Source organism: Cupriavidus sp. 05T41, from assembly GCF_056396525.1.
Map to the genome: position 1 here is coordinate 1 of NZ_JBFTLQ010000043.1, position 57671 is coordinate 57671.

Annotated in this window: 43 protein-coding genes and 1 pseudogene (1 of these 44 running past the window's edge); 22 read left to right on the top strand and 22 right to left on the bottom strand. The window is 62.4% G+C overall.

Annotated elements, in window-relative coordinates; translation table 11 throughout:
* Window positions 1-1153: ABC transporter substrate-binding protein (locus tag AC1DKV_RS23740; protein ID WP_477138104.1), on the top strand; the 1153-nt coding region annotated here is incomplete at its 5' end.
* Window positions 1154-1177: 24 nt separating this feature from the next.
* On the opposite strand, the gene AC1DKV_RS23745 is transcribed toward AC1DKV_RS23740, so the two are convergent.
* A complete protein-coding gene (locus AC1DKV_RS23745) occupies window positions 1178-1942 on the bottom strand; it encodes a TetR family transcriptional regulator (RefSeq protein ID WP_477138105.1) in 765 nt (254 codons plus the stop codon).
* Between the two features lie 465 nt (window positions 1943-2407).
* Here AC1DKV_RS23745 and AC1DKV_RS23750 point away from each other — a divergent pair, with 465 nt between their 5' ends.
* From AC1DKV_RS23750 to AC1DKV_RS23765, 4 genes are all read left to right on the top strand, one after another.
* Window positions 2408-3652 (top strand): efflux RND transporter periplasmic adaptor subunit, encoded by a 1245-nt coding sequence (locus AC1DKV_RS23750; RefSeq protein ID WP_477138106.1) that lies wholly within the window; start codon window positions 2408-2410, stop codon window positions 3650-3652.
* A gap of 30 nt (window positions 3653-3682) precedes the next feature.
* Window positions 3683-6847: an efflux RND transporter permease subunit gene (locus tag AC1DKV_RS23755; protein ID WP_477138107.1), complete on the top strand. Its 3165-nt coding sequence runs from the start codon at window positions 3683-3685 to the stop codon at window positions 6845-6847.
* 1 nt (window position 6848) lies between these two features.
* Complete coding sequence (locus AC1DKV_RS23760) at window positions 6849-8330, top strand: efflux transporter outer membrane subunit (protein WP_477138108.1); 1482 nt, start codon at window positions 6849-6851, stop codon at window positions 8328-8330.
* 186 nt (window positions 8331-8516) lie between these two features.
* Window positions 8517-8981, top strand: a complete 465-nt coding sequence (locus AC1DKV_RS23765; protein ID WP_441612800.1) for a GNAT family N-acetyltransferase — start codon at window positions 8517-8519, stop codon at window positions 8979-8981.
* 50 nt (window positions 8982-9031) lie between these two features.
* Here the strand turns inward: AC1DKV_RS23765 and AC1DKV_RS23770 are convergent, their stop codons facing one another.
* Window positions 9032-9970 carry a TetR/AcrR family transcriptional regulator gene (locus AC1DKV_RS23770; protein WP_477138109.1) on the bottom strand — a complete coding sequence of 313 codons (939 nt, stop codon included), beginning with the start codon at window positions 9968-9970 and terminating at the stop codon, window positions 9032-9034.
* A gap of 336 nt (window positions 9971-10306) precedes the next feature.
* On the opposite strand from AC1DKV_RS23770, the gene AC1DKV_RS23775 reads away from it, so the two are divergent.
* The 3 genes from AC1DKV_RS23775 to AC1DKV_RS23785 all read left to right on the top strand — a co-directional run bounded on the left by AC1DKV_RS23775 (window position 10307) and on the right by AC1DKV_RS23785 (window position 13461).
* Window positions 10307-11239, top strand: a complete 933-nt coding sequence (locus AC1DKV_RS23775) for a LysR family transcriptional regulator (RefSeq protein WP_441649888.1) — start codon at window positions 10307-10309, stop codon at window positions 11237-11239.
* 136 nt (window positions 11240-11375) lie between these two features.
* Window positions 11376-12353 carry a Bug family tripartite tricarboxylate transporter substrate binding protein gene (locus tag AC1DKV_RS23780; protein ID WP_477138110.1) on the top strand — a complete coding sequence of 326 codons (978 nt, stop codon included), beginning with the start codon at window positions 11376-11378 and terminating at the stop codon, window positions 12351-12353.
* Window positions 12354-12480: 127 nt separating this feature from the next.
* Window positions 12481-13461, top strand: coding sequence for a M14 family metallopeptidase (locus tag AC1DKV_RS23785; protein ID WP_477138111.1), 981 nt, complete (start codon window positions 12481-12483; stop codon window positions 13459-13461).
* An 87-nt stretch (window positions 13462-13548) separates the two neighbouring features.
* On the opposite strand, the gene AC1DKV_RS23790 is transcribed toward AC1DKV_RS23785, so the two are convergent.
* The 6 genes from AC1DKV_RS23790 to AC1DKV_RS23815 all read right to left on the bottom strand — a co-directional run bounded on the left by AC1DKV_RS23790 (window position 13549) and on the right by AC1DKV_RS23815 (window position 17670).
* Window positions 13549-14055, bottom strand: coding sequence for an Sbal_3080 family lipoprotein (locus tag AC1DKV_RS23790; protein WP_441649885.1), 507 nt, complete (start codon window positions 14053-14055; stop codon window positions 13549-13551).
* Window positions 14056-14209: 154 nt separating this feature from the next.
* Complete coding sequence (locus AC1DKV_RS23795) at window positions 14210-14530, bottom strand: hypothetical protein (protein WP_441649884.1); 321 nt, start codon at window positions 14528-14530, stop codon at window positions 14210-14212.
* A gap of 296 nt (window positions 14531-14826) precedes the next feature.
* Window positions 14827-15027, bottom strand: coding sequence for a hypothetical protein (locus tag AC1DKV_RS23800; protein WP_441612793.1), 201 nt, complete (start codon window positions 15025-15027; stop codon window positions 14827-14829).
* 63 nt (window positions 15028-15090) lie between these two features.
* On the bottom strand, window positions 15091-15687 hold the full coding sequence (locus AC1DKV_RS23805; protein WP_441649883.1) for an OB-fold protein: 597 nt from the start codon (window positions 15685-15687) through the stop codon (window positions 15091-15093).
* A 239-nt stretch (window positions 15688-15926) separates the two neighbouring features.
* A complete protein-coding gene (locus AC1DKV_RS23810) occupies window positions 15927-16340 on the bottom strand; it encodes a hypothetical protein (protein ID WP_441649882.1) in 414 nt (137 codons plus the stop codon).
* A gap of 115 nt (window positions 16341-16455) precedes the next feature.
* Complete coding sequence (locus AC1DKV_RS23815; RefSeq protein ID WP_477138112.1) at window positions 16456-17670, bottom strand: acyltransferase family protein; 1215 nt, start codon at window positions 17668-17670, stop codon at window positions 16456-16458.
* 304 nt (window positions 17671-17974) lie between these two features.
* On the opposite strand from AC1DKV_RS23815, the gene AC1DKV_RS23820 reads away from it, so the two are divergent.
* Window positions 17975-18652: a methyltransferase family protein gene (locus tag AC1DKV_RS23820; RefSeq protein WP_477138113.1), complete on the top strand. Its 678-nt coding sequence runs from the start codon at window positions 17975-17977 to the stop codon at window positions 18650-18652.
* Between the two features lie 54 nt (window positions 18653-18706).
* Here the strand turns inward: AC1DKV_RS23820 and AC1DKV_RS23825 are convergent, their stop codons facing one another.
* The 3 genes from AC1DKV_RS23825 to AC1DKV_RS23835 all read right to left on the bottom strand — a co-directional run bounded on the left by AC1DKV_RS23825 (window position 18707) and on the right by AC1DKV_RS23835 (window position 21582).
* Window positions 18707-19159: a PA2169 family four-helix-bundle protein gene (locus tag AC1DKV_RS23825; protein WP_477138114.1), complete on the bottom strand. Its 453-nt coding sequence runs from the start codon at window positions 19157-19159 to the stop codon at window positions 18707-18709.
* A 126-nt stretch (window positions 19160-19285) separates the two neighbouring features.
* On the bottom strand, window positions 19286-20737 hold the full coding sequence (gene mnmE / locus AC1DKV_RS23830; RefSeq protein WP_477138115.1) for a tRNA uridine-5-carboxymethylaminomethyl(34) synthesis GTPase MnmE: 1452 nt from the start codon (window positions 20735-20737) through the stop codon (window positions 19286-19288).
* Window positions 20734-21582, bottom strand: a complete 849-nt coding sequence (locus AC1DKV_RS23835) for a CHAD domain-containing protein (RefSeq protein WP_477138116.1) — start codon at window positions 21580-21582, stop codon at window positions 20734-20736. Before AC1DKV_RS23835 ends, mnmE begins: the two co-directional genes overlap by 4 nt.
* Window positions 21583-21821: 239 nt before the next feature.
* On the opposite strand from AC1DKV_RS23835, the gene AC1DKV_RS23840 reads away from it, so the two are divergent.
* Both AC1DKV_RS23840 and AC1DKV_RS23845 read left to right on the top strand, forming a co-directional pair.
* Window positions 21822-22259, top strand: coding sequence for a PaaI family thioesterase (locus tag AC1DKV_RS23840; RefSeq protein WP_441612784.1), 438 nt, complete (start codon window positions 21822-21824; stop codon window positions 22257-22259).
* Window positions 22260-22288: 29 nt separating this feature from the next.
* A complete protein-coding gene (locus tag AC1DKV_RS23845) occupies window positions 22289-22675 on the top strand; it encodes a VOC family protein (protein WP_477138117.1) in 387 nt (128 codons plus the stop codon).
* 193 nt (window positions 22676-22868) lie between these two features.
* On the opposite strand, the gene yidC is transcribed toward AC1DKV_RS23845, so the two are convergent.
* From yidC to rpmH, 4 genes are all read right to left on the bottom strand, one after another.
* Complete coding sequence (gene yidC / locus AC1DKV_RS23850; protein WP_477138118.1) at window positions 22869-24536, bottom strand: membrane protein insertase YidC; 1668 nt, start codon at window positions 24534-24536, stop codon at window positions 22869-22871.
* 22 nt (window positions 24537-24558) lie between these two features.
* Entirely contained in the window at window positions 24559-24852 is a 294-nt protein-coding gene (gene yidD, locus AC1DKV_RS23855; protein WP_441612781.1) for a membrane protein insertion efficiency factor YidD, read from the bottom strand.
* Between the two features lie 13 nt (window positions 24853-24865).
* The gene (gene rnpA / locus AC1DKV_RS23860) at window positions 24866-25303 is read right to left on the bottom strand and encodes a ribonuclease P protein component (protein WP_477138136.1); all 438 of its coding nucleotides are present in this window, start codon (window positions 25301-25303) and stop codon (window positions 24866-24868) included.
* A 115-nt stretch (window positions 25304-25418) separates the two neighbouring features.
* The gene (rpmH, locus tag AC1DKV_RS23865) at window positions 25419-25553 is read right to left on the bottom strand and encodes a 50S ribosomal protein L34 (RefSeq protein ID WP_017229861.1); all 135 of its coding nucleotides are present in this window, start codon (window positions 25551-25553) and stop codon (window positions 25419-25421) included.
* Window positions 25554-26582: 1029 nt separating this feature from the next.
* Here rpmH and dnaA point away from each other — a divergent pair.
* From dnaA to dpdD, 11 genes and pseudogenes are all read left to right on the top strand, one after another.
* Window positions 26583-28358, top strand: a complete 1776-nt coding sequence (gene dnaA / locus AC1DKV_RS23870) for a chromosomal replication initiator protein DnaA (RefSeq protein WP_477138119.1) — start codon at window positions 26583-26585, stop codon at window positions 28356-28358.
* Between the two features lie 505 nt (window positions 28359-28863).
* Entirely contained in the window at window positions 28864-29979 is a 1116-nt protein-coding gene (dnaN, locus tag AC1DKV_RS23875) for a DNA polymerase III subunit beta (protein WP_477138120.1), read from the top strand.
* 224 nt (window positions 29980-30203) lie between these two features.
* Complete coding sequence (gene gyrB, locus AC1DKV_RS23880) at window positions 30204-32735, top strand: DNA topoisomerase (ATP-hydrolyzing) subunit B (RefSeq protein ID WP_477138121.1); 2532 nt, start codon at window positions 30204-30206, stop codon at window positions 32733-32735.
* A 775-nt stretch (window positions 32736-33510) separates the two neighbouring features.
* A pseudogene (gene dpdE / locus AC1DKV_RS23885) lies at window positions 33511-36747 on the top strand (protein DpdE); the annotation flags it as partial.
* Between the two features lie 164 nt (window positions 36748-36911).
* Window positions 36912-39368, top strand: a complete 2457-nt coding sequence (gene dpdF, locus AC1DKV_RS23890) for a protein DpdF (RefSeq protein WP_477138122.1) — start codon at window positions 36912-36914, stop codon at window positions 39366-39368.
* On the top strand, window positions 39365-40282 hold the full coding sequence (gene dpdG / locus AC1DKV_RS23895; RefSeq protein WP_477116796.1) for a protein DpdG: 918 nt from the start codon (window positions 39365-39367) through the stop codon (window positions 40280-40282). Before dpdF ends, dpdG begins: the two co-directional genes overlap by 4 nt.
* Window positions 40279-43365 carry a protein DpdH gene (gene dpdH / locus AC1DKV_RS23900; RefSeq protein WP_477138123.1) on the top strand — a complete coding sequence of 1029 codons (3087 nt, stop codon included), beginning with the start codon at window positions 40279-40281 and terminating at the stop codon, window positions 43363-43365. The genes dpdG and dpdH overlap by 4 nt, the downstream gene beginning before the upstream one ends.
* Entirely contained in the window at window positions 43356-44075 is a 720-nt protein-coding gene (locus AC1DKV_RS23905) for a hypothetical protein (protein WP_477116798.1), read from the top strand. The genes dpdH and AC1DKV_RS23905 overlap by 10 nt, the downstream gene beginning before the upstream one ends.
* Window positions 44076-44085: 10 nt before the next feature.
* On the top strand, window positions 44086-48648 hold the full coding sequence (gene dpdJ / locus AC1DKV_RS23910) for a protein DpdJ (protein WP_477138124.1): 4563 nt from the start codon (window positions 44086-44088) through the stop codon (window positions 48646-48648).
* Window positions 48645-49178 carry a phospholipase D-like domain-containing protein DpdK gene (gene dpdK, locus AC1DKV_RS23915; protein WP_477131696.1) on the top strand — a complete coding sequence of 178 codons (534 nt, stop codon included), beginning with the start codon at window positions 48645-48647 and terminating at the stop codon, window positions 49176-49178. The genes dpdJ and dpdK overlap by 4 nt, the downstream gene beginning before the upstream one ends.
* Window positions 49175-51436, top strand: a complete 2262-nt coding sequence (gene dpdD / locus AC1DKV_RS23920) for a protein DpdD (RefSeq protein ID WP_477138125.1) — start codon at window positions 49175-49177, stop codon at window positions 51434-51436. The genes dpdK and dpdD overlap by 4 nt, the downstream gene beginning before the upstream one ends.
* A 53-nt stretch (window positions 51437-51489) precedes the next feature.
* On the opposite strand, the gene AC1DKV_RS23925 is transcribed toward dpdD, so the two are convergent.
* The 7 genes from AC1DKV_RS23925 to AC1DKV_RS23955 all read right to left on the bottom strand — a co-directional run.
* The gene (locus tag AC1DKV_RS23925; RefSeq protein ID WP_477116802.1) at window positions 51490-51855 is read right to left on the bottom strand and encodes a 6-carboxytetrahydropterin synthase; all 366 of its coding nucleotides are present in this window, start codon (window positions 51853-51855) and stop codon (window positions 51490-51492) included.
* Between the two features lie 113 nt (window positions 51856-51968).
* Window positions 51969-52685, bottom strand: a complete 717-nt coding sequence (queC, locus tag AC1DKV_RS23930) for a 7-cyano-7-deazaguanine synthase QueC (RefSeq protein WP_477138126.1) — start codon at window positions 52683-52685, stop codon at window positions 51969-51971.
* Window positions 52678-53754 (bottom strand): DGQHR domain-containing protein DpdB, encoded by a 1077-nt coding sequence (gene dbpB / locus AC1DKV_RS23935; protein ID WP_477138127.1) that lies wholly within the window; start codon window positions 53752-53754, stop codon window positions 52678-52680. The genes queC and dbpB (AC1DKV_RS23935) overlap by 8 nt, the downstream gene beginning before the upstream one ends.
* Window positions 53751-55046, bottom strand: a complete 1296-nt coding sequence (gene dpdA / locus AC1DKV_RS23940) for a tRNA-guanine transglycosylase DpdA (protein ID WP_477138128.1) — start codon at window positions 55044-55046, stop codon at window positions 53751-53753. The genes dbpB (AC1DKV_RS23935) and dpdA overlap by 4 nt, the downstream gene beginning before the upstream one ends.
* Complete coding sequence (gene dbpB, locus AC1DKV_RS23945) at window positions 55043-56182, bottom strand: DGQHR domain-containing protein DpdB (RefSeq protein ID WP_477138129.1); 1140 nt, start codon at window positions 56180-56182, stop codon at window positions 55043-55045. Before dbpB (AC1DKV_RS23945) ends, dpdA begins: the two co-directional genes overlap by 4 nt.
* Window positions 56154-57110: a hypothetical protein gene (locus AC1DKV_RS23950; RefSeq protein WP_477138130.1), complete on the bottom strand. Its 957-nt coding sequence runs from the start codon at window positions 57108-57110 to the stop codon at window positions 56154-56156. Before AC1DKV_RS23950 ends, dbpB (AC1DKV_RS23945) begins: the two co-directional genes overlap by 29 nt.
* Before the next feature lie 367 nt (window positions 57111-57477).
* A protein-coding gene (locus AC1DKV_RS23955; RefSeq protein ID WP_477138131.1) for an HNH endonuclease crosses the window boundary here: on the bottom strand, window positions 57478-57671 show its final stretch. 703 nt of this gene lie beyond the right edge of the window; only the last 194 of its 897 coding nucleotides appear in the window; its start codon lies beyond the right edge, outside the window — the gene reads right to left on this strand; the stop codon is at window positions 57478-57480.

Genomic DNA, 57671 nt, shown 5'->3' on the forward strand with positions numbered 1-57671 from the left:
GCCGCCGAGCCCGCAACGCCGCCGCGTGCTGGCCGGCGCCGCCGCGCTCGGCGCCGGGCTGGGCACGGGATGGAGCGKGGCACTGCGCGCGCAATCCGTGCCGGCGTTGCCGGCGGGCTATCCGCAGAGCTACGCGGAGATCATCGCGCGCGCGCTGCAGGAAGGCGTGGTCAGTGTGCATGCCTCCACCGACACCGAGGTCGCGCAGCCCCTGGTGAGCGCCTTCGAGGCGCGCTATCCGGGCATCAAGGTGCGCTACCGCGATCTCAACACGCTGGAGCTCAACGACCGCTTCCTGGCCGACAGCGCGCGCCTTGCCGCCGGCCAGCCGCCTGGCGCCGACACCGCCGACGTGCTGTGGAGCACGGCGATGGACCTGCAGATCAAGCTGGTCAACGACGGCCATGCGCTGCGCTACGCCTCGCCCGAGCGCGCCGGGCTGCCGTCATGGGCGGCGTGGCGCGACGAGGCCTGGGGAACCACCTTCGAGCCGGCCGTGATCGTCTACAACCGCCGCCATTTCGCCGGCATGCAGGCGCCGCGCAGCCGCACCGGCCTGGCGCGGCTGCTGCAGGACAACACGCCGCGCTGGCGCCAGCGCGTGGTGACCTATGACGTGGAGAAATCCGGGGTGGGCTACCTGCTGGCGCAGCAGGACGCGCGCATGGGCGACGAGTTCTGGTACCTGGCGCAGGCGCTGGGCCGCTGCGGCGTGCAACTGTCGGCGTCGACGGCCAGCATGATCGAGCGCATCGCCTCTGGCGAGTTCGTCATGGKCTACAACCTGCTGGGCTCGTATGCGCTGTCGCTGATGGAGCGGGGCGCGGAGATCGATGTGATCGCGCCGCGCGACTACACCCTGGTGATGTCGCGCGTGGCCTTTATCGCGCGCCGCGCGGCCCATCCCAATGCGGCGCGGCTGTGGCTGGACTTCCTGCTGTCGCGCGCGGGCCAGACCGTGCTGGGGCAGAGCGCCTCGCAGCTCTATACGATCCGCTCCGATACCGACAGCGTGCACACCGCGGCGGCGCTGGCCGAGCGCCTGGGCTACGCGCTCAAGCCGATCAGCGTGGGTCCCGGCCTGCTKGCGGCGCAGGACACGCTGCGCAAGCGCGCCTTCTTCGCGCGCTGGCGCGACGCCACGCGCGGCTGAGCGGGCGGCTGAACGGACCKAACCTCAGCCGGGCTGCGTGGCGCGCGCGGCCTTCTGTGCCGCCTTCTGCGCGGCCTGCCCGGCTTCCTTGGCCTGGGCCTCCTGGCACATCGAATCGATTTCCTCGTTCAGCGCGGCCACCGGGCGCGCCACGTAGCCCTGGCGCAAGGCGGGCGACAGCCTGAGCGTGTCGATGAAGGCGTCCGCCACGCGCGCGGCGTTGGTCTCGAGATCGAAGTCCTCCGGCGCGAACAGCCAGTGCGACAGCATGCCGCCGATGGAGGCATGGAAGACGTTGACGGCGAGATCGAGGTCGAGGTCCGCCGGCAGCTGGCCGCGCTCCACCGCCAGGCGCAGGTGCTCGCGCATCTTGACCGTGCCTTCGTGGTGCGACTGGCGCTGGCGCTGGAAGATGGCGCCGTTCTCTTCGACCATCTCGCACTTGTGGAAGACGATCTCGAACACGCGCCGCCACTGGGGGTTCTCCACGGTCTGGCGCAGCGCGAAGGCGCAGATGTCGCGGATGCTGCCCAGCGGATCTTCCTGGCTGGCGATGCGCTCGGGCTCGCACAGCGCCTCGAGCGGCAAGTGCACGCGATCCGACATGGCGGCAAACACATCGCTCTTGTTCTTGAAGTGCCAGTAGATGGCGCCGCGCGTCACGCCGGCGGCCTCCGCAATGTCGGCGAGTGACGGGCGGGCCACGCCGCGGGCGTGGAACACGGCCTCGGCCGCGTCGAGAATGCGGTRGCGCGTCTCAAGCGCCTCTTCCTTGGTGCGTCTGACCATGATGTTCTCAGCTGCCGGCCACGCGGGCCGGTCTGGTTGTCTCCCGGGGTGCCGGCGGTGGGGCCGCCGCGCACGAGGGTGCGCTCCACGAGCGCGCCAGGCCATCGCCGGGCCGCCGATATATGGGGCAAGTATCGACGCATTGCAACAGGCACTTACATACATGCGCGGATGTATATATAATACGCGTTCGCCTGACTTTCGGCCAGCCAAACGGTCCGGAGTGGCGCCGCGATCTCCTTCGTCTCCGGCGGCTGTTCGCCGGCTTGTTCGCGGTGCCCGGTCGGCATGTCGTTACCGGCTTTTCGCCATTCGTCGCTTTGGCCCTGCCAGGGCAGCCCGAAGTGGCTAACGTCCTTCTTTTTTGCCTGCCGCCGGCGTTGCCGGCTGGCAGGCCGCGCCGTATCCGGACACGACACCGGGAGCGCATGCGGCCGATTTCAAATTGCCATCATGGGGTTATCGATGAGTAAGTCCCAACGTATCACCTGCGTTGCCGCTGCCGTACTGTCGGCGCTTGCGCTCACCGCCTGCGGCGACAAGAAGCCGCAAGCCGGCGCCATGCCGCCGCCCGAGGTGGGTGTGGTCACCGTGACGCCGACCACGGTGTCGGTCATCAATGAACTGCCGGGCCGCCTCGAAGGCGTGCGCACCGCCGAAGTGCGGGCGCGCGTCGCCGGCATCGTGCTGTCGCGCAACTATCGCGAGGGCGGCGAGGTCAAGGCCGGCCAGCTGCTGTTCAAGATCGACCCGGCGCCTTACCAGGCGCAGGCCGAGTCTGCCAAGGCCAGCCTTGCGCGCGCCGAGGCCAATGCCGTGGCGGCGCGCCAGAAGGCCGAGCGCTACAAGCCGCTGGTGGCCGTGAACGCGGTCAGCAAGCAGGAATACGACGAAGCCGTGGCCGCCGCCGGCCAGGCCAGCGCCGACATCGCCGCGGCCAAGGCCGCGGTCACCACCGCCCAGATCAACCTCGGCTACACCGCCGTGACCGCGCCCATCAGTGGCCGCGTGGGCCGCGCGCTGGTGACCGAGGGTGCGCTGGTCGGCAKCGGCGAAGCCACCAAGCTGACCATGGTCGAGCAGGTCGACCCGATCTGGGTCACCTTCACCCAGCCCGCCAGCGAAGTGATGAAGCTGCAGCGCGCCATCGAGAGCGGCAAGGTCAAGGGCGTCGACGGCGGCGCGCGCGTGCACCTGTTCATCGAGGACGGCCGCGAGTACGGCGAGACCGGCAAGCTGCTGTTCTCCGACATGACGGTMGACCCGACCACCGGCGCCATCACGCTGCGCGCGCAGTTCCCCAACGCCCGTCGCGAGCTGCTGTCGGGCACCTTCGTGCGCGTGAAGATCGAGCAGGGCGTCGACGAGAACGCGCTGACCGTGCCGCAGCGCGCGCTGATCCGCACGGCGCAGGGCGCGTCGGTGCTGGTGGTGGGCGGCGACGGCAAGGTGGCTTCGCTGCCGGTCAAGGCGCCCCAGGCCATCGGCGACAACTGGATCGTCACCGAAGGGCTCAAGGGCGGCGAGAAGGTGATCGTCGAGGGCTTGCAGAAGGTCAAGGTCKGCGCGCCCGCCAGGGCGGTGCCGTTCGCCGCGCCGGTCACCGCCGCCTCCGAGCCCGCCGCGCAGCAGGCCGCCGGCGGCGCCTCGGCACCGGCCGCGGTCGCCACGGAAAAGGCCGACAAGAAGGCCGACGCCAAGCAAGGCTAATCACAGCGCAATACCAAGGGAGCCAGTTTTATGGCCAAGTTTTTCATTGACCGGCCGGTCTTCGCGTGGGTTCTCGCGCTGATCATCGTGCTGGCCGGGGTGTTGTCGATCCAGCAGTTGCCGATCGCCCAGTACCCCAACATCGCACCGCCGACGATCTCGGTCACGGCGACGTACCCGGGCGCCTCGGCCAAGACGCTGGAGGATTCGGTMACCTCGGTGATCGAGCAGGAACTCAACGGCGCGCCTGGCCTGCTGTACTACCAGTCCACCAGCGAAGCCACCGGCCTGGCGTCGATCACCATCGCCTTCGAGCCGGGCTCCAACATCGACCTGAACTCGGTCGAGGTGCAGAACCGCCTCAAGCGYGTGGAAGCGCGCCTGCCGGCGGAAGTGCGCCAGCAGGGCGTGCGCGTGGACAAGGCCGGGAACAACTACATGATGTTCCTGACGGTCTCGTCCAAGTCTGGCCAGGCTGACGCCATCCAGCTCGGCAACTATGTCTCGGCCAGCGTGATCGACTCGATCCGCCGCGTGCCGGGCGTGGGCCAGGCCGACCTGTTCGGCACCGAGTACGCCATGCGCATCTGGGTGGACCCGTCCAAGCTGACGGGTTTCAACCTGACGCCGCAGGATGTCACCGCCGCCATCGCCGAGCAGAACGTGCAGGTCGCCGTGGGCGAACTGGGCGGCACGCCGTCGCCCAAGGGCACCGAGCTCAACGCCACCGTCACCACCGAAAGCCGCCTCACCACGCCGGAGCAGTTTGCCAACATCCTGCTGCGCGTGAACCCGGACGGCTCCTCGGTGCGCATCAAGGACGTCGGCCGCGTCGAGCTCGGCGGCGCCGACTACTCCACGCTGGCACGCACCAACGGCAAGCCGTCGGCGGCCATCGCCATCAAGCTCGCGCCGACCGGCAACGCGCTGGCCACGGCCACCGCCGTGCGCGCGAAGATGGAAGAGCTCTCGAAGTTCTTCCCGGGCGACTACGAGTACAGCGTGCCTTACGACACGTCGGCCTTCGTGAAGATCTCGATCGAGGAAGTGATCAAGACCCTGCTCGAAGCMGTGGTGCTCGTGTTCCTGGTGATGTACCTGTTCCTGCAAAATTTCCGCGCCACGCTGATCMCCACGCTGGTGGTGCCGGTGGCCCTGATGGGCACCTTCGGCATGCTGCTGGCGTTCGGCTTCTCCATCAACGTGCTGACGATGTTCGGCATGGTGCTGGCGATCGGTATCCTGGTGGACGATGCGATCGTGGTGGTGGAAAACGTCGAGCGGATCATGAGCGAGGAAGGTCTCTCGCCCCGCCAGGCCACGCGCAAGGCGATGGGCCAGATCACCGGCGCCATCGTCGGCATCACGCTGGTGCTGACCGCGGTGTTCATCCCGATGGCGTTCTTCGCCGGCTCGGTGGGTAACATCTACCGCCAGTTCTCGCTCTCGCTGATCTCGTCGATGGCGTTCTCGGCGCTGCTCGCGCTGACGCTGACGCCGGCACTGTGCGCCACATTGCTCAAGCCGGTCGAGGCCGGGCACCACCACGAGAAGCGCGGCTTCTTCGGCTGGTTCAACCGCACGTTCGCGCGCGCGGCCACCGGCTACCAGAGCATGGTGGGCCGCATCCTGGGCCGCGCCGGCCGCTACCTGATCATCTACGCCGTCATCCTGGTCGGCGTGGTGGTGCTGTACAAGCGCCTGCCCTCCTCCTTCCTCCCCGAGGAAGACCAGGGCTACATGATCACCGTGGTGCAGCTGCCCAACGGCGCCACCCAGGAGCGTACCCTGGGCGTGCTCAAGCAGATMGAGGACTACTACCTGGAGAAGGAAAAGAAGGTGGTGGACCAGATGATCACGGTGGCCGGCTTCTCGTTCTTCGGCCGTGGCCAGAACGGCGGCATCGCGTTCGTGAAGCTCAAGGACTGGAAGGAGCGCACCGGCGCCAACGAGACCGCGCAGGCACTGGTGGGCCGCGCGTTCGGCGCGCTGTCCTTCATCAAGGACGCCATCATCTTCCCGCTCAACCCGCCGGCTATTTCCGAGCTGGGCAACTCCTCGGGCTTCGACTTCCGCCTGCAGGACCGCTCCGGCCAGGGCCACGCCAAGCTGATGGAAGCGCGCAACATGATGCTGGGCATGGCGGCCAAGAGCCCCGAGCTGGCCGGCGTGCGTCCTGAAGGCCAGGAGGACGCGGCGCAGCTGCAGATCGACATCGACCGCGAGAAGGCGCGCGCGCTCGGCGTCTCGGTGGCCAGCATCAACCAGACGCTGGGCATCGCGTTCGGCTCGTCCTACGTGAACGACTTCATCTACGAAGGCCGCGTGCGCAAGGTGATCGCGCAGGCCGAAGGCGGCGACCGCAAGCTGCCCGACGACCTGACCAAGCTGCGCGTKAGGAACGCGAGCGGCGAGATGGTCGCGTTCGCCGCGTTCGCCACGTCGAAGTGGATCATGGGCTCGCCGCGCCTGGAGCGCTACAACGGGCTGCCGGCGGTGAAGATCGCCGGCCAGGCCGCGCCCGGCCGCAGTACCGGCGAGGCCATGAAGATCATGGAAGCGAACTTCGCCAAGCTGCCGCCGGGCTTCGGCTTCGAGTGGTCTGGCCAGTCCTATGAAGAACGCCTGGCCGGCTCGCAGGAGCCGATGCTGTACACGCTGTCGCTGATCATCGTGTTCCTGTGCCTGGCCGCGCTCTACGAGAGCTGGTCGATCCCGGTGTCGGTGCTGCTGGTGGTGCCGCTGGGCGTGCTCGGCGCGCTGCTCGGCGTGACGCTGCGCGGCATGCCCAACGACGTGTACTTCAAGGTCGGCCTGATCGCCACGATCGGCTTGTCCGCGAAGAACGCCATCCTGATCGTGGAATTCGCCAAGGACCTGCAGGCGMAGGGCCGCAGCGTGATCGACGCGACGCTCGAGGCGGTGCACCTGCGCTTCCGCCCGATCCTGATGACGTCGATGGCCTTTATCCTGGGCGTGCTGCCGCTGGCGATCGCCAGYGGCGCGGGSTCSGGTGGCCAGCGCGCCATCGGYACCGGCGTGATCGGCGGCATGGTCACSGCCACGGTGCTGGCGATCTTCCTGGTSCCGGTGTTCTTCGTGGTGATCCGCAGCCGCTTCAAGGGCCGCAAGCCCGAGGCCGACCACGAGCAAGAGCAAGAGCAGAAGTGGCTCGAACCCAAACAGGAACTTTGACATGACAAAGACACTGACCACGCTGTTGCTGGTGGCGGGCGTCCTCTCGGGCTGCACGCTGGCGCCGACCTATGAGCGTCCCGCCCCGCCGGTGGCCACGCAGTATCCGGGCGCGCCGGAAGGCTACGCCGCGGCCGAGGTGAAGAGCGGCGAGACCCGCCCGGCCAGCGCGATCGGCTGGCGCGAGTTCTTCCACGACCCGCGCCTGCAGGTGCTGATCGCCGCCTCGCTCGAGAACAACCGCGACCTGCGCACCGCCGCGCTGCGCATCGAKGAAGCGCGCGCGCAGTACCAGGTGCAGCGCGCGGACCTGCTGCCCACGGTCAACGCCACCGGCGGCTACACGCGCCAGCGCCTCTCGGGCGCGCAGTTCGGCGGCCAGGCCGCCACCGCGGTCTCGGAGTTCTACCAGGTTGGCGCCGGCATCACGTCGTACGAGCTGGATTTCTTCGGCCGCGTGCGCAGCCTGTCGAACGCCGCGCTGTCGCAGTACTTCTCCACCGAGGAAGCGCGCCGCTCGGCGCAGATCTCGCTGGTCTCGGAAGTGGCCAAGGCCTACCTGTCCGAGCGTTCCTTCGCCGAGCAGTACGAGCTGGCGCAGAACACGCTGAAGACGCGCGAGTACACGCTGAGCCTGTCGCGCCAGCGCTTCAACGCCGGCGCCACGTCGGCGCTGGACCTGCGCGACAACGAGTCGCTGGTGGCGCAGGCGCGCGTCTCCGCCGCGCAGCTCGCGCGCCAGCGCGCGCAGGCCCAGAACGCGCTCGAAGTGCTGGTGGGCAAGCCGCTGGGCAGCATCGAGAACCTGCCGCAGGCCATGCACCTGTCGGACGAGCGCATCATCAGCGACATCCCGGCCGGGCTGCCGTCGGACCTGCTCGAGCAGCGCCCCGACATCCGCCAGGCCKAGCAGCAGTTGCTGTCGGCCAATGCCAATATCGGCGCGGCGCGCGCGGCCTTCTTCCCGCGCATCACGCTCACCGCCAACGCCGGCTCGATCAGCCCGTCGTTCTCGGGCCTGTTCGATGCCGGCACCGGCGTGTGGTCGTTCGCGCCGCAGCTGGTGCTGCCGATCTTCGACTACGGCCGCAACCTGTCCAACCTGGATCTGGCCAACGTGCGCAAGAACATCCAGATCGCCAACTACGAGAAGACCATCCAGACGGCCTTCGCGGAAGTGGCGGACGCGCTGGTGGCGCGCGGCACGCTGGAAGATCAGGTGCAGAGCCAGGAGCAGGTGCGCAATGCCGAACTGGCGCGCTTCGAGCTGTCCACCGTGCGTTTTCGCAGCGGCATATCGAGCCAGCTCGACCAGCTCGACGCGCAGCGCGAGCTGTTCAACGCCGACCAGGCGCTGATCCAGGCGCGGCAGCTGCGCCTGAACAACGCCATCGACCTGTACCGCGCGCTCGGCGGCGGACTGATCGAGTCCGGTGCGGTGGCCTCGGCCGACAGCGTCAAGCCGGTGGTGAACACGCAGTAAGACAGCAGTCTTTTTGTCCTGCCTTCCCCGGCATGCCGGGGAAGGCCTGAAGCGAAGCGCTCCGGCGCTTCGCTTTTTTTGTGCCTGCGCGCACMGGCCCGGCGTGCGGAACGACGTTTGCGAATCGTCCTGCCTGCGTTAGGATGGCGATTCCCAGATCTCCAGCCAGCCGCAAGGAAGCCAGCCATGGAAGTGCGCGAACTTGGTCCCGACGATATCGATCTCGTTTGCCGGCACCGGGAGGAGATGTTCCGCGAGGCCGGCCGCAGCGACGACGTGCTGCGCACCATGACCGGGCGCTTCCGCCCGTGGCTGGCGCCGCGCCTGGGCGATGGCAGCTACTTCGGCTTCGTGCTGATGGATCACGGGCAGGCGGTGGCGGGCATCGGCCTGATGGCCATCGACTGGCCGCCCCACCCTGCCCACCCCACCCAGGACAAGCGCGGCTACGTGCTCAATGTGTACGTGGAGAAGTCACACCGCAAGCAGGGCCTGGGACGCAGGCTGATGCAGCTGGCGGAGGACGAATTCGCACGGCGCGATGTCCAGTACGCCATCCTGCACGCCACCGAGATGGGCCGCTCGCTCTACGTTGCGCTGGGCTGGCATGCCACCACCGAGATGGCGAAAGGCGTCAGGCAGGCCGCGTAGTCCAGGCGCACGCCGGCGGTTGGCTGGCACGCGCCTGTGCGGGAGCCGCGCTAGGTCCTGGAGCGGGTACGCATCCAGTCGTCGAGCGGATTGCTCGGGAAGACGATGGGGGGATGCTCGCGCGCCTCGCGCACCGCCATGCTGGCGACGGCGGCGCGCGTGGTGCCCTCGTTGCGTGCYGCGCGGCKCGTCTTGCGCGCGGCCGCCGCTTGCGTCTCGGCGCGTTGCGCCTGTTCTGCCATCAGTGCATTCAGCGTGTCCTGCTCGGCGCGCGCTTCGGCATGCTGGGTCTCGCCGATCMGGAACACGTCCTGCAGCGCGCACAGTTGCTGGCTGGCGGGCACCGGCGTCTTGAGCGCGGCGATCACCATCGCGCTCAGCTGGGCCAGCACGTGCGCGTCGCTCATGTCCCTGCCCTGCGTGAAGGCCGGCAGCAGCTTGCCCAGCTCGTCGCCGGCCAGCACGCCGGCCAGCGCCTTGAGCGCGAAGTTCAGGCGCCAGCCCAGTTCCTGCGGCGGGATTTCCGGCAGCGCGCGGGCGAACGCGTCGGAGAAGCGGCCGAACACCGGCGCGTAGTGGCCGCGCAAGTAGGACTGGATGAACGGCGAGGTGTCGGAATACACGCGCCCCAGCAGCCGCATGAAGGATGGCCCGCCGGTCTCGGGCTCGCGCGCCATCTGCAGCGCGGGCACGAACAGCGCGCCCATGACGTGCTCGCAGCGGATCTGCTTGCCCGGCCAGCGCGCCTCGCAGGCATCCAGCACGGCAAGGCGCCGTGTGTTGAGCGGATCCAGCCGGCGCCCCAGCACCGCCTGCATCATGATTTCCTTGCTGCGGAAGTGGTAGTTGACGGCAGCCAGGTTGACGATCGCGCGCGATGTCACTTGCCGCAGCGACGTGGCTTCATAGCCGACCTCGATGAACAGGCGCTCGGTGGCATCGAGAATGCGGGCCTTGGTGTCTCCTGCGGTCCTTTTTCCTGTCTCCATGGGGGGCGTCTCTCTTATCGTCATGCGTATGACCCCTGCGAAATTCAAGGCTGTGCCCGCCCGGCGCCCTGCCGGCAAACGGATGCTTKAAACGGTTGTACGGAGCCTATCGAGTGCCGCGMGCGTTTCACAAGCGCGAAATTGGAGCGTTGGTTCTAATTMCGCGCCGCGCCGCGCCGCGCCGCGCTGAGGCTGGTCGCGCATGCCGCGGCCGCGCACCGCGCCCATGCCGMTACAATGTCCGCGGCGCCGCTGCCCCGCATGGCCCGCGCGGCGCCGCCCCCTGCAACTCTGCCGCGGTTCGCCGCGCCCCACCGCGCCTCGCGCGCAACGCCCATGCATATCCGCTGGCTCGAGGATTTCGTGTGCCTGGCCCAGGCCGGCAGCCTCGCGCGCGCGGCCGAGCTGCGCAATGTCACGCCGCCCGCGTTCGGGCGCCGCATGCAGGCGCTCGAGGTATGGGCCGGCGCGCCGCTGATCGACCGCAGCGTCTTCCCGGTGCGGCTGACCGACGAAGGACGCCAGTTCCTCGAAGCCGCGCAAAGCGCGCTGCGCACGCTGGACGAGGCGCGCCTGTCGCTGCGGGCGGCGCATCGCGCCGATGCCAGCACGGTGGTGATCGCCACCGGCAAGACGCTGGCGCGTTCGATGGTGCCGGCCTGGCTCGCCGGCCTGCGCCAGGCGCTGCGCAACGACCCGGTGGCGGCGGGTTTCCGCACGCGCCTGTCCACCTTCTCCACGCATGACGCGCTGGCCATGTTCACCGAAGGCGACGCCGATTTCCTGCTCTGCTACAACTCGCCCGCGCAACCCGTGACGCTGGACGACACACGCTACCTGTGCCACCTGGCGGGCGAGGAGCGGCTGGTCTGCGTGAGCGCCGCGGCGGACGGCGGCGGGCCGCAATTCAGGCTGCTCGCGCGCGGCCAGCGCGCGCCGGTGCCGATGATCGCGTACGCCGAGACGCTCACGCTCGGGCGCATGGTCAACGGCGAGATCGCGCGGCGCCGGCTGGCCGGCCGGCTCGAGGTGATCGCCGTGAGTGACTTCGCCGAATCGGTGCACGAGATGGTGCGCCAGCGCATGGGGCTGGCCTGGCTGCCGGCGCGGCTGATTGCCGACGATCTCCACGCCGGGCGCCTGGTGCGTGCCGGGCTAGAGCCCGGCGGCGAGGCCGACCTGGCGATGCAGATCCTGCTCTACCGCACGCGCGCCGCCATGCGGCCGCTGGCGGAGTCGTTCTGGCGCGCTGCCGTGGCTGCCGCCTAGCGCTTGCCCGCGCCTTGCCGAAACGGCAAGCCGCATTGCCAAAGCCGCACGTTGCTGCGCCCGCACGCTCTCTAAGATCGCCGCATATCCACAGATGTCCGCGATTGCGCGAATCCACAAAAGGGAAGAGAGAGCCATGAACAAACTGCTGCGTGCGGCCGCCACCGCATCCTTCTGCCTGCTCGCCGKGGCTGCCGGCGCCACCGGCACCGCAAGCTGGCCCGCCAAGCCGATTTCGCTGGTGGTGGGCTACACCGCCGGCGGCAGCGTCGACCTGGTGGCGCGCACCATCGCGCCGGAACTGGGCAAGCGCCTGGGCCAGAGCGTGGTGATCGAAAACCTGGGCGGCGCCGGCGGCACCATCGGCGCGTCCAAGGTGGTCAAGGCCGACGCCGACGGCTACACGCTGCTGCTGGGCTCGGGCAGCGAGGTCTCGATCGCGCGCCTGACCAACCCCGCCGTGCGCTACGACGGCGAGCGCGACCTGGCGCCCATCACCTTCGTCGGCACGCAGCCGATGGTGCTGGTGGGCAAGTCCGCGCTGCCGGCGAAGAACGCCGACGAACTGATGGCGCTGGCCCGCGCGCAGCCGGGCAAGCTGGCCTACGCCTCGTCCGGCGTGGGCACGCCGCTGAACCTGGCGGGCGAGCTGATCAAGCAGCAAGGCAAGGTCAACATCACGCACGTKCCCTACAAGGGCGCATCGGCCATGTCCACCGACCTGCTCGGCGGGCAGATCGATCTCGCCGTGATGGTGCTGTCGTCCGCCCTGCCGCATATCCAGGCCGGGCGCGTCAAGGCGTACGGCGTGACCGAGTCGCGCCGCGCCCAGGTGGCGCCCAATGTGCCCGCGCTGGCCGAAAGCAGCGCGCTCAAGGGCGTGGACATGGGCGTGTGGTTCGGCCTGATGGCGCCGGCGGGCACGCCGCGCGCGGTGAGCGAGCGCCTGAACACCGAGATGCAGGCCGTGCTGGCCATGCCCGACGTGAAGAAGAAGCTGGCCGAGGCCGGCGTGGAAGTGGCGCCCGGCGGCCCGGCGCAGTTCGGCGCCTTCATCAAGCGCGAGACCGTGAAGTACAAGACCATCGTGCAGACCGCGGGCATTCACGAATAACGTCACGACCAACGGCGCGCGAACGAAGCGCAGCAGGCGTACCATTTGCCTGCTGCCGGCGGTGGCCGCACGGGCCGCCGCGCTTCCCGATCCCCCCGCTATCACAGGCAAGCTGCCAACCACACACATGACCACCCCAGCCCCCACCTTCGACGCCTATCCGGTCGAAGTCGAGTTTCCCGATATCCRCCCCTACGCCGCCGGCAACGCAGGCGTGCCCTATGTGCACACCTTCGACAGCGGCGTGCCCGGCCCGCACGTGATGGTCAACGCGCTCACGCACGGCAACGAGGTGTGCGGCGCCATCACCGTCAAGGCGCTGCTGGATGCGGGCCTGCGCCCGCGCCGCGGCCGCCTGACGCTGGCCTTCGCCAATGTCGACGCGTACCACACCTTCGATGCGGCCAGGCCCGATGCCTCGCGCTACGTGGACCAGGACTTCAACCGCGTGTGGACCRCCGCCGTGCTMGACGACACCGGCCGCGACTCGTCCGAGCTGCGCCGCGCGCGCGCCATGCGCCCGGTGATCGACACCGTGGACCTGCTGCTGGACCTGCACTCGATGCACGAGAAGAGCCTGCCGCTGATCGTCTCCGGCCCGCTCGACAAGGGCATCGGACTGGCGCGCGCGGTCGGCGCGCCGGCCAATGTGATCGTCGACGAAGGCCACCCCGAAGGCCGCCGCATGCGCGACTACGAAGGCTTCGGCGACGCCGCCAGCGCGAAGAACGCCCTGCTGATCGAATGCGGCCAGCACTGGGAAGCCGCCGCCGTGGGCGTGGCGAAGGACAGCACCGCCCGCTTCCTGCTCGACGCCGGCATCATCGACGCCGCCGATGTGCCCGCCGGCTGGCTGCAGCCGCTGCAGCCGCTGCAGCCGCAGCGGGTGGTACGCGTGACCGAGCCGGTGGTGGCCTCCAGCATGGACTTCCGGTTYGCCGGCCCCTATACCGGGCTGGAAACCTTCCCCGACGCCGGCAGCGTGATCGGCTGGCGCGACGGCGAACCGGTGGTGACGCCGTACGCCGACTGCGTGCTGGTGATGCCCTCGCTGCGCCAGCTTCGCCCCGGCGTGACCGTGGTGCGGCTGGGCCAGCTGGTCGGCTGAGCATGGCCGGGAAGGCAGCGCTCGCCGCGCACAGAGTGTGGGGGCTGCCGCAGGAGCTGCAGGAGCCGCGTCAGGCGGTGGAGGTGTTCAGGCTGGCTTGGCGGGGGTTGCCGGCGTGCCGGCGGTGGCCGGCTTCGGCCGCATGCCCGGCAGCAACTGGTCGACCAGTTCCTCGATCTTCATCTCGGGTGGCACGAAGTTGCTCAGGTTGATGCCGCCGGCGCTGCGCAAGGCATCGTATTTCGCCTGGCCGGCGCGCTCGCCGTTGATATAGACGACGATATCCACCGTACTGATGAAATCGCGCCAGTAAGACTGCCGCTGCGCGTTGTAGGTGGCGGTATAGGGACACGCTGCCACCGACGAGCCGGGCCCGAGCACCTTGAACTCGAAGCCGCGCGCCTGCACCGAATCGCGCATGGCGTCCAGGTAGGCGTTGCCGCTGGCCTGGTTGCTGATCACGCAGAACAGCGTGCCGTCGGCGGGCTGCACGGAGGCGATACGGTCGCCGCGGTCGACCGGCACGACCGCCTGGTAGGTGGCGCAGCCGGTGGCCAGCAGGCCTAGGCTGGCGGCTAGCAATGCTTTTTTCATGATGTTCCTGGGCGCATGGCGTGGGCACGCGTGCAGTCGGTGCGCGCGCCCGCCAACTTTAGGCGATCGGTGCGCGGTCAATCGAAGGAACAGAGCAGGAAAACGGGTCCGCCGGCGCGCGGCGTGCGCGCGGGGACCGGCTCGGAACACCGGCTCAGAGCACGAAGGCCTGGCGGCAGCGCAGTGCCATCACCTGCGCTTCGAAGGCGCGCGCGGCACGCCGGGCAAACTGCTCGCGGCGGTGCTGTCGGGAGCCGGGATCGGCGCTGGCGGCAGCGGAGCAACCGGCGGCACGGCCGGCGTGGCCCTCGCGAGGCTGTCCGGCCGGGCCGGTGTGTGCATCGTTGTGCCGCTCGGCCGGTCCCGGCGAACCACCTTCTGCAACCTGCCATTCGCGGCGCGTGATGGCCAGGATGCTGGCGAGTGCCTGGGCTTGCGGCGTGGTGATACTGCCCGGGAGAAGGTATTCCATCATGATGTTMGGCCCGGCCTGCGTTACTGCCGGACTTCKGCGGAGCGCGGTGGCGGTTGTCGCCTCGTTGTCATTTGTTTGTATCGTGATGGAAAGATAGACGGCGCCGCCGCTCTCTATCATCGACGCCGCGCCGATCCTCCTGTKGGATGTGTCCTACAAGTATTGAGGGCGGCGCTTTCGGCCGGGCGCKAACGGAAAAAGTACCGCATGCGCCGCGTTGGCGCGCCATGAAGTGCGCCGGCTGCCGCCTGGCCGGGCACTGAGCCAGGCGCCTGGCTGGTCACTTGGCTGGCCGCTTAGCTGGCCGCCAGCGGGGTCGACAGGCTGCCGACCGCCACCAGGCAGATCGCGGCGAGGAAGACCCCCACCAGCAGGATCTGCAGGCGCCCCACCGGGCGCCCTTTCAGGAAGGCATTGCTGATGAACGGTGGCGAGACCACGCCGACCGCGGTCACGATCAGGATGGTCAGGGCGAGGACGGAAAGCAGGGTTTGCATGCTGGGAGACGAGAATTGGCGCCGGAACCGGGCGGCGCGATCGGGGACAAACGCGGTGGGCGACTAGTTCGCGCCGCCGCGCACCAGGCAGTCATCCAGAATCGGCGAGCCCTCTACCTGGCCCGCGCCGGTGCATTCCACCGCCACCTTCTGGCCGCGCCGGACCATGGTGGCGCGCGCTTCCACTCCGCACACGCGCCCGGCCGGCCCGCAGATCTGCTGCGGCAGCAGCTTGGCGCGCACCACCAGGGTCGGGCTGTTGGAGCGGATATCGAGGAATACGGTATCGCCGCTCTCGCGCCGCACGCCGCTGGCCACGCCTTCCACGATGAAATACTGGCCGCGGTAGCGGCCGTCCGCCGCGCCGGCGTTCTCCTGGTAGTCATCCACCATCTTGTCGGCCTGGTACTGCGGCAGGATATCGGTGGAGCGTTGCGGGTCGATGCTGATCGGGTCCAGCGTGCCGTTGCGCGGCACGCCGCGCGCGATGCTGGCCGCCTCGGCGGCGGCGGCCGAGGCATCGGCTGCCGCCACTGCCGGCGCGGCTTGCTCCGCGGCGGGCTCCAGCATCTGCTGCTCGTGGTTGCCGGTCAGCCAGAGCATGCCGAGCACGGCCAAGGCGACKACGGCGATAAGGATCTTCTGGGTACGGTTCAACATCCGGGGGTTCCTGCGATAAAGGTGGGGGTGGCGCGAAGTCGTGCGGTGGGCGGGGAGGCGTCGGCGGCACTGCAAGGCGGGTTTCCCACAGCCTTGCCCACAACCTTACCCACAGCTTTGCCCACAGAGTTGTTCAATCTTCTCCACAGACTTGTCCACAGGCGCGGCGCTTGCCGGGACGGTGCCGGCGGTGCGCCACCGCGCGCGTCCGGGGTGACGGGGGCCGTGCCGCGCCGGGCTCAGTGCAGCCGCCGCAGCCCGGATTCGCCGTCGTCTTCCTCTTCGGCTTCCCAGTCCTCGTGCTCGATGCCGAAGTCGGTCGCCATGTCGAACACGGTGGAGTGGTGCTGCACCGTGAACCACTCGCGGAACTGCTCGAGCGTCAGGTTCTGGGGCCAGACGGATTCCTCGAACCACTCCCCCAGCATGAACTCGAAGAAGGCGCGCCAGCGCTCCTCCACCCACTGCACGGCTTGCGGGGCGCTGGAGATTTCGTCCGGCGCCAGGAAGGCACTCTGGTCCTCGCGCACATTCTCGAGCGTGAGGGAGGGTACGGGGTCGGTGTCCACGGCCATGATCCAGTCGAAGAACGGCTGCTGGGGCACCAGGATGACGAGCGAGCGATTGAGGGTGTAACGCGGATGATCGGACATGGCAGTGGCTCGTTCGCTAAAACGGCCTATTGTAGCCCTTGCCGCGCTTCGCAATCGGCTTCATCTCGGCTTCATCTCGGCGCCGGGGCCGATATGGCGGGGGCGTCCGCGTGGCCTAGAGCGTGGGACGGCCCGCGGCAGGCTCGGCGCCGCCGTATGCATCGCGCGCCACTACCTCCGCCGGCGGGGGCGGCGCGGGCGCGGGCATGCGCACCGGGAACAGCACATCCTTGCGCCTGAGGAAGTGCTTTTCGAGCAAGTKCCAGCTCAGCAGCGCCGCCGCGACCGAGGCGGCCACGCACACCGCGGAGAACGCCAGCTGCCACGGGATCTGGCTGCCGAACAGCAGGCGCGGCTCGCCGAAGGCTTTGGCCGCCACCACGCGCACGATGGGGTGGAACACATAGAGCGCGTAGCTGTACTTGCCCAGGAACACCAGCCAGCGCTGGCTGAACACCGGATGCCCGCGCGCGCCGCAGGCCGTGTAGACCAGGCCCGCCGCCACCAGCGCCACCACGGAAAGGCCCACGGTGTAGATCCACGGGCTTGACTCCACGCGCGCACCCGTTGCCGCCAGCGCGCATACCAGCGCCACCAGCGCGAGCGGCGCCGCCTTCACCAGCCAGGGCTTGAACACCAGCCCGCGCCGCACCGCCATGGCCAGCAAGGCGCCGGCCACCAGGCCATCGAGCCGGGCCGGCGTGAATACCCAGATGGTGTCCGCGCTGACGCCCTGCGCCGCCATGCTGATGCGCAACGCGAGCGCGACCGCCAGCAGCACGAGGCAGAGCCGGCGCATGGCGGCCAGTGGCAGCAACAGCACCACCAGCGGCCACGCCGCGTAGAACTGCTCCTCGATGGCAAGCGACCACAGATGCCCCGCCCCCGCGCCGAAGAAGGTGCCCGCCAGCGCCTGCTTGAGATTGGACAGGTACAGCACGAACCACGGCCAGCTCGCCCGCACCGCTTCGAGCTTGGCCTGCTCGGCGTCGCCCATGCGGTGCGAGATCAGCGGGAACAGCACCAGGAACAGCAGTGCCAGGTAGGCGTAGTACAGCGGAAAGATGCGCAGTACCCGGCGCCCGTAGAAAKAGCGCAGGTAGCCGGGCGAGCCCTTGCTGCGCAGCAGGATGCCGGTGATCAGGAAACCMGACAGCGCGAAGAAGATGTCCACGCCGATCCAGCCCGTCATCGACAAGCGGTAGAAGATCCGGTCCACCGCGAGGTCGGACACCACACCGACATGCGCGAAGTGATACAGCATGACAAGCAGCACCGCCAGGCCGCGCACGCCGTCGAGGGTGCAAACGTGGTTACCGTCTTTGTTCATCGCCGCTCCGTGCCCGCCTGCGTCCTGAATCTAGCGCGCCGCTCCGATGCGCTTCTGTGCGCCGGCATACCAAGGGTGCCGGCCGCGTCCATGTGACTGCGCGGATATGTGCGACGACGTGCGACGAAGTGCGATGATGTGCGAGGACTTACGGCCAGGCGTGCCGCAATGGTGTTCGCGTGTTCCTCCAGCCCGCCTGAACGGCGGCGATTGCCCGCGGCGGCCGGCAACATCACCGCGCGTTCGGTGCTAACGTGGCGGATACGGGCGGCGCGATCTGCCGCGCGGCCCGGGAGCATCCACCATGGGATTCAAGGTCGGATTTGCATTCGTGGCCGAGGCGCTGGTGTTMGCCGCGCTGCTGTTCGGCGCGGCGGGCACGCTGGCGTGGCCTGCCGCGTGGGCGTACCTGGCGCTGTTCTTCGGCGGGGGCATCTGGGTGACATGGCGGCTGGCCCGCCATGACCCGGCGCTGCTGGCCGAGCGCATGAAGCCGCCGCTGCAGCGCGGGCAGCCGCTGTGGGACCGCATCTTCATGCTGGTGCTGATCGTGGCGTGGTGCGGCTGGCTGGTGCTGATGGGGCTGGACGCGGCGCGCTTTCGCTGGTCGGCCATGCCGTTGTGGCTGCATGGCCTGGGCGCCGTGCTGCTGGCGCTCTCGCTGGTCGCCATCGACCGCGTGTTCCGCGAGAACACCTTCCTCGCGCCGGTAGTGCGGATCCAGCACGAGCGCGGGCATCGCGTGGTCTMGAGCGGTCCCTATGCCGTGGTGCGCCATCCGCTCTACGCGGCCGTGCTGGTTTTCCTGCCGGCCAATGCCCTGCTGCTGGGTTCGTGGTGGGGCGTGGCGGGCGCGCTGCTGCTCGCCGGCGGCATCGTCTTTCGCACGGCAATGGAAGACCGCGAGCTGCTGCGCGGCCTGGACGGCTACGCGGCTTACGCGGCCCGGGTCCGGTACCGGCTGGTGCCGTTCGTGTGGTGAACCATGGCGGCMATCGTCACCGATGCCCGCCATGCAATCGTGTCCAGCCGCCGGTCAGTGCACCTGCATGCCGCGCATCGCGTGGATGCGGTCGTGGTGCCACTGCATGCCTTCGTACTGGCGCTGTACCACCGCGCGCACGTCGGCCGGCATGTCCTGGGTCAGGGCCGACTGATATTCACGCCTGGCGGCTTCCTCGTYGCGTTCGCACAGTTGCAGCACGGCATCGTCGTTGTGCGGCGCGATCACGTGCATCACTTCCATCCAGCCGCGGTGCAGCGTGCCACCCATGCTGCCGCGGTCGCGCGGCTCCGCACCCATCGAAGTCACCAGCGCCTGCAGTTCCATCACCGAGGCGCGGCAGGTTTCCGCGGTGCCGGTCAGGATGGCGCGTATCTCGGGGTTATGCACTTCGCGGGCGCCGGTCATGCAGCTCATTTCGCCGTCCTTGCCGACCTCGATCAGGTGGTTCAGCGTGCCGACGAGTTGTCCTTGCGCATTCATCATGACGTTCTCCTTGCCTGGGTCCGGGCCGATGTGAATCCGCGCGTACACCAGCACCGGCGCGTAACGCTGCGCGCGGAGGCTGTTCCAGTATAGGAGGATGCGGGGGCCGCGCCGCCCGCGCGCGGCCTACTTGCCGATGCAGAACCGCGTGAAGATCGTGCCCAGCAGATCGTCGCTGGTGAACTCGCCGGTGATGCTGTTGAGGTGGTCCTGCGCCAGGCGCAGTTCCTCGGCGAACAGGTCGAGCGCCTGCGCCTGCTGGTCGGCGCGTTCGGCGGCCAGGTMGAGGTGGGACTGCGCGTTGCGCAGCGCGGTGAGATGCCGTTCGCGCGCAAGGAAGGTGCCTTCGTTGCCGGACTGCCAGCCCACCAGGCGCAGCAGCTGGCGGCGCAGCAGCTCGATGCCGGCGCCGGTGCGCGCGGAGATCCACACTTCGGCCGGGTTGGGGCCGTTGGCGGCCACCACGTGCGGGCGGTTGGCGCCGAAATGCTGCTCGCCCACCGCGGGGGCGAGGTCGATCTTGTTGACCACGCGCAGGATCGGCGAGCCGGGCGGCAGGTGGCCGGAGAGGCGGTCGTCGATGGCGTCGTCGATCTCGGACAGGCCGTGCTCGACATAGTCGGCGGCGTCCACCAGGTGCAGCACGAGGTCGGCGCGGCGCACGGCTTCCCAGGTGCGCTCGATGCCGATGCGCTCGACTTCGTCGCTGGCGTCTTCGCGCAGCCMGGCGGTGTCGACGATATGCAGCGGAATGCCCTCGATCTGGATGGTCTCGCGCACGCGGTCGCGCGTGGTGCCGGGGATCGGCGTGACGATGGCCAGTTCCGCGCCGGCCAGCGCGTTGAGCAGCGACGACTTGCCCACATTGGGCTGCCCCGCCAGCACCACCGACAGGCCCTCGCGCAGCAGCGAGCCTTGCCGGGCCTGCGCCAGCACGCCGCACAGCGCATCGCGGATGGCGGCGAGCTGGCCGCGCGCGTTGGAGGCTTCGAGGAAATCGATCTCTTCCTCKGGGAAGTCGAGCGTGGCTTCGACCAGCATGCGCAGGTGGATCACCTGCTCCACCAGCGCATGGATGGCCTGCGAGAACACGCCTTCCATGGAGCGCGCCGCCGAGCGCGCGGCCGCTTCGGTGCTGGCTTCGATCAGGTCGGCCACGGCTTCGGCCTGGGCCAGGTCGAGCTTGTCGTTGAGAAATGCGCGGCGCGTGAACTCGCCGGGCTCGGCCAGGCGCAGGCCGATCTCGCGGCCCGCGTGCAGGCAGCGCGCCAGCAGCATCTGCATCACCACCGGGCCGCCGTGGCCCTGCAGTTCCAGCACTTCCTCGCCGGTGTACGAATGCGGCGCGGGGAAGTACAGCGCGAGGCCGTGGTCGATGGCCTTGCCGTGCGCATCGAGAAACGGCAGGTAGGTGGCGTGGCGGGGCTTGAGCGCCTGGCCGCACACGGCATGCGCGATGGCGCTGACATCGGGGCCGGACACGCGCACCACGCCGATGCCGCCGMGCCCGGGCGCKGTAGCGATGGCGGCGATGGGGGTGGCGCCGGCGGCGCTGGAGCGAGGCTGGGAGGCAGTCATGGCGATATTGTCGCAGATCGGTCCGGCGCGGGTGGCGGCGGGGGCGCATCCGGCGCGCCCGGTCCCGGCATGTTCAGGCACTCGGTCATMAGGMGGCGCGCCACGGCGCCGTCGAGCAGCTTGCCGAGCCGGCTCTGCCGCTTGACCAGCTTGTGGCGCAGTCGCGTGGCATAGCGCCCGGACAGCACCGGCGCCAGCGCCTCGATGGCATAGCGCAGCCGCTTGCTGCCGATGCGATAGCGGTGCACGCGCTCGAGATCCTCGCTCCGCGCGGCGCGCGCCAGCACCTTCACCMGCATGCGCKCKCGGCGTACGCGGCGGCGCGCGAACGCGTCCAGGCGCGCCCCCGCCCTGGCGCCCCCGCCGCGCGTGCCGCCTCGCGTCAGGTGGGTGAGATCGCGATGCAGCACGGGCAGCGGCCAGTGCTGGTATTCGGCCAGCTGCGCCACCATGGTCGCGCGCGCATAGTGCCGGCGCATCGAGGCGGTGTCGCACAGCGCGGCCAGCACMGGATCGTCCGGTTGCGCTTGTAGCGCCGGTTGCAGGGTCTCGCTGATAAACACGTCCCAGTCGCGCACATCGGTGGCGGCCCGTGCCAGCTGGCGCAGGCCCGCCTGCCAGCGGGCGCGGATGGCCTTGGGCAAGGCCGGCCCGAACACCCAGCAGACCGCGCGCAGGTGCCGCGTCGCCACGCGCAGCGCATGCACGTCATCGGGATGGTCGCGCCGGGTCAGCGCGGCGAGCTGGTCGGCAATGGCCACCAGCCCTGCATCGGCCAGCGAGACAAAGGCATCCACGGCGCGCATGCCGGGATKGATAGAGCCGGGAGCGTTGGCGGCGCGCATGATGTGTCCGCTTTGCATCTCTGTGGGTGAGATCCCGCGAGCGGGGACGGTATGACCCAGTGTAGGCGATTGTGCCGGTTGCGCCGCACAAACTGCGCCCGGTGACCGCCGGCGCACTCCATTGACAGGGCGGCCGCTTCGCGCTGCAATGAGCACGCATGGCGACGAGCGTAGATATCTTCGCTGGCGCCACCTCTTCCACAAGCCGTACCCGAGCGCTCCCGCGCGAGGAGACAAGCATGTCCACCGAACAAGAACGGCGTTTGCTGCGGGACACCATCGAGGCCGGCTTCCGTGACGCGGCCTTTGTCACGGACGTGGGCATCCGCCTGGTCGATTGCGGGCCCGGCTGGTGCGAGAGCGAGCTGCTGGTCACGCCGCGCCACCTGCAGCACGGCGGCATTGTGCATGCCGGCGTGCAGGCCACCATTGCCGACCATACCGCCGGCGCGGCCGCCACCACCATGCTCGATACCGGGCGCCACGTGGTCACCGCCGAGTTCAAGATCAACCTGCTCAGGGCCGCCCGCAGCGAACGCCTCACCTGCCGCGCCGACGTGCTCAAGTCCGGCCGCACCATCATCGTGGTGGAAGCCGATGTGTTCGCCAGCGTGCACGGCGAGGCAGTGCTGGTGAGCCGCTTCAACGCGACGATGAGCGTGCTCGACCTGGCCTGAGCGATGTTTTCCCAAGGAGAAGCCAGAAGATGATCGATCACACCGGAGTCGGGGTCAGCGATTTCGCCAGGAGCCGCGCTTACTACACCGCAGCGCTCGCGCCCATCGGCATGGTCAAGGTGATGGAGCTGCCGGCCAGCGTGACCGGCCATGCCGACGTTGCGGGTTTCGGGCCGCCGGAGAAGCCGGAGTTCTGGATCCACGGCGGCACGCCCAACCAGCCGCCGCTGCACCTGGCCTTCCGCGTGCAGACGCGCGCGCAGGTGGACGCCTACTACCAGGCCGCGCTGGCCGCGGGCGGGCGCGACAACGGCGCACCGGGCCTGCGKCCGCACTACCACCCGAACTACTACGGCGCCTTCGTGCTCGATCCGKACGGGCACAACATCGAGGCCGTGTGCCACGAGGCACAGTAGGCGGAGTCGTCGTCAGGTGTAGATGGCCTGACGGATTTCTTCCCCTCTCTCCCGCTTGTGCGGAGAGGGCGGATGTCGGCAAGCTCTAAACGCTAAACGGCGAAGCAAGCCAAACAAAAAGCCCGGCGCATGCGCCGGGCTTTTTTTTGCCGCCGGCGGGTTTGCACCCGCCGGCCGGAGTCACATCTCAGGTTCAGGCCTTGGCTGCCGCCGTGGCCTTGCTCTTGCCGAGCATCCGGTTGATCTGCCATTGCTGGGCGATCGACAGGACGTTGTTGGTCACCCAGTACATCACCAGGCCGGCCGGGAAGAAGAAGAACATGAACGAGAACACCAGCGGCATGATCATCATGACCTTGGCCTGCACGGGGTCCGGCGGGGTCGGGTTCAGCTTGGTCTGCACGAACATCGACACGGCCATCAGCACCGGCAGGATGTAGAACGGATCCGGCACCGACAGGTCATGGATCCAGCCCGTCCACGGCGCGCCGCGCATTTCCACCGACGACAGCAGCACCCAGTACAGCGCGATGAACACCGGGATCTGGATCACGATGGGCAGGCAGCCGCCCAGCGGGTTGACCTTCTCGGTGCGGTACAGCGCCATCATCTCCTGGTTCATCTTCTGCGGATCGCCCTTGTGGCGCTCGCGCATCGCGGTCATGCGGGGCTGCAGGTCCTTCATCTTGCCCATGGACTTGTAGCTTGCCGCCGACAGCGGGAAGAACACCAGCTTGATCAGCACGGTCAGCGCAATGATCGACCAGCCCCAGTTGCCCAGGAAGCCGTGGATCTTCTCCAGCAGCCAGAAGATCGGCTTGGCCAGGATGGTCAGCCAGCCATAGTCCTTCACCAGCTCCAGCCCCGGGGTGATCTTCTCGAGCATGCGCTCTTCCTGCGGGCCGGCGAACAGGCGCGCATCGGTGGTCACGGTGGCACCCGGGGCGACCTGGCCCAGCGGCTGCTGCACGCCCACGCGGAACAGGTTGTTGTMGATCTTCTCGACGTAGAAGCTGTGCTCCTTGCCCGACTGCGGGATCCAGGCCGAGGCAAAGTAATGCTGCACCATCGCCACCCAGCCGCTGGTGGTGGCGGCCGGTACGCTGGCCTTGCCCTTGCCGATGTCGTCGAAGGTGATCTTGTGGTACTTGTCGGCGTCGGTGTAGATGGCCGGGCCGGTGAAGGTGCTGTAGAACTGCGACTGCTCGACCTTGCTGCCGTCACGCGTCAGTTCCAGGTACAGCGTCGGCGAGACCGGCTTGCCGMTGTCGTTGGTCACCGCGAAGCGCGTGTCCACCACATAKCTGCCCTTGTGGAAGATGTACGTCTTGGCCAGCTTGACGCCATCCTTCTCAGCCGTCAGGGTCACTTCCACCTTGTCCGTGCCAGCCAGGTCGCGCGGACCGKCCGAGGCGGCAAACACCGTGGTGTGGTTGGGCATGTCGCCGCCGATCAGGCCCGAGCGGGCCATATAGGTGCGGGTCGCGTCGCGCTCGAACAGCACCACGGGCTTGCMGTCCTTCTCGTGCTGGTTCAGCAGCTCCAGTCGCGAGAGGATGCCGCMGGCGGTGTCGATCTCGGCACGCATCACGTCGGTGCTCACCACGATCTTCTCGCCAGCCGGCTGCACGGCGGCAGCGGGTGCGGCAGCCGGGGCGCCAGCGGTGGCGCCGGCGCCTGCATTGGCCTTGGGCACGTCGCCCTGCGCGGCCGAAGCGCCGCCGGCGCCTGCCGGCGCGGCCTGCTGGGTCGCGCTCGGGAAGAACATCGACTGATGACCGTTGGCGCGCTGCCAGTTGTMGTAGAGCAGCACGAGGGCCATCGAGAAGATGACCCAGAGTATGGTGCGTTTGATATCCATGTCTCGCTGTGGTCGGGGGAAATCAGGGGCGGGGTAGCCGGATCGTGACTGGCGGCTGGCCAGACGCGGCGGGTGCCCGGTCTTGCTGTGTTGATGTCGCCGATACCGGCGGCACCGGATCATACCCGCCATCCGTGAACGGATGGCAACGGCATAGCCGGCAGGCGGCCAGCCAGCTGCCGCGGCCTGCGCCGTGGCGCACGATCGCTTCGCGGGCGTAGTCGGAACAGGTAGGCAGGAAGCGGCACTGCGAGCCGAAAAACGGGCTCAGGGCGATCTTGTAGATGCGCAGCAGGGCTAGCAGGATTCGCTTCATGGCGGCGGGCGGGTCAGGCTGGCGTGCCGGAGGGCGCGGACTTCGGCGGCGATACGCCGGAAGGCGCGGCTGGACGCGGTGCAAGCGGACGCACCGCGACTTCGAACAGGCTGGTCAGCTCCGCCAGGCACACCCGGCGCACCGCGCTGCGGCTGGCAAATTCCGCACGCGGAAACTTGGCCTGCAGGCGCAGCAATACATCGCGGCCCGCGAGTTGGTCCTGCCGCTGGCGGAACAGTTCCCGCACCAYGCGCTTCACCAGGTTGCGTTCGGCGGCGCGCGCCGCGAACTTCTTGCCCACGACCACGCCAAGGCGGGCCTGCGGCAGGTTGTTCTCGCCCACATACAGCACGAAGTGCTGGCTGCGGCGGCGCGGGCGCAAAGCAAAAACGGATGAAAACTCATCCGTCTTTGTGAGCCTCGCGGCTTTGGGGTAGGCATAGGTAGTCACGCTGGGCAAAGCTAGCGGTAAAGCTGCACCTGGCTGCGGGCTCCCGGCCATCCGAAAGGCGAGGCGTTTGGCCACGACAGCGCACGCGGCGCCATCATGGCCGGTCGCCAGGCCCTTAGACTGCCAGGCGCTTGCGGCCCTTGGCGCGACGAGCGTTGATGACGGAACGGCCGCCACGGGTCTTCATGCGCACGCGGAAACCATGGGTACGCTTGCGGCGGGTAACGGAAGGTTGGTATGTACGTTTCATGTTGCACTCTCTGGTTGATCTTGGCTCGCCCGGCCTCCGGCGTGAGCCGGGGCCCCGTGGCCGCCGCGTATGGTTCGCTTGGGCTGCCGCGGATGCGGTCTTGCCGACTGCGGTGATTGTCTTGCCGCCGGCCGTGTATCTCGCGTACCGACAATGTCGGCGTGCGCGACGCAGGTTCGGKAGKGAATCCAGCCGGACCGGATCATGATTCACCCATCCGTCCCGACCCCGTCGGCCTGCTTGGCCCGCTGCCTGTTCCGGCCAATCCAGCCATTTCCAGGACCGTTTCAGCCAGCCAAAGCCGCGTGAAACGAAACCGGTCTTGCACGGAACAGGTCAGACCCGGCGATGCGCATACGTGATCCCCTGCCGCATCGCAGAACCCGCCATTTAACTGATTTTCGCGCGATGTGTCAAGGCTGCAGATGGCCGAGAGACGTGCGCGGCACCCTTGCCTGAAAAATGCGCAAMAGGCTGTTGTATTTCATTGTCCACAATCGCCGGTGGGTAAGTTTTTTTGTTCCGGGGGTGCCTCCGGGATGGTCAGAGGGAGAGCGAAGTCTCTGTTTGGATTGGCTTTTCGGGCGTTTTACCTACCCGGAAACCCGCGCCAAACAAGGGGTTGTGCACAACAATTCACTGCTTCTTCACAACTTATCCACAGACTTATCCTTTGTGGATAACTCGGGGCGGGGGGTACAATCCGGGTCCAAACACCACACGGGCTGCGTGGCGCAAGCGCAACCCGGGACTCACCCCTGGCATGCCGGATAACGGACGCGCAGCGGGCAGCGGCGGCTTCGTCTCATTTCGCCAACCTGTCCGTCAGCGGCTCCCGCTTATCGCGTCGATCACCATGGGGAGCCCGGGCGGCGGGGTCAATTGCGGACCGCGACTGATCTCGACTGCGGTCGCTTTACCTGGCTTGAGAATGACGGATTGCCGGCAGGGATGCACCACCGACCCCTGCCTGCAGTCCATTGGGCCGGACTGTCCGCGCACCCGTGGCGAAAACCGAACAACAAAACAATGCAAGATTTCTGGCAGGCGGCAGCAGCGCAACTCGAGCGCGAGCTGACGCCGCAACAGTTCAAGACCTGGATCAAGCCGCTGGCGCCAGTCGCCTTCGACGAGGAAGCGCACGCGCTGCGCATCGCTGCGCCCAACCGCTTCAAGCTCGACTGGGTGAAGAGCCAGTTCTCCGGCCGCATCACCGCGCTCGCCTGCGAGTACTGGGAAGCCAACGTCAGCGTTCACTTCGTCCTGGACCCCGCCGCCTCGGGCCGGGCCGCTGCCGGCTACCCGCAAGGCGGCCAGGCCGGCCAGCCCGGCATGCAGCCGCAGCAGCCTGGCCCCGGCTACCCGACCGGCCAGCCGCTGTCGCAGAATTTCGGCCAGCCCGGCATGCAGCCGGGCCAGGGCGCGCCCGGCTATGGCAACCAGGGCAACGCTGGCCAGGGCGGCCAGCGCGGCGCGCAGGCGCCCTACCCCGGCAACTACCCCGGCGGCCAGCAGGCCCATCCCGGCCAGGGCGCCAATATGGGCGGCATGGGCGGCATGGGCGGCATGGGTGGCATGGGCGGTGAACTGGTCGATATCGACGTGCCGCAGCTCGACCCGGCCGAAGCCAGTGCCCGCTCCTACCGCGTGCAGCAGCCCCAGCAGCCCATGCAGGGCGGCCAGGGCCACCAGGTCGGGCACCAGGGCAGCCATCAAGGCGGGCATCCKGGCGGCCATCCTGCCAACGCGCAGGGCGGCCACCAGCAGAACGACACGGTGCACGAGCGCTCGCGCCTGAACCCCATCCTGACGTTCGACAACTTCGTCACCGGCAAGGCCAACCAGCTCGCGCGCGCCGCCGCCATCCAGGTGGCCAACAATCCGGGCAAGTCCTACAACCCGCTCTACCTGTACGGCGGCGTGGGCCTGGGCAAGACCCACTTGATCCACGCCATCGGCAACTTCATGTTGCTGGAGAACCCGCGCGCGCGTATCCGCTACATCCACGCCGAGCAGTACGTCTCCGACGTGGTCAAGGCGTACCAGCGCAAGGCCTTCGACGAGTTCAAGCGCTACTACCACTCGCTGGACCTGCTGCTGATCGACGATATTCAATTCTTCTCGGGCAAGAACCGCACGCAGGAAGAGTTCTTCTACGCCTTCGAAGCACTGATCGCCAACCGGGCGCAGGTGATCATCACCAGCGATACCTACCCGAAGGAAATCAGCGGCATCGACGATCGCCTGATCTCGCGCTTCGACTCCGGCCTCACGGTTGCCATCGAGCCGCCCGAGCTGGAAATGCGCGTGGCGATCCTGATGAAGAAAGCCGCGGCGGAAAACGTGAGCGTGCCCGAGGAAGTGGCCTTCTTCGTCGCCAAGCACCTGCGCTCCAACGTGCGCGAGCTCGAAGGCGCGCTGCGCAAGATCCTGGCCTTCTCGAACTTCCACGGCAAGKACATCACCATCGATGTCACCCGCGAAGCGCTGAAGGACCTGCTGACCGTGCAGAACCGCCAGATCTCCGTGGAGAACATCCAGAAGACCTGTGCCGACTTCTACAACATCAAGGTCGCGGACATGTACAGCAAGAAGCGGCCCGCCAATATCGCGCGGCCCCGCCAGATTGCCATGTACCTGGCCAAGGAACTCACGCAGAAGAGCCTGCCGGAAATTGGTGAGCTGTTCGGCGGGCGCGATCACACCACCGTGCTGCACGCGGTGCGCAAGATCGCCGACGAGCGCAGCAAGGACGCGCAGCTCAACCACGAACTGCACGTGCTGGAACAAACGCTCAAGGGGTGACCCGCGGCACGCTGTGATGCGCGCCCAATGACAGATGGCTTGCTCGCTTTCCCGCAAGCGAAAGCGGGAGCAAGCCAGGCGTTCTTTGTAGAATTTTCTCCACGCTTACGACACTTTGTGCCGCAAACGTGGATTTGCAGGCCCCGTCACGCGGGGCTGGCATACTGTAGGGTACGCGCCGGGCTGGGTCMGGCGCATGAATCAATCGGCAAGCATCGCCGGGAACATTGCCTGTCATTGACGCGAAAGCGGCCTGGGCTAAGGCTTTGCGGTGAGTCGGGACGAGCGGGCGGAGGGCGCGGCCGGAACAAGGTCGTGGAAGCCTGGAAATTGTGCTTGATGCTGCGCAATTTTCCCCTCCTGTCGCGCTTCTCCCGCTTCACCGCAGCGGCTTATCCTTGGTACAATGTCAAATTAACTCCTTGATTCCTAAGTGGTTTTKGAATCAACGGAAGTTGAGGCGCAACCCGCGGTCGCTTACTACAAACGACGAAGGATAAATTCAATGCAATTGGTCAAAACCTCGCGAGACAATCTGCTGCGTCCGCTGCAAATCGTGAGCGKCATCGTGGAGCGCCGCCACACCCTCCCGATCCTGGCCAACCTGTTGATTCGCAAGTCGGGGTCCAACGTATCGTTCCTCTCGACCGACATCGAGATCCAGATCACCACGCACGCCGAATGCGGCGTGGGCAGCGACAGCGTGGCCACCACCGTGGCCGCCCGCAAGCTGCTCGACATCCTGCGCGCCATGCCCGACGGCGAAGTCGCCCTGTCGCTCAACGACAAGCGCATGACCGTGCAGTCCGGCAAGAGCCGCTTCGCGCTGCAGACCCTGGCCGCCGAGGAATTCCCCACGGTTGCCGAAGCCAGTGAGTTCGGCGCCTCGGTCAGCCTGCCGCAGAAGACCTTCAAGCACCTGCTCGCCATGGTCCACTTCGCCATGGCCCAGCAGGACATCCGCTACTACCTCAACGGCATGCTGCTGGTGGTGGACGGCAAGAAGGTCATGGCAGTCGCCACCGACGGCCACCGCCTGGCCTACTGCGGCGTGGAGCTGGACACCGCCGCCACCGGCGAAGGCGCGCGCCAGGAAGTCATCATCCCGCGCAAGACCATCCTCGAGCTGCAACGCCTGCTCGAAGACAACGACGATCCCGTGCAKGTGCAGCTGGCCGCCAACCAGGTCAAGTTCACCTTCGCCAATATCGAGCTGATCTCCAAGCTGGTCGAAGGCAAGTTCCCGGACTTCCAGCGCGTGATCCCGAAGGGCTACAAGAACGCCTTCGCCATCGACCGCGTGAAGCTGCAGCAGGCGCTGCAACGCACCGCCATCCTGACCACCGACAAGTTCAAGGGCGTGCGCTGCATCCTCGACACGCACGTGCTCAAGATCAGCTCCACCAACGCCGACCAGGAAGAGGCGCAGGAAGAGCTCGAGCTCGATTACTCGGGCGACGCCCTCGACATCGGCTTTAACGTGACCTACCTGCTCGACGTCCTTGCCAACCTCAAGAGCGAGCAAGTGCAGGTCAGCCTCGGCGACTCCAATTCGAGTGCGCTGATTACCGTGCCGGAAGACGACAACTTCAAGTATGTCGTCATGCCGATGCGTATCTGATGATCCGGTAGAAGGTAAAAGGAAAACAACATACGTAACACCGGAACATCGAACGGCAGGCTACGGCTCTCGCCTGGCAGGCGAAAGACGCACCGCAGCACGCAGGGGCCGGATTMTGGCAATCCGCCCCTTTTGYCGTTTTTATGTAACCCGCCATGCGGCCCATCGCAGCGCGCCCGACCGGGCGCCGCGCGAAACGCCGCATTCGCCGTGAGTAAGAGAACATGACCGAACAGCAACAACCGCAACCGCAACAGKAAAACAGCTACGGCGCCGGCTCGATCCAGATCCTGGAAGGCCTGGAGGCGGTGCGCAAGCGGCCGGGCATGTACATCGGCGACACGTCCGACGGCACCGGCCTGCACCACCTCGTATTMGAAGTGCTGGACAACTCCATCGACGAAGCGCTGGCCGGCTGGTGCACCGAGATCCAGGTCACCATCCACAGCGACAACTCGATCTCCATCACCGACAACGGCCGCGGCATCCCGCCCCTGGTGAAGTTCGACGACAAGCACGAACCCAAGCGCAGCGCGGCCGAAATCGCCATGACCGAGCTGCACGCCGGCGGCAAGTTCAACCAGAACAGCTACAAGGTCTCCGGCGGCCTGCACGGCGTGGGCGTGTCCTGCGTGAACGCCCTGTCCAAGTGGCTGCGCCTCACCGTGCGCCGCGACGGCCAGGCCCACCTGCTCKAATTCGCGCAAGGCGCGGTGCAGAACMGCGTGGTGGAAACCGTCAACGGCCCCGACGGCCAGCCCGTGGAAGTCTCGCCGATGAAGGTCATCGGCCCCACCGACAAGCGCGGCACCGAAGTCCACTTCCTCGCCGACGAGGCAATCTTCACCCACGTCGAGTTCCACTACGAGATCCTCTCCAAGCGCATCCGCGAGCTCTCGTTCMTGAACAACGGCGTGCACATCCGCCTGACCGACCAGCGCACCGGCAAGGAAGAAGACTTCGCCTTCTCCGGCGGCGTGAAAGGCTTCGTCGAATACATCAACCGCGCCAAGACCGTCCTGCACCCGACCATCTTCTACGCCAACACCGAGAAAGACGGGATCGCCGTGGAAGTMTCCATGCAGTGGAACGACGGCTACAACGAGCAGGTGCTCTGCTTCACCAACAACATCCCCCAGCGGGATGGCGGCACCCACCTCACCGGCCTGCGCGCCGCGATGACCCGCGTCATCAACAAGTACATCGAAGAAAACGAGATCGCCAAAAAGGCCAAGGTAGAAACCACCGGCGACGACATGCGCGAAGGCCTGGCCTGCGTGCTCTCCGTCAAGGTGCCCGAGCCCAAGTTCAGCTCCCAGACCAAGGACAAGCTCGTCTCGTCCGAGGTGCGCCTGCCCGTGGAAGAACTMGTCGCCAAGGCMCTCTCCGACTTCCTGCTCGAGACCCCCGGCGACGCMAAGATMATCTGCGGCAAGATCGTCGACGCCGCCCGCGCCCGCGAAGCCGCCCGCAAGGCCCGCGAAATGACCCGCCGTAAAGGCGTGCTCGACGGCATGGGCCTGCCCGGCAAGCTCGCCGACTGCCAGGAAAAAGACCCCGCCCAGTCCGAACTCTTCCTGGTGGAGGGTGACTCCGCAGGCGGCTCSGCCAAGCAAGGCCGCGACCGCAAGTTCCAGGCAATCCTGCCCCTCAAGGGCAAGATCCTCAACGTGGAACGCGCCCGCTTCGACAAGATGCTCTCCAGCCAGGAAGTGCTCACGCTCATCACGGCGCTGGGCACCGGCATCGGCAAGGAAGACTACAACCTCGAAAAGCTGCGCTACCACCGCATCATCATCATGACCGACGCGGACGTGGACGGCTCCCACATCCGCACGCTGCTGCTCACGTTCTTCTACCGCCAGATGCCCGACATCATCGAGCGCGGCTACGTGTACATCGCCCAGCCGCCGCTCTACAAGATCAAGCACGGCAAGGAAGAGCGCTACATCAAGGACGACACCGAGCTCAACGCCTACCTGCTGCGCCTGGCCATGGAAAAAGCCGCGCTGGTCAACCCGGACGGCACCGAAGTCTCCGGTGACGCCCTCACCGAACTCGCSCGCCAGTACCAGCTGGCCGAAGGCGTGATCGGCCGCCTCTCCCGCATCGTAGACACCGACGCCCTGCGCGCCATTGCCGACGGCGTGGAACTGGACCTGGACAGCGCCGCCGCCGCCGAAGCCTCAGCCACCGCGCTCAAGGCCAAGCTCAGCGAAATGCACGCCAAGACCCTGCTCGGCGCCGCCGTGAACGATGACGGCACCGCCGATGTCTACGCCCAGTTCGACGAGAAGACGGACAAGCACCGCCTGATGATCGCCCGCCGCCATCACGGCAACGTGCGCCTGTCTCACCTGGACGCGGACTTCGTGCATGGCGCGGACTACGCTGCGCTGTCGCTGGCCGCCAAGACGTTCCAGGGCCTGATTCCCGAGGGCACCAAGGTACGCCGTGGCGAAGGCGAGAAGATGCGTGACCAGACCGTGAATGATTTTCACGGGGCCATGCAGTGGCTGTTGTCTGAGGCTGAGCGTGGGGTTTCGCGTCAGCGGTACAAGGGGCTGGGGGAGATGAATCCTGAGCAGCTTTTTGAAACCACGCTTGATGTTACTCAAAGGCGACTGCTTAAGGTGCAGATTGAGGATGCTATTGCTGCGGATCAGATCTTCACCACCCTTATGGGGGATGAGGTTGAGCCGCGGCGGAATTTTATTGAGAGTAATGCTTTGGTGGCTCGGAATATTGATGTTTGATCCGMTGTCTCGGCGAATTTCAGCGTTCCCACGACACGTACACCAATAAAATCAAAGGGTCACAAGCAAATGCCTGTGACCCTTTTTATATGCAATCTTATTGATCGCTACTAAACCACTGTGGCAGGCATACCGTTGAKGTAAAGCACACAACGGATTCATGAGTGGCTTGTGCAAAAGCTTGTAGATAACTGCGTCTCTTCTCGGGAGTTCCCGCGTATGTCAATACCCAATTCGGGTATGGCGTACCGGGCCGTTGCCGTTCTTCCAAGTCCTTCTCTGCCACGGGGTTCCCCTTGACTCGGACATTCCGATGTAGCTCATAGCCCCTATCGCCATCCTTGGATGCTCGTGGTCAGGGATGCCTTTGMTGCCTCTGTCTTGATGCGATGAATTTGGCGATCCATCCGGTCGCTTGGGATTAGTCCGTTTGTCGTGCCACATATCTGAGCGCCTCGTGGCGAGGCGCAGGCCTCTCAGCTCTAATGAACTCGATATTTCTGCCGTTAAGTTCACGTAATGGGGCCGTCAAAAGAGCCTCGGGTTCCGCAGGCTTGAACCCCGGCGGAGTCAGAATGGACTCGAGCATCATCTTGCCGCAGTGCTGCGCAGACTTTCCTTCTTCAATGAAGCCGAGTTTGCGAATGAGAGGGTTTTTGGCCTTGCCATGCCTGCGGAAGAGAGATCAGTTGCCGTTGTCGAAAATCGGTAACGAACTATATACTAGTTGAATGTTGCGGATGTACATCGTACTTTTTGGGGATACTTCGAAAAAATGACGTCGCCATATTGCATCGTGAAGGGCTATGAGGCCGATGGAATCGCAAAGATCATCGGGGTAAATGGTCCACGGCGAACGATCGAGTACTTTGATTTTCCGACTATTGGCGGCCGCGTGGTGCGCGAAGTCGAGGCGCCTCAGATACGGCCCAAAGTCTTAGGAAAAAACACTCGCGTTTATGTCTTCGACGAAGGCAGCATTCGCTGGCGAGTAGGGCGCGTCATTGAAGACGATGGTGAGGGACTGTTCATCMGTTTTTCGCACAAGCACGACGTATATCTTACTTATGAGCACGTGTTTGTCCGTTGGAAAAGGCCGATCGAAGATCCATCGCTGTTCCTGGCGCAKCAGATCACCGAAACGCCGCAATATGCTGAAGCACGCACTCAGTTTCTGAGTTCGTACATCGCTCAACGCGGCTTGGCTCATGGCATGTCAGCCTTGCTGTCTTCGGCAGTCGAACTAGAGGCGCATCAAATTGKCGTCGTGCGACGAGTCTTGACTGACCCATCTCAGCGGTATCTGTTGGCTGACGAGGTCGGGTTGGGAAAGACGATAGAGGCGGGTATCGTCGTTCGGCAAGCGGTACTCGACGATCCAGTCAATCATCGCATCGCTATCCTCGTGCCACGGACACTAGTGACCCAATGGCGCCGTGAATTGACGCGTCGATTCGGATTGTTCGATTTTCTTGATATTTCAGTCTTCGTTGTGGCTCATGACGATAGCGAGGGGGCATTAGTCGCCGTGGAGATGGCCACATTGCTGATCATCGACGAGGTCCATCGTATTGCCGATCCGGGGGCCGGCGATCAACATCGACAATTATATGAATTGGTAAGTCGTACCGCGAGAATTGTGCCGCGAGTGCTCTTGCTATCAGCGACACCCATTTTGCGGAACGAAGAGGGATTTCTGCGAATGCTGCATTTGCTCGAACCCGCAGTTTACTCACTGGGTGACTACGATTCGTTCCGTACAAGGATTGCACATCGCCAATCCCTTGCAGAGACCGTCGCCATGCTGGAACCGTCGCAATCCTTGTTCCTTGATGGCGTTCTAGATGATTTGCTCGATAAAATTCCTCACGACTTACGTCTCCGGGAATTGACGTTCGCCTTGAAGGCGCTACTGGTAGGCGTTCCGGAAGAAGAAGACCCGGAATTGATAGATGCGATTCGGCAATTGCGCGCGCACATCTCAGAAACCTATCGCTTGAACCGGCGTATTTTGCGTAATCGGCGTCGGCGAATTAGTGGAATAACGCCTCTGCGGAAAGGTGCCCAACCGTGGACGATGCATGACTCTTCGGCGCGTGCCATTGAGGCCACCCTTGAATCCTGGCGAATCTCCGCCGTAGCATCGCTGCGCGGGCCGGAAGATGTTAAAGACCAAGCGCCATTGATCAGCTTCTACTGGGAATGCATAACTGCCCTGCTTGAGAATATGATGGAATTCAAGCTGGTATGCAATAAAAGGAGGCAGACAATACACGCACTATCCAATGCTGTCACCGCGACCTTTGACGATGAGGATGACTATCTGGTCAAACTCCTGGCCCATTGTGACGAAGACGACTGGTTGGCGCAGCGCAGCGCAATGATCTCCGATCAGGTGCGGCAATTCTCTGCCAATACTAAGGCCATTGTCTTTTGCTCTAGTTCCGAGGTGGCAGACACTGTTTTTTGGCATCTACGAAGCAACCATGTCTCGGCGGTACGCCACGCCACGATGGAGGTCGATGACCAAGGCAGCGATCCCGACTGGGTGCGCTTTAACTCGGACGATAGTGTCAAGGTGATTGTCTGCGATCGCGAAGCCGAGGAAGGCATCAATCTCCAGGGTGGGAGCAAGGCTATTGTTCATTTCGATCTGCCGATCCATCCCAACCAAATCGAACAGCGAATTGGCCGAGTCGACCGGTATGGGTCCGGGATGCCTGTGCAGTCATACGTCCTCCTCGAGGCTACATCGACGTTGCAAAGTGCTTGGTTTGACGTGCTCAATTCCGGTTGGAACGTCTTCGGGCAATCTATCTCCAGCCTCCAGTACATCGTCGATGCGGAAGGCATCCGGTTGCAGGAAAATATCTTTCTGCACGGTATTGAGGCAATGACAGAACTCGTGGCTCGCCTGCAAGGTCCGCAGGGTCTGGTCGCTACCGAGTTGAAATTGATCGATCAGCAAGATGCACTCGATGAATTGGCGCCACTGTCTGAAAGCGATATCGAGTCGCTGCTCGAATTCGATAGCGATTGGAAGTCAATCAAGCAATCGACGCTGTATTGGATTACGGATACCTTGTTTTTTGTGCCGATACCTGAAAAAACAAAGCTACCATCTGTAGATGTGCCCACGCGCTTTCAATATAGCCCACCGGAGCAGGGTGGAAGGGCGACATTAATACCTATGTCGGGCTTTCTAGAGGATTTTTTGGGTGCCATAGATTACGAAGCCCCCGGCAGTTCATCCTTACATCCGCTTTCCTATCCGCACACGGCACATCGAACTACGGCCGTCCGGCGTGGCGTGAGGCCATTGCGGTATGGTGATGCGTTTGTTGAAGCCGTTAAGTCGTTTTCGGAAGTCKACGACCGTGGCCGCAGTTTTGCCATGTGGCGCCAGATCCATGAAGGCTTTCCAACGGATCGTTTGGAAATGTGCTTTCGCTTCGATTTTCTGATTGAAGCGCGACTTGATGAGGCTGCCGCCATTCTTGCCCAGTATGGGGAGGCGTCGAGATCTGACCTCGCAGTTTTACGCCGTCGTGGGGATGCGTTGTTTCATCCAATAGTGACCCGTGTATGGCTTAACGAGGATGGGGAGGAGTTGCCGGCCGACTACATCGCGACCTATCTTGCGCCGCGATACGCGAAAGAGGGGGGGGCCGGCTATATCGATAAGAATCTTGATTTCGAGCATTTTCGCGCCTTGAAGAAGGCAGCCCCCGATTMGCTCGCCAACTGGTCACAACGCTGTCTTCGAATGCGCGACTGTGCGTTCGACTTCGTGATGAGGCGCCCAGAGCTTAGGGCGAGCCAGCGCGAAGCAATCGACAAGGCTGTCCAGGAGGACGCGGGACGATATGCGCAATTGACTACCCGTATTCAGTCGTTGGCAGGCGCGGAGGCCGCTGCCGAGCATGCGCAATTGACCCTGGAGAAGATGCTGAATGCGGCACTGCACGCCGGTATTCAAACACCGATAATCAAGGTCGACGTGGCAGGTGTGGTCTTTCTGAGCAGCGAACCGGTCTCCGTTCTCGAACAGTCGACCGGTGGCCTCCAATKAGCTTTCTCTTTGCAGACTTGCAGTCTCTGTTCAGCKACTKGCCAGCGGCGGATCTCCCACAGCACGACGTCGGCAACCCGATCTTCACGCGTATTTTTCAAATCTTGCTTGATGCGCGACGCTCAAGCGCGAATCAGAAGTTGCACGCGGATTTGCTTCCGTTGGTCCGGCAGTGCTTGCTTCGTGAAAGCGCACAACAAGGGCACCAATTCAAGTTGCGTGTGCCGGCCAATCCATCATGGCCATCTGCAGAAGCGTGGACTGCCCACGGTGTACAGACTTTGGCCGCGGCTGATGGTAAGTCCTATCTGTTGACGGCGCAACCGTGGTCGCCAGACTGGCTAGACAGCACGGACGACRGCGCCTTTCATGATGCATATTCAGAGCGCCTGGTCCGCACCTCTGGTCAATGCCCAGCCGACCCCTTCATAACCGACGCGACCGGTTTTACTCATTATTCTTCACCCGGCCAGCGCGAGGCGGTTCGTGCGTCTTTCCTAATTCCCCCGGGGGAGACCCTCCTCGTGAATTTGCCGACGGGGTCAGGCAAAAGCCTAGTTGGGCAGGCGGGCGCACTCGTACACAAGGAGGCCGGTCATMTGACTGTCTTTGTAGTTCCGACGGTAGCACTGGCGATCGACCAGGAGCACGCCATGCTGAAGTATTTTCGGCAAGCCGATCCGATGCATGTGCCATGGCCGCTAGCCTGGTATGGCGACTTATCGAAAGAAGGACGCGCAGAGATMCGCAAGCGCCTCCGCAATGGCACCCAGCGGATTCTATTCACTTCGCCAGAGGCATTGAATACATCGCTATTGGGTGCTGTCACCGACGCAGCTCACGCGGGTATGCTGCGTTACTTGGTCATTGACGAGGCTCATTTGGTGACCCAGTGGGGCGACGAGTTCCGCCCGACATTCCAGGCGCTGGCGGGCTTGCGTAATAACTTGTTGGCAAGCGCTCCACACAGTTTCCGGACGCTATTGCTGAGCGCCACCTTTAGCGAAGAGACGGTCGAGACGCTTGCTCACCTCTTTGGCCCTGCTGAACGAGTGCAAATGGTTGCCGCTGTACACCTACGGCCGGAGCCACAATACTGGTTTTATCGTGCCACATGTCGGGCCGACAAGCATATGCGTGTGCTAGAAGCGTTGCGTCATGCGCCACGGCCATTCATTCTATATGTCACCAAGCGCGAAGATGTGCGCGAATGGGATGCGGTGCTTAGGTCGAAGGCCGGAATCCGACGGATCGCCTGCTTTGATGGTGGCACACCCGCGCGGCAGCGATTGGAGATCATCGACAACTGGCGGAAGAATAGGCTCGACGGCATTATTGCCACGTCGGCATTTGGAGTCGGTATCGACAAAGCTGATGTGCGAACCATCGTCCATGCCACGATCCMAGAAACGCTTGACCGGTTCTATCAAGAGGTTGGCCGCGGCGGCCGTGATGGCCGCGCTGCCGTCAGCCTGCTGGTATTTGATGATACCGATTGGGTGCTGCCTGCCCAAATGTCGCAACCGAAGTTGGTCACTGAGGAGATGGGCTTCACTCGCTGGAGGGCCATGTACCAGAGTCGGGAGCCTGCCGGAGAGGAGGACTTGTACCTCATCAATATCGATGCAGTACGCGATGGGCTCCCAGGCGGGAACGAATACAACGTCGACTGGAACATGCGAACACTCATCCTCATGGCCCGCGCGGGCATGATATCGCTAGACGTGGAACCCAACCAAGATCCAGACGAGGAAGGGGACGGATTTGGCTCATCACGGCTTGCTGCTAAGGCAAAAATTCGCGTTCGTATCCTCGACAACGGCCATCTGTTGCCATCGGTGTGGGAGCAACATGTGACCAGTGCACGCGACAAAACGAAATCCGCGGCTCAGAAGAATTTTTCACTCATGCAGCGATTGCTGAACGGAAAGACGGAGGTTGGAGGAGCGCTTGGTGAACTGTATCGGATTCGCTTGCCGCAGTGGCCAGTGGGCGTTACGCAAGTATGCGGTGGGTGCAAGGAGGATCGCTTCTCTGGCAATGCGACGCGGACCTATCGGCTGCCGTTCCCGATTCCCATCKCGCGGACCTGCCAAAGCGATTTCTCGGCATGGAACCAACGATTTAGCTGGATCGATCCGGCCTTCGTTTATGTCTTTTACGATGCAGATGCGCCTGCGCTGACACAGTCGATAATCAAAGTTGTCGGGTGGCTCGTGCAAGAGTGCGGCGTACGGGAAGTGGCAGCAGATGCCACCTCTAGCGTCTGCGGAGAGCCCGCCTGGTGGTTGCTCTACCGCCGTGCTCGTGCCGGCGTCGTGATTCATCAAGGCCTCGACGAAAGTAATGGAGAACCGTACACGCCACTGGCGCGCGTCACAGTCTTGGGACGCGACGTGGCACCGGACGTATTCGAACGTGTTCAACTCCTACAACGGCCACAGCATCTCATCTTCCTGCCTCGCAGTTCTCTGGATCCCTCAAATTCCCAGCGTCGCTTGGCCGACATCAGCCCCTACGCCACGCATCTTGAACATTTACTACTTACGATCAGCCAGTGACTATCAACAATCTCGCCAGTGACGGCTTGCATTCGCACATGATCATTCTGGCTCGCGCGCTTTTCAAGCAAGGTCCATTAGCTAAAGAGGAATTGGTTTCCATGTGCTCACCGCCAAGCGTTGAGACCGGAAAGGACCCGGACCTTACGCGCCTGCGTGCCGCAATGGCGCGCTGGATTGAGTTGGGGTTGTTCTCCGACGACGCMGGCGTTGTGCGACTCACTGAAGAACGCCTGCGCGGCGAGACCCTGGAGACTTGGACAGATCGCCTGCCTGCAAGATGCCGTTATCTTATTCTGCAATCAGAGCACTGCTTGCCAATCTGGGGGGCCTTAGGTAGCGAAAAAACTGAGGAGGGAGCCGCACGGGCCGCGGACTTTGCGCGAGCCCTGTCATGGGTGCTGGCGCAAGACATTTACGCGTTGCCGAACTCTGACATCGAGCACCTCGAACGCACGCAAGTCCCTAGCCCACATTTCATTTTTATGAACGATTCTCGCTGGCCGGGCATGCGCGTCTGGGCGCGCTATCTMGGCTTCGCAACGGGTGACGACAATAGCTTCTTCCTCGATCCAACCGAGGCAGTACGCGGTGAATTGGCGCACGTGCTGCCGAGCCAACAGGCTGTGCCGGCGGATGCCTTTATCGATGCGTTGGCTACGCGGCTGCCGGTCCTCGATCGCGGACAATACCGGCGCCAAGTCGAAGAGATATTGCGGTCAGAAAACTGGCGTCGAACTCCTGCCGAACATCTGTCCATGTCGCTGTCGTTGGCTCTGCGCCGCCTTGAGTTGAACGGCAACATCGCGCTAGAGAAAAGGGCCGATGCTGGCACCGCACTGACGCTCACAGGCCGCGCGTACCGTACCTGGTCCAGCTTTACCCATGTCCGCTTCTTGGGAGACGCCAATTGAGTTTGCTGAATTACTGGCCMACCGCAGAGGAAGTCAATAGCTGTATCAAACCGGAAGCCGAAGGTGCTCCGGAATCTGTGCTATTGGCAGTGCATCAGCCATCGCCGCTCTCGTACCGGCAGTTGCCGAGCGGAGAAAAGTTGCCGGCATCCGAAGATGATCTTTACGAGTACTTCATGACGGCCAATGTGCCGACTGGCGCCCATGTCGTCCCGATTACCGGCTCGTCGGGTGTGGGCAAGTCGCACTTGGTACGTATTCTGGCCGCTCGGTTGCGTAGTCTGCCGCAGCCAGATCGCTATCTCGTAATCCGGATTCCCAAGAGCGCAAGTTTGCGTAGCGTAGTCGAATTAATCCTGGCGCCTTTGCCAGACAATCAATACGGTTCTGTCAAACAGGAATTTAAGAAGGCCCTTGCCGAGATCACTATTGACACGGCGGTGATCAGTTTTCAGGCACAACTTGAAATCGCCCTGGAGGATCTCGCCAAGGACTTAAGGGAGCAGGTACAGGCGAATCCGACCAATACGGTTCTGAAGGAGCAATTGGCGCACGCACGAATGCTACCAAAGTTCCTGGCCGATGCCTCTGTCGTTGATCATATTCGTGCGCAGGTCTTATCGAAAGTGGTTAAACGCGCTGTTGCTGGACAGTMGGCTGAGGGGCAGTCKGCGAGCTCCGACGACTTCTGTGCTGATGACTTCGTGSTGCCGGACTCGATCGACCTCGACAGGGATGCATCGCTGACGGTGAGACAATACTACCGTATGCAAATGGAGGCCCGTGAGGGCCATGGTAGGCGCGTTGCGGCCAACCTGCTAAATGGGCGCGTTGTTGATCAGGCAACCCGGCAGTTGTTTCAATTGCATGAAGCGATGGGCGGGATGACCTTGCAGGACGTCATACTCGAAATTCGGCGCCTGCTGTTGAAGTCAGACCGTGAACTCGTCATCCTCGTCGAAGATTTCAAGGCATTAACCGGCATCCAGGAAACGCTGTTGAACGTCCTTATTCAGGAGGGGGTGCGCGACGGGGTTAGGGAATTCGCGACAATGCGCTCGGCCATTGCCGTCACCGATGGCTACTTGACGGGTAAGGACACCATTGCGACCCGTGCAAAGCGCGAATGGATTGTCGAGAGTCATTTGAGAGACAAGGAGGAGGTCCTGCAGCGCACCACCCGACTGGTGGCCGCCTATCTGAATGCGGCGCGTTGGGGCGAAGCCGCACTGGCGCGCCACTATGCGCAGCGCGACCACTCTAGAGAGAATGCGCGTGCTTGGATCCCGCCGTATCGACATCCAGACGATGGAGGAGACAACAAACTCGTTGCTTTCGGTAAGGTCGACGATACGCCCTTATTTCCGTTCACGACATCGGCAATTGCTTGCCTGGCCGAGATGACGCTCCGACAAGGAGATGCCTTGGTATTCACTCCAAGGCTTATCATCGATCATATTATTCGTAGTCCGCTGCTGATCGGACGTGGTGCCTTCGATGAAAAGCGATTTCCGCCCCCAGGATTCGCAGGCCCAGCCAACAATGCGGATGTCTCGCAATGGCTAACGGCGCAACCATTTACCGCTGATCAAAGGCGCCGCTATTCCGCGGTGGTAAGCATCTGGGGCAATCAGCCGCAAAGTCGCGCAGACATCGGACGAATTCCGCGTGAGGTGTTCCAGGCGTTCGACCTGCCCGTTCCCGACGTCGATTTTGTTCCTGAACCCCAACAGCCGATCGGCCCTGGGCCCGAACCGGCGCCGCTGCCAACGTTGCCGCCCGGCCCATCATCGGAAGAACGAACCCTGCAGGAAACCCTTGAACGCTGGGTGCAGGAAAACGAGCGACTACCGTCGCGCATCGCAAACGATATTCGCAAGGAACTAGCGGCAGCGATCAGTGAACGCATTGACTGGAATGGCGAGCGCTGCCAGAGGATGCCGCTGCAACCCGATCGCATTTCCATACCAAATGCCCAGGGCCAGGGAGGTGTTGCCGCGCAGTCTCTGCAAGTAGCAGAGGATAACCGCGACCCGACGGGACGTCTCCGCAGCGAGTTGATGGCATTGATACGTTTCTACAAGTTCAGAAAGAAGAAGTTCGATTACCCAGAGGCTGATGACGATTTGGCGCGTGTGGGCAACCTCGTATCGCGTCTCGTTCCCGAAGCACGGCGTTTACTCMGGACAGATGCTGAGCAGCGTTTGCGAACCGCAACGCGTGCACTGGTCGCAAATAGTCGCCTACTTGGCATTAACGAGCGTGGCCGTACCCCGTCGAGCTTGATTGCATTCCTTTTTGGCAAACCGCAACTGAAAGAAAGGTCCGCCGAGTTCGCACCGGTAACATATCAGGAGTGGCGCGCGTTGCAGGACGAGGCTCTTTTGCTTCGACCGAGCCTAATACAGTTGGTGTTGGCCCAGTGTGGTTGTTTCCAAGGCAACATTGGGAAGATCGCATATGGCGTCGATATCATGCGAGTGCTCGAGCATCTCGCCAAGGATGACGACCGCGCGGAACCTGAACTCATTCCGCAGGAAATACGGGCACAGGTCACAGCGATGTCAGAGCCACGCGTCGTGGTGCGCGCGAAGAGAGTGCTCGAGGAAGCCGTTCGCATTGCCTCCTCTCTGCAACAGGAACTCGGTGACGATATTGCCAAGCAAGAGGTGGCCGATGCGCTGAAAGAACTTGGCGACGAAATGTCGGATAGAGGCGGATGGAGCCGGGATGATCTCGGAACACCAGCGACATTCAAAAAGCTGTGCGAAGCCTTTCGTGCTGCCGCCCTGAAGGAATCTCTGACTACTCTGCAGGCATCAGTGGCCGATAGCGACCAAGATCAGATCAGACTGATCACCCGTCTGGCACAATTGGATATCAATCCTATGATTATCGCGCAACGATTTGTCAAAGAGGGACGCACGGTCGTGACTAGTGCCCAAAAACAAGTGCAGCTTCTCGAGGCGCAATCACAAGGCATCGATCCGGCAACGCAGGCGCAAAGTATTCGCACCATGTTCGAGACGCTGCTAGCTGATCTGACGACGCTGGAAGCGCAAGGGGAGAAGACATGTTGTTAGACGATGCTTTGCGTGCCACGGAGCGCCTCATACAACTGGATGCCGCCCGCAACGGCGTAGAGGAGGCAGAAATTCTTGCCGGCCTCAGCGAGGAATTGCAAGTTCGGAAAAACCGCCTGCGCGCACTGATCGATCGTGTCACTATGTTGTGCCAGGAGGGGGTACCAATGACGATACCCTCCGATATTCCAGCAGTTAGGGATGTGATTGCTAAAGCATCCGATCGCTTTTCCGAATCGACAAAGTCTTCGACGCTCAAGCAGGGCCAACGCTGGACTCAATTGATCGCCAAACTCGATGCCCTACTTAGTGGCTTCGAGGCAACACAGCGGCAGGATTGGAAACATTACTTCGGTTCGCGTCTATTTGCCGGGCTATCGCCAGATCAGCGGCGCTCGACCTTAGTGCTGCATCTTCCTGGTAACAAGCAGGCAATTGGGCGCTATGCAGAACTCTATGAACGCTTTAGCCGCTATCGGCAGTCGATTCCACCGACCCCTGAAGCCGTTCGCGACGTGCACTACTGCTCCGATGAGTTAGCGAAGATTACATTTATAGAGGCCCATGATATGCCGGCGGCGGTTAAGCGTTTCTTCGACGCATCGGCTACCAGCGCCGGGGCGAGTTTGGAGTTGGTGGGCGCAGAAGTCGTTGCCTGGTTGCACGAGCACGGCCTATTGAGCAGCTATGTAGTTCGCGCGAAATCGTGATGGGATTGCCATGACCACAACAAGAGAGCGCTTCCTTCTTAATACCCTAGACGTGATCGAAGAGCGCGAAGCGCGCTTACTCGCCTGGGGAATTGTTGACGGCCAATTTAGTCGCCAGGAATTTGTCGATTTGATCGACCGTCGAATCGACGAAGGATTGGCCGAGGGAATTGATGACTTTCTTGATGCCGATGCAGTCATTCAGATCTTGCGTTCGCGGCAGTGGATAACTGTCGTCGATTTGGAGGATGGCGCTGTGGCATACCGGTCCCGCATGGCCGAGACCGTGCGATTGCTGTCGCGATTGCGTCAACTGTTTCCCAAACATGCCGGCGAAACGGGCTGGCAACGGGCGCCGACGCTGGTGGCCGATTTCCGATTTTTGCGGCGACCGCGTCAATATCCGAAGAGGAACCGATCAGTTGAGGATGCGCTTGTAGTTCTGCGCAACGTGACATCTAACGCCTCATTGCTACAGGCCGCTCGGGCCTTGTTGACACCCGGTGGCCGCGCCTTCAATCTGGCTGGATTCCAGGTGCGCGCGGCCGAGCGCATCGTTCGTGGTATCGAAACCGATGCGCCACTTGCGACTATAGTCTGCGCCGGCACCGGGAGCGGCAAGACGCTCGCCTTTTATTTGCCAGCACTAGCCTCAATTGTCCGTCATTTGCTCGCCGAAAGCATTTCCAAGCCATGGGTCAAGGCAATTGCGCTGTATCCTCGAGTGGAATTGCTCAAGGATCAGTTGCGGGAAGTATTGAAACGATCGCTTGCTTTGAGACAGGCTCTGTCGAGCGAATTGCGACACACGATCCGCGTCGGCGCCTATTTTGGCGACACGCCAGGTTCGGCCCAGACGTGTAATTGGCCTAAAGTGGGCGATGATCGTGTCTGTACTGTGCTCAATTGCCTGGAGTGCGGTGGCGACTTGCGCTGGCGCGAACAGGATCGGCGTACCGGACGCGAACGACTCATTTGCGCGAAGTGCGCGTTCGAGATAGACGGGGAGATCTTTCCCCTCACACGCGACACCATCAAGAAGCGGCCACCGGACGTGCTGTTCACCACAACTGAAATGCTGAATCAACGCCTATCCGACAGCGCGTCGTTTCATCTCTTCGGTGTGGGCCCTCATGCGATTCGTCCGCCTGAATTAGTGCTTCTGGACGAAGTCCACACCTATGAGGGGCGGCATGGCGCACAGGTCGCGTACTTGATGCGACGGTGGCAACGCTTGCTTGAGCAGTCGTTGCGGTTCGTTGGATTGTCGGCCACGCTGCGCGATGCTACGACATTTTTCTCCGCGCTCACCGGTTGTTGGCCTAGTTTGGTCGAGGAAGTTTCACCTCAACCGCGCGAAATCGAGACGGAAGGTGCTGAGTATCTGCTGGCCCTACGCGGCGATCCGGTATCGCGTGCTGCATTGCTGTCGACGACAATCCAGACGACTATGGTGTTGCAACGGTGCATGGATCCCAAGACACGCGAACTCGCTGATTCCGTCAGCGGGGGCGTCTTCGGGCAGAAGACTTTCGTGTTTACGGACAATCTTGATGTCATCAATCGCCTGTATTTCGATCTCTTGAGCGCGGAGGGGCGTAACAGTTATGGCGATCCCGACATGCGGCACGCGCCGGAAGGCGGATTGGCTTACCTCCGGAAACAGGGCACATCGCACTTTCGCTACATCAATGGGCAGGACTGGCGCGTTTGCGAAAGTCTTCATGGTGATGTGAGGACGCGCCTTAACGTCAAGCGCGTCAGTTCCCAAGACCGCGGTGTCGATCCGTCGGCCGATGTGGTGGTCKCCACCGCGGTCCTAGAGGTAGGCTTCGATGATCCCGCGGTGGGCGCAGTGGTGCAGCACAAGGCACCGCGCGGCATCGCGAGTTTCCTGCAGCGCAAGGGGCGGGCCGGGCGTAGTCGTGGCATGCGTCCATGGACCACTGTGGTGCTCTCCGACTATGGCCGCGATCGCGCAGCGTATCAGTCCTATGATCTGCTGTTCGATCCCGAGCTCCCGGTGCGAACACTACCCGTGGCAAACCGCTATCTCACGCGTATGCAGGCGGTCTACGCCACAATCGACTACCTGGGCCTGCGCCTGCAGGACGCGCCGCCCGGCAGCATCTGGCTGGATTTGAGCGGCCCGACCGGTAGTGCGCAGCGGGGCGCGCGCCTGCAACGTGAGATACAACAGATTCTTGAGACCGATGCCGGCACTCTGCGCCTTGCCCGTTACTTGGAGCGCGCCCTGAAATTGTCYGCCGACGATGTTTCCGCTCTGCTCTGGGAATACCCCAGGCCACTAATGACTACGGTGTTGCCGACTGCCTTGCGACGCCTTGCGACCTCTTGGAGCGCCGAAAACGAAGGGGGCAAGGACTATCAGATTGCCAACAATCCTCTGCCGGAATTCATTCCCGCTTCGCTGTTTGCCGACCTCAATCTTGCCGAGGTCACTATCGACTTGCCCGGCGCTGATCAGGCCAAGCTGTTTGATCAACCTGCCATGTCGATTTTTGCGGCGCTGCGTGAATTCGCTCCGGGCCGCGTCAGCCGCCGCTATGGGGTTCACCACAAATCGGAGCGCTACTGGCTGGCACCGACACAGGCATGGGAAGAGGACGTGCCATGCGGTGAGGAGATCAACACGTTGTTGGATGTGAAGTCGATCGGCCAGTGTGTCTATCTCGGTGACTACCTCGTTTGGAATGGCGATAGCAGTATTGCGATGCCTGTCTATCGACCGCTATCCCTAGAGCCGAAGGCGCCCCCGAAAGCAGTTAAGGATTCTTCGAACTCGATGCTGCATTGGCATAGCCAATTGGTGCCGGAAGTCGAGCCAATTTGGTTGTCGGCGCCCACCGGCGGCATTTGGCCCGATGTGATCGCACAGGTCGGCTTCTTCACTCACGCGCGGCATGCGCCGATTGAGGTTCGGCGGTTTGCAAGTGGTGCTTCAGCGGAGATTGGGGTCGACCAGGAGAAAACGCGAGCTGAGGTGACATTTGCACTGGACGAGTGCCCCGTTGCGTTGGGAGCCAAATTTGCCGCAGATGGGGTGCTGTTTCAGTTGCGCATACCGACAGGCCTTTATTCTCGGCAGGGAAAGGGAACCGAGCGCAAGTGGCAAGCCCTACGCCTGGCGCGCTTCAGTGACCAGGCATGGCGCGGCAAAACCCTAGAGATGGTGCCTAACCCGTTTGCCCGCGAATGGCTTGCGCAGATTTATCTTTCGGCGATTACGTATATCTCGGTTCGGGAGTGCATGAGTTTGGCATCAGCCGATMGGGCGCTTCTATCCGATACGGCCAGCGTTAGTATGGCCGATGTACTAAATATGATGTTTCAGTCGCATATCGTGGAGGCCCATCAAGGAGAGGGGCACGATTCCCCACCTGACAAGCTTCGCCAGGATCTGGACGATTACCTACGTCGCCATGAGGTGCTTGAGGCGCTGCATATGGCAGGTCACGTCCTCTGGGAGCCGATTACGGAAGAATGGGAATCCTGGCTGCAGGGCGTTTATCATGCCACGTTTGCAGCCGCAATCCTGCGGACAGTAACTGACCTGTGCCCCACAATTGATGCTGAGGACTTGAGCGTAGACCTGTCGCGCGGCCCGGTCGCACCAAACCACGAGCAAGGCTTCAACCCCGGCTTGCACGAAATCTGGCTAACCGAGAAAACTCCTGGCGGTAGCGGATTGATTGAGCAAATCATGGGTMATTATGCGGAAGATCCACGTCGATTTTTCTCAATGGTGCGCGCCAATCTGGATACGAGCGAGTTCGAACTGATCGACCATCAGATGGCCGACCTGCTGCGTTTGCTAACGCAGCAAGCCGACTCGGACGTCGCGCGATTGATTMATGAGTTCCGTGCCGCAGGCGGGCATGTCGAAATGACGCGGATTCTAGGCCGCCTGCGGCGCGCGCTGGTCGAAGCAGGATTCTCTCCTTTCCACGGTTTCATCGTCTCGATGGGCAACCGAATCTTACGCCAGGGAGCGGKACCAGCGACAGATCGCTATCTCGCTTCCGTTCTTTCGCGTTGGGACTCAGAGGAAGAGCGCCTTGGCATCGAGATCGACTTGCGCGTCATGAGCTATTTCTTGAGTCAAGCGGATGAGATCGATCACATGGTATCGGAATTTGGCGCCGCAATTGGCGCTGATCGCKGTGCCTGGCGCATTAGTGCGATCTACGGCCTCCTGTGGGCGCGCGGGAAGGCCGTGCGCCAAACCGCGTTGCAACTGCGAAGCGCGTTTTGCGATCTGCCGACGATTGAGCGTCTTCTTGTGGCCGAAACGATCGCCGATGACCGCGTTAGGGTAGACGTTACCGCGACTGACTGGCTTGCGCAGACTGCGGCCCATCTGTCGGACGGTAGACTGGTGACGCTTACCTGCAATGAGAGAGAACGCATGTTGTTGGGTAATGCACTCAACGCTCTCGTGACAAATCCGATTGATGCCGGATACATCCRTGCGTATGCACGCCTGCAGGGAGTGCGACAGTCGGCCGGTACATTACAAGCCGATATCGAATTGATTGAGGCATTGCAATGACATATCTGTATCGCCGCATATTCAAGACTCAGACGACAGGCGCAGTGACGGTGCAGGAATTGCTGCAAACCATGTTTGTCTCCGAAATGCTAAGAGCTGGTGGCGAACTCTGGATTGTCTCGCCATGGATTAGCGATGTCGTATTGATCGACAACAGATCGGGAAACTTCGATTTACTCAATCCCGAATGGGGGCGCCGCGAAATTCGCCTGGTTGATGTTTTGGCGGCCCTGATGACGCGCGGGACCACTGTCTCCATTGTCACGCGCAGCGACGAGAGCAATCGCAACTTCTTGACGAAGTTGCGCCATCTAGTCGAGCAGCACGTGCTCCACGAGCGTGCGACGATTACGATCCATGATCAATTGCACACGAAAGGGATTTTACTGTCGAATAGCTTGCTGATGGGCTCCATGAACCTGACCTACAACGGTATGGTGATCAATGACGAGTGGGTAGAGTTCTCGCTTGACCCGGAGGATCTAGCCCGCACCCGCCTTGAATTTCGCCGCTATGTGGAGGCGTCATGAACGATCGGATTCCCGGCGGAGAGGCCGCTTGGTTGGCGCGTTTCTTCGCTGGGCGCAACGCGCTGCACTGGGACGCGATCACCGGCAACACTKCGCCAATGGCGTGGAGCGAGCAAGTTATACCTTGGATAGACTATTTTCTTGCCACGGAAGGACGGGCGCCACTAATCCTACCCATATTCTCGGCACAGGGTCCGATTGCCTGGTATGCGGTCGCCCACGACAGTAATAGCGCCGCAGCACTGGCGGACGAACTCGCTAGCGTGGTCGGGGCTAGCTACAGCGATTTCCGTGGCCATCCGATCACCCATAACGCCGATGACCCGATCGAAGCCGCTTTGCATGAGCGGTTCGGTCGTCATCTGTTTCGATTTACTGCGGTGTCGGACCGTGCGCGCGTAGGGATCGTCAGCGCCTTGTCTCTCTATTTGACGGTACTGCGGCGGCGTCCGGTCACGCCGGATCGAACACAGCAACCATTTGGTAAATTGCGAGGCGACTTCGATCGCGCCCTGTTAGCCGGTAATGAAAAGGCGGCAAGGAACTTGCTGGAGGCACTTTGTGCCACCGGCCGCGTCAATGTCGAACAGCGCCAATTTCTCGATATCCGTTTGCAGGCAGGCTTGGGGTGGCAGGATGATATTGCGCACAATTACACTTTGATTAAAGCGGTGATGGATCTTGCGTTGCCGCCGCAGACCATCATCGACATAGTAGATTCGCTCTACCAGGCCCACATCGCGCGCATGGAGCATGACCCGGATTCGCGCATCATCATCGCGGAGTTCAAGCAGGCGATCGCCAGGCCATTTAGTGCGCTTTTCAAGGAGCGTAAGGGCATACGACATCCGAATGTGCTCAAGGCCTTCCTGCTGTTCGAGCTGACACAGGACGAACCGAATCCCATTCGCTGCGAGGCGATCCTGAGCGCGTATCCGTTTGGTGCGGCAGGCAAGGAACTCCTGCAGCGGTGGTGGGAGCACGCCAAGAAGCGTACTCCTGGGAAGACCTCCCCAGAAAAGACACTCGACCTAGTCAAGCAGGCTTTGGCGGATGAGGACTATGAGGCGGCGGTCGACTTATGCCAGAGCGCCCTACCCCATTCCTGGGCCTATAGTGGGCTTCTGCGCTGCGCGGCCGAGCTCCACGATTCTGCATTGACCGCGAAGGTCCTGGCGCTTGTCGATGATGCTGATGACTCCGCGCGGGTCATATGGACGGAGCGTGATCAGACCCGCATTGACAAATTGCGCGGTGCCCAGCCTGTGGCAATGCCGAGCGATGTCCGCGCTTCCTGGCTATCGTGGTCTCGTACCGTCGTGGATTGCGCTTACCAAACGTCGCCGATCGCGCTACTTGATCAGTGCGTTACTCAATGGAGCGTGGAAGATTACATAGTCGATGTGAAGTCGTGCGAGACACTCGTGCAACTCATTGGAAATGCTAAAGGTAAGGCAGAGCAAATTTTTCGTGATGCGTATCCTTATCTCGTCGAGTTCTTTGTCGCTMGCCCGGCACAACCCGTGCGCGGATTTATTCCCCTCTATGAAATGCTGATCAAAATGATCGCGTGGAATGATGGGGCATCCCCTGACGAGTTGGCACTGACGTCAGAACTACTTCAGGCTCTAGTGGGCCTTGGGCTAAGCAGAGCGCATTATGTCGAGGCACTCGATGACCTCAGCGAGATATTGACCGCGAACCGAGCGTTCACGCATCTGGACTGGGCCTTAAATACGACGGAAATCTTGGGGTTGCAATCAGCACCGGACCCGGAAGCGAGGTTGCGGTATTTCATGCAAGTGCTCGATCTCGTGCGTGCCTATGCTCATCGCGTGACTGAGTCGCAGCGTATGATCTTGCGAATCCTGGCGAAAGATTACGATTGCCTTKACTTGCTCGACACCCTGCCAGCGTTGGATCAGACTGATGCKAGTCGCGACCATTTCGGCGATTTTGCCGGCCTGATTGGGATCTACACCCTAACCGAATCGGCGGGACAGCGCGCCAAGCAAGTATTGCTAAAACTGCTGCCGCAGGTCAGGGTGGAAATCAACGCTGATCACGCGGCAACAGATCGCTTGCGCCATCTTTCTACGAATGCTGATATCTTTGTCTTCGCCTGGAGAAGCAGCAAGCATCAGGCATATTACTGCGCGAAAGAAGCTCGTGGCGACCGTGGGTTGCAACTTCCTGTTGGCAAGGGGAGTGCCAGTATTCTGGATAGTGTCTTTAAAGAACTGGCACGTCAGGCATGAGGTGATATGCAGTTAACACTGCAGAACTCAGGCACTCTGTAGAGTGCCGTTTTCTAGGCTGGGCTKAGTTCGCACCTATCCCCACTCGCCGGCCGCTCGACGCTGACCTTGGATACGTTTGGCATAACTTGTGAAATACTGCGGTATATGAAAGCGCAAAGACTCTCTAGCGTCGCTGATCCTAATCCAGGGACGTCGTCTAAGAAGTGATGATCGAGTTGTGACCGAATTTTCTGTATCTCTAAKCGAAGCAATCCTAAGTCAACCACCATTCCGGACTCGGTGTCAGGCAACCCGCGTACAAATACCTCAGCATGGTAAGTATGCCCGTGAATTCGACGACTCCCTTCGGTATCGATCTTCCTTTCGAGGGTATGCGCGGCCTCGAAGTAGAATTTCTGACTTAACTCGTATTTCATGGTGTGCCAAAAACTTGTGAGTTTTAATATTTGGGCTTCAAATTAAATTGGCTTCGAAGTATTCAGTTGCCGGAGTAAGTGCTTGTTCTTCTTGATTCGGACGGCGGCCTATGTCATCCATTTATCCTAGCTAAATACCCTTCGAAGCCTTTGCCACGGAGTTCGCACGCCGGGCATTCACCACATCCATAACCCCACGAATGAGCCGTAACATGATCTCCCGTATAGCACGTATGAGCATCATACCTAATGAGATCCACAAACTGAGGCCCCCCCAGCTTTGCAGCTAGCTCCCACGTTTCCGCCTTGTCCAGCCACATCAAGGGTGTTTCAATGACAAGAGGCTGATCCATGCCTAAGCTTAACGTCACCTGGAGCGACTTGAGCGTGTTGTCTCTGCAATCGGGATAGCCGGAGTAATCGGTCTCGCACATGCCCCCAACCAAAACCGTGAGATCTCGKCGATAAGCCACTGCGGCAGCAAAATTGAAGAACATCAGATTACGCCMGGGAACAAATGTGTTTGGAAGTCCGCTTGAGGTGAGTTCGATGGCCTTTGAACTGGTCAAGGCAGTATCGCTTAGTTGACCGAGCACGCTCAGATCGAGAGTGTGATCTTCGCCGAGACGCTCCGACCAGTTTGGGAAGGCCGTACGCATCTTCTTCAGTATGACTTTGCGGCACTCCATTTCCACGCTATGGCRTTGACCGTAGTCGAACCCAATCGTCTCCACATGGGAGTAACGTTGAAGAGCCCAGGCCAGGCACGTGGTGGAATCCTGTCCGCCAGAGAACAAAACTAGTGCGCGCTTATGCATATTTTCATCCATTCACGATACGGCGGGGTTTGCGAAGTAGACGCTTCAGTGTGCGAGTCAAGCAATTCGCGAGGAGATCGATATCTGTTGGCGTATTTTGAATTMCGTTCCACAGGCGAGTGTCATTCGCTGACAGTTCCCAAGTGCCACTAGTCCAAGCAGTGTAAGGCTTCAAGAGTTGCAKGCCAGGAACAAACTCGTCCTTGGTTCTCGCGCCTTCGGTAGCGTACAGAATTTCCATCACGAAGCCCATCGCAACGATTCCAGCGCCGTGACGCAATCGCGATGTTCTCGGGCTMATGCCAACCCATTCTGGTCGGAAGACCTCGACAACAGCTTTGAAGAACTCGTCGATCAGGGATATCGAGATCTCTTCGAAATCGTCTTCCTTGATGTAGTCGCGAATGGCTCCATCGGATGCGGAGTTCATGACCAAGCGGCGCATGGCGGTATCGCTAATCACCCCTGTCGGATTGGTGTGCTGGCGAATTTCTCCGTATAACGAGGAGCCGTGCTGGAAGTTGAGCCGATCAATAACACGAGCCGCAAACTTCCGAGAGGTAAATCTTTCAGGCAAACCATCCACGTTGGGTAGTAGTTCGTAGATGAGCGTCTTCGGTAGGGGGCGCGTGTTGTTGATCAGGACAAACTGCTGTMGCAGTTCGTTGTAATCCTTGCATACTAGTGCGGACACAAAAACCTGAAATCCAGGTTTTGTAATGCCAGATAGCGCGGTGAGTCGCTGCTGACCATCTACCACGAAGCCGGGCTTCCCTTCTTTGGTATTTATCTCAACACTGACGATTCCGCCCCCAAGGTCCTTKATTTTTACCCCATCAATGAACGCGACAATAACAGCGTTCGGAAGCAGGGCATCCTCCCTTTTGAGGTAGTCCCGTATCTCTTTAATGTGTGACGCAACCTGATGCCGCTGAAATCCCTTTAGTTGTCCGCTCTCGGTGCGACCGATTMGTTCGATTTCTGCGAAGGACAGAACCTCCTCAGGCGTTGCCGCAAACGAGAAGACATCGTGATCTGTTGCTTGTTGGGCTCGGACAGCCTTAAATCGAAAGACGCTCACAGACGCTCCTCGAGAATGTTCTGTACATGTTTGTGATATACGCCGAGATTGTGAAATCCCCGGCGCTTGTTGCGATTGCTTGCTCGGAAAATGATGACCTCTACGCCCACCTTGCGGCAGATCGGGCAGTCACATTGTTTCCAAGGTTTGGMTTCCAATGTGCGGGCAATCATGTCCCGTTGCTTCTTTAGTTCCTGTTCCCTCTTCTCTTCGGACACTGCCTCTCCCTGGGTTAGGAAGCGCTGATAGTCGACGAGAGCATCCAGTGCCGACGCAAGTGGCATTTTGCGTTTGTCGAAAGCCCGGATCGAGTCCAGTGCTCGCTGCTCACGACGCAGCAAATCCTCTGTATTGAAGATGCCGCGTTTGATGCCTTGCATCAAACGAGGATTCTCGATGGCCTGGGGAATGCGAATGGCGGCAAAGTAGTCCAGCGTACCATCGCCGTTGCTATGGTAATAATTTGCTTTCGCGTCCTTAAAGGCACGAATCAACGGTGATGTCGAGTCGAAACTCGTTACCCCATAGCCGGTAAAATCTTGAATCTTGTCGGCTTTCGCGAAGCCAAGAAGATGAATATCCGTTTCCGGTTTGATCGCCTTTCTAATGGCTTGCAGGACCTTGTGAATAACGTCGACCTTGAGGGKCACCAGGCCGCCGACCGCCAGATAACGGTAGCCCATCTTCTCGAGTCGCACGGCAGCGTCTGCCATACTCTCTGGCGACCATCCTTGTATTGGTCCCATGGGCTCGAAGGGCCAGTCTTCTTTCTCAGTTAGCCGGATGAACTCTTCAGCGTTCGAAAGGGTAATCTCGAAGCGCTCGATGACGTCTTTGGATTGATCCTCTATGGGAGGGTTGCTGGTGTCACAGGCAAAGATAATGTGGTMCGGCGAGCACCCGTGGGTGAACGCGGCATCCGAGTAAAACTCGACCACTTCTTCGGGGCTATAGGCGGGCCGTGGGTGCTCTACATATGCAAATGCACCGCAGTCCCCCATCAACATCCGATCTTTGTGTTTGGGGCCACCAAACCTCAAGAACTTGCGTGCGCCATCCCGCAACATGCGTTGTTCTTCAGAGGTGGAGTAGCGGACCTTTGAGGTCGCAACACCGTCGGCCTGGCGGATAGCGCTCATGGAGACCAGCAAGCCATCATACGGCGCAGGATCCATCATTTCGTGCGCATAGCAGTCGTCCCAGTACCGCTTGCGGCCTGGGGCATTCCGGTCTTGCAGGAAGTCGTAAAGAGGATCTACGTAATCCTGCGTGTCGGAGTACAAAAACTTCATCTTTTTACCTGGGTCGCATAGGTACGCACCAGGGCGTCCTGTAATCTCTTAATGTCTTTTGGCGTATTTTGGATCTCGTTCCAAGCTATGCCGAGTAGGTCCCACTGGCCTTTCGTCCAGGCGCAGTGAGGTGCAATCGTCTCCAGTTCCTTGCGGATGGTCTTGTAGTCTTCCCCGACACCAGAGAGCTTTGCATAGATTCGATCCATCAAGACGCCCATGGCCACAATGCCCGCAGAATGCATTAGGCGGCTATGTCGTGGGTCGCGCCCCCATGCATCTGTAAACACGTCTCGCACGGCGGACCAGAAGATCAACAACACACGATACATGGCCTCCACATCCGCCGCCTCGTTTGGCCTTGCCTTGTATGCTGCAAGCGCGCCAAGCGGGTTGCTGAGGCTGTTGCGTATCATGGCAACCACAGCCGTGTCGGTGATGACGGCTGGCGATGCTGATCGGTCCGTCATTCTCTTTATGAGCTTGTGGAATGGTGAGTTTGAGTCGCGATTAAGTAGGTTGCAGAGCTCAGTCGGAACGCGCCGTGCGTTAAGGTCGCGCGGCAAGTGAATGCCCGATGTCTCCGGTAACAACTCATTGATGAGTCGACTGGGCAKCKGTTTCGCCTTGTTTACTAAGATAAACTGTTCTCGCTGCACCTCAATGCTGTCTGACACGAAGCCGATTACTGGGACTGGTATGGAAATATTCTTCGCCTGAGCCAGTGCAAGCGAGCGCTGCTGTCCATCTACAATCCACGCGACCCTCTCGCCAGCCTCAAAGATCGGGATGGTGAGGGTACCTGCTTGCGAAATGCCGGCGTCTCCGGTCGGCTTCGATCCTCGCGCCGCCACAAAGCGAACTTCCGGTGACATCGCCAAGATAATTGCGTTCGGAAAAAGAACGCTGCCCTGATTGAGGTAGTCAACAATTCCCTTTACGTGACTACGTATCTCAGGCCTTTGAAAACCCTTTAAATCATCCGTCGCGTCGCGTTCAATTCGGCTGATGTCGGCGAGTCGTGTGATGTCTCCGCCGCCGATGAAGAAGGCGTAAACATCGAGCCCGTCTCCTTGCGTCGTGTGCAGTGCGCGGACAACAATTTCCTTAGGTTTTGGAGCMATCTTTCTCTCCACGTAAGGACGCGGCCTCTGCTCGAAGCTGTTGCCAAAGTTGACGGAAGCGGCCCTGCTCGCACGCGACTAAAGCGTCGTCGCGTAGAAAGCGAAGCAGTCGAGTTGAACTGCCGCCGTAGTMGCTCCAGTTCTTGCGAAGTAAACCCAGAATTTCGCTGTCGGGGAGCTTGGTACGAGACGGAAGTATCGGAACCTCGCGATCGGATAGGGCATCTTCCACTGCGGCTCGGCCCGAAGCCAAGGCAAGGCKATGGCCCTTAAGTTCCTGGATGAAATGACGGAGTGCGCGCTGAGGGAAGTCTGCGCGAGTACCTGCAAACGGCGTTGCCTCTAAGCGCTCGTCGTAAGGCATGACGCAGCCACGAAGGTGGTCGGGCACTGCTTCGCGACCTTTACCTGATGTGAAGATTCTCAGCTTTTTGGCAAATATGGTGGCGCATTGTCCCAAGTCCGAAGAGACCATCTCGAGGTATCCGCTCGGTAGCGCAAGGAACATCAGCTTTGTGCTGGGCGCTGCAATCAACTTAGCGATAGATGGTCCCTTGTTGAGGGTCAGCCACCAATCGGCAGGGGTAGCTTTGACTTGAGCTAGTGCGGGTGAAATCGAACTGTTCCCGGCAGCCACAGTGAGGTCGTAGTGTGGAACCATCACATTGGCCTGGAGAAGGCCAAGGCCAGCTGAGACGAAGGCAAGCTTCGCACCTGCAAGAGTGGAGGCTTCGCGTGCGTCTACTACCGATCGGCCAGTGTAGAGATCGATCGCAAACTGATGTGCTTCCGCCTGTTCGACGGTCCGTTTCCAGTGACGAGCGAGGTCCTGCACCGACTCGTATCTTGAGCGATGGCTGAGGGCCCAGCTTGCAGCGCCACTTCCGGTCTTCGGACTGCGCTTTCTGCTGGTGCAGTTAGTTAGCACCAGTACGTCCATTGATTGCTCGCTTTCGTGCGCCCCTTGGTGGGGAGGTGAGACAGTTATTTTGCCGCTTCGGATTCTACACCTTGCAGTTATTTGCCTCAAACGCGCGGGCGTCTTCTCAGTTAAATTTGGTGAACGAGCGGGTGGTGACCAAAGCTTTGGGACGTGAAGTCTGCGTCGTGGGCGGCTAATACGGCACTTTGCATCAACCCGGCATAGGAACCCCGGGATCGAAAGAGAAGTAGCGGGCGAGAGGTCGCAGAGGGTGACGGGGCCGGAACTCAGGTATGGCTGGAGGCACATCAGTCGTGCCGGCGAAGGCGGCGCTCCCATCCGCGTGCAACATCGTTCTTGGGCTGGCAAGCTCTCACGAGGGTGCCTATTGCGCGCTCTCCTTAGCCGCAATCGCCTCCATTAGCTCCAAGTTCTTCTGATGCCCCCCACGCCCATGATGAATGTGCCGATGGCACGTCGGGCATATCGCCGCAACATGACTTGGATGATCAAGACCGCCATCCGAAACGCGCGTCGTGTGATGCGGTTCCAGATACGGAGACCCATCCTTCCGCTGAA

What these genes read in the sequence shown, in the direction of transcription:
- dpdK (WP_477131696.1), top strand. Translation starts at nt 48,645, where the DNA reads ATGACATATCTGTATCGCCGCATATTCAAGACTCAGACGACAGGCGCA.
- AC1DKV_RS23775 (WP_441649888.1), top strand. Translation starts at nt 10,307, where the DNA reads ATGCATATCCGCTGGCTCGAGGATTTCGTGTGCCTGGCCCAGGCCGGC.
- AC1DKV_RS23905 (WP_477116798.1), top strand. Translation starts at nt 43,356, where the DNA reads ATGTTGTTAGACGATGCTTTGCGTGCCACGGAGCGCCTCATACAACTG.
- AC1DKV_RS23810 (WP_441649882.1), bottom strand. Translation starts at nt 16,340, where the DNA reads ATGTCCGATCATCCGCGTTACACCCTCAATCGCTCGCTCGTCATCCTG.
- AC1DKV_RS23800 (WP_441612793.1), bottom strand. Translation starts at nt 15,027, where the DNA reads ATGCAAACCCTGCTTTCCGTCCTCGCCCTGACCATCCTGATCGTGACC.
- AC1DKV_RS23795 (WP_441649884.1), bottom strand. Translation starts at nt 14,530, where the DNA reads ATGATGGAATACCTTCTCCCGGGCAGTATCACCACGCCGCAAGCCCAG.
- AC1DKV_RS23790 (WP_441649885.1), bottom strand. Translation starts at nt 14,055, where the DNA reads ATGAAAAAAGCATTGCTAGCCGCCAGCCTAGGCCTGCTGGCCACCGGC.
- yidD (WP_441612781.1), bottom strand. Translation starts at nt 24,852, where the DNA reads ATGAAGCGAATCCTGCTAGCCCTGCTGCGCATCTACAAGATCGCCCTG.
- rpmH (WP_017229861.1), bottom strand. Translation starts at nt 25,553, where the DNA reads ATGAAACGTACATACCAACCTTCCGTTACCCGCCGCAAGCGTACCCAT.
- AC1DKV_RS23765 (WP_441612800.1), top strand. Translation starts at nt 8,517, where the DNA reads ATGGAAGTGCGCGAACTTGGTCCCGACGATATCGATCTCGTTTGCCGG.
- AC1DKV_RS23840 (WP_441612784.1), top strand. Translation starts at nt 21,822, where the DNA reads ATGTCCACCGAACAAGAACGGCGTTTGCTGCGGGACACCATCGAGGCC.